Source organism: Ectothiorhodospira lacustris (assembly GCF_022227785.1).
GTDB classification, from domain to species: domain Bacteria; phylum Pseudomonadota; class Gammaproteobacteria; order Ectothiorhodospirales; family Ectothiorhodospiraceae; genus Ectothiorhodospira; species Ectothiorhodospira lacustris.
In genome coordinates this window covers 55,128-106,931 of record NZ_JAJNQM010000002.1, presented here as the reverse complement: position 1 = coordinate 106,931, position 51,804 = coordinate 55,128, and the positions used below count along the sequence as shown (strand labels likewise).

General features: G+C 62.2%; 51 protein-coding genes (1 of these 51 cut by a window edge). 30 read left to right on the top strand and 21 right to left on the bottom strand.

Going from position 1 to position 51,804, the window contains the following annotated elements; all coding sequences use genetic code 11:
• The 10 genes from LQ952_RS00950 to dnaA form a co-directional block, all read right to left on the bottom strand.
• On the bottom strand, positions 1-786 hold a 786-nt coding region (locus tag LQ952_RS00950), incomplete at its 3' end, for a methyl-accepting chemotaxis protein (protein ID WP_238620670.1).
• Positions 787-886: 100 nt separating this feature from the next.
• Positions 887-2,359: a 4-hydroxy-3-polyprenylbenzoate decarboxylase gene (ubiD, locus tag LQ952_RS00945; protein WP_238620669.1), complete on the bottom strand. Its 1,473-nt coding sequence runs from the start codon at positions 2,357-2,359 to the stop codon at positions 887-889.
• A gap of 299 nt (positions 2,360-2,658) precedes the next feature.
• Positions 2,659-3,426 carry an exodeoxyribonuclease III gene (gene xth / locus LQ952_RS00940; RefSeq protein ID WP_238620668.1) on the bottom strand — a complete coding sequence of 256 codons (768 nt, stop codon included), beginning with the start codon at positions 3,424-3,426 and terminating at the stop codon, positions 2,659-2,661.
• A complete protein-coding gene (gene prlC / locus LQ952_RS00935; protein WP_238620667.1) occupies positions 3,423-5,471 on the bottom strand; it encodes an oligopeptidase A in 2,049 nt (682 codons plus the stop codon). The genes xth and prlC overlap by 4 nt, the downstream gene beginning before the upstream one ends.
• Before the next feature lie 141 nt (positions 5,472-5,612).
• A complete protein-coding gene (locus tag LQ952_RS00930) occupies positions 5,613-6,524 on the bottom strand; it encodes a GIDE domain-containing protein (RefSeq protein ID WP_238620666.1) in 912 nt (303 codons plus the stop codon).
• Between the two features lie 25 nt (positions 6,525-6,549).
• A complete protein-coding gene (locus tag LQ952_RS00925; RefSeq protein WP_238620665.1) occupies positions 6,550-7,122 on the bottom strand; it encodes a LemA family protein in 573 nt (190 codons plus the stop codon).
• Between the two features lie 116 nt (positions 7,123-7,238).
• Complete coding sequence (gene gyrB / locus LQ952_RS00920; RefSeq protein WP_238620664.1) at positions 7,239-9,662, bottom strand: DNA topoisomerase (ATP-hydrolyzing) subunit B; 2,424 nt, start codon at positions 9,660-9,662, stop codon at positions 7,239-7,241.
• Positions 9,663-9,922: 260 nt separating this feature from the next.
• The gene (gene recF, locus LQ952_RS00915) at positions 9,923-10,999 is read right to left on the bottom strand and encodes a DNA replication/repair protein RecF (protein WP_238620663.1); all 1,077 of its coding nucleotides are present in this window, start codon (positions 10,997-10,999) and stop codon (positions 9,923-9,925) included.
• 78 nt (positions 11,000-11,077) lie between these two features.
• A complete protein-coding gene (gene dnaN / locus LQ952_RS00910) occupies positions 11,078-12,178 on the bottom strand; it encodes a DNA polymerase III subunit beta (protein WP_238620662.1) in 1,101 nt (366 codons plus the stop codon).
• 259 nt (positions 12,179-12,437) lie between these two features.
• On the bottom strand, positions 12,438-13,826 hold the full coding sequence (gene dnaA / locus LQ952_RS00905) for a chromosomal replication initiator protein DnaA (protein ID WP_238620661.1): 1,389 nt from the start codon (positions 13,824-13,826) through the stop codon (positions 12,438-12,440).
• A gap of 202 nt (positions 13,827-14,028) precedes the next feature.
• Between dnaA and rpmH the strand changes: the two genes are divergently transcribed.
• From rpmH to LQ952_RS00875, 6 genes are all read left to right on the top strand, one after another.
• Entirely contained in the window at positions 14,029-14,163 is a 135-nt protein-coding gene (rpmH, locus tag LQ952_RS00900) for a 50S ribosomal protein L34 (RefSeq protein WP_083838800.1), read from the top strand.
• Positions 14,102-14,545 (top strand): ribonuclease P protein component, encoded by a 444-nt coding sequence (rnpA, locus tag LQ952_RS00895; RefSeq protein WP_347402035.1) that lies wholly within the window; start codon positions 14,102-14,104, stop codon positions 14,543-14,545. Before rpmH ends, rnpA begins: the two co-directional genes overlap by 62 nt.
• Positions 14,521-14,772: a membrane protein insertion efficiency factor YidD gene (gene yidD / locus LQ952_RS00890; protein ID WP_238620659.1), complete on the top strand. Its 252-nt coding sequence runs from the start codon at positions 14,521-14,523 to the stop codon at positions 14,770-14,772. Before rnpA ends, yidD begins: the two co-directional genes overlap by 25 nt.
• Complete coding sequence (yidC, locus tag LQ952_RS00885) at positions 14,765-16,447, top strand: membrane protein insertase YidC (RefSeq protein ID WP_238620658.1); 1,683 nt, start codon at positions 14,765-14,767, stop codon at positions 16,445-16,447. The genes yidD and yidC overlap by 8 nt, the downstream gene beginning before the upstream one ends.
• 137 nt (positions 16,448-16,584) lie before the next feature.
• Positions 16,585-17,925 (top strand): tRNA uridine-5-carboxymethylaminomethyl(34) synthesis GTPase MnmE, encoded by a 1,341-nt coding sequence (gene mnmE, locus LQ952_RS00880; protein WP_238620657.1) that lies wholly within the window; start codon positions 16,585-16,587, stop codon positions 17,923-17,925.
• Between the two features lie 114 nt (positions 17,926-18,039).
• Entirely contained in the window at positions 18,040-19,290 is a 1,251-nt protein-coding gene (locus tag LQ952_RS00875) for a GGDEF domain-containing protein (RefSeq protein WP_238620656.1), read from the top strand.
• A 6-nt stretch (positions 19,291-19,296) separates the two neighbouring features.
• On the opposite strand, the gene LQ952_RS00870 is transcribed toward LQ952_RS00875, so the two are convergent.
• On the bottom strand, positions 19,297-19,959 hold the full coding sequence (locus LQ952_RS00870; RefSeq protein WP_238620655.1) for a class I SAM-dependent methyltransferase: 663 nt from the start codon (positions 19,957-19,959) through the stop codon (positions 19,297-19,299).
• 128 nt (positions 19,960-20,087) lie between these two features.
• Between LQ952_RS00870 and LQ952_RS00865 the strand changes: the two genes are divergently transcribed.
• From LQ952_RS00865 to phaP, 15 genes are all read left to right on the top strand, one after another.
• Positions 20,088-20,582 (top strand): acyl-CoA thioesterase, encoded by a 495-nt coding sequence (locus LQ952_RS00865; RefSeq protein ID WP_238620654.1) that lies wholly within the window; start codon positions 20,088-20,090, stop codon positions 20,580-20,582.
• 40 nt (positions 20,583-20,622) lie between these two features.
• Positions 20,623-20,904, top strand: a complete 282-nt coding sequence (locus LQ952_RS00860) for a circadian clock KaiB family protein (protein WP_238620653.1) — start codon at positions 20,623-20,625, stop codon at positions 20,902-20,904.
• On the top strand, positions 20,901-22,412 hold the full coding sequence (locus tag LQ952_RS00855; protein WP_238620652.1) for an ATP-binding protein: 1,512 nt from the start codon (positions 20,901-20,903) through the stop codon (positions 22,410-22,412). The genes LQ952_RS00860 and LQ952_RS00855 overlap by 4 nt, the downstream gene beginning before the upstream one ends.
• Positions 22,413-22,522: 110 nt before the next feature.
• Positions 22,523-23,029 carry a type VI secretion system lipoprotein TssJ gene (gene tssJ / locus LQ952_RS00850; RefSeq protein ID WP_238620651.1) on the top strand — a complete coding sequence of 169 codons (507 nt, stop codon included), beginning with the start codon at positions 22,523-22,525 and terminating at the stop codon, positions 23,027-23,029.
• Between the two features lie 34 nt (positions 23,030-23,063).
• Positions 23,064-24,401, top strand: coding sequence for a type VI secretion system baseplate subunit TssK (tssK, locus tag LQ952_RS00845; RefSeq protein ID WP_238620650.1), 1,338 nt, complete (start codon positions 23,064-23,066; stop codon positions 24,399-24,401).
• Positions 24,398-25,117, top strand: a complete 720-nt coding sequence (icmH, locus tag LQ952_RS00840) for a type IVB secretion system protein IcmH/DotU (RefSeq protein ID WP_238620649.1) — start codon at positions 24,398-24,400, stop codon at positions 25,115-25,117. Before tssK ends, icmH begins: the two co-directional genes overlap by 4 nt.
• A complete protein-coding gene (locus LQ952_RS00835) occupies positions 25,114-28,281 on the top strand; it encodes a type VI secretion protein IcmF/TssM N-terminal domain-containing protein (RefSeq protein WP_238620648.1) in 3,168 nt (1,055 codons plus the stop codon). Before icmH ends, LQ952_RS00835 begins: the two co-directional genes overlap by 4 nt.
• The gene (locus tag LQ952_RS00830; RefSeq protein ID WP_238620647.1) at positions 28,281-29,795 is read left to right on the top strand and encodes a TssA family type VI secretion system protein; all 1,515 of its coding nucleotides are present in this window, start codon (positions 28,281-28,283) and stop codon (positions 29,793-29,795) included. The genes LQ952_RS00835 and LQ952_RS00830 overlap by 1 nt, the downstream gene beginning before the upstream one ends.
• The gene (tssB, locus tag LQ952_RS00825) at positions 29,792-30,328 is read left to right on the top strand and encodes a type VI secretion system contractile sheath small subunit (RefSeq protein WP_238620646.1); all 537 of its coding nucleotides are present in this window, start codon (positions 29,792-29,794) and stop codon (positions 30,326-30,328) included. Before LQ952_RS00830 ends, tssB begins: the two co-directional genes overlap by 4 nt.
• The gene (gene tssC / locus LQ952_RS00820) at positions 30,325-31,851 is read left to right on the top strand and encodes a type VI secretion system contractile sheath large subunit (RefSeq protein ID WP_238620645.1); all 1,527 of its coding nucleotides are present in this window, start codon (positions 30,325-30,327) and stop codon (positions 31,849-31,851) included. The genes tssB and tssC overlap by 4 nt, the downstream gene beginning before the upstream one ends.
• 51 nt (positions 31,852-31,902) lie before the next feature.
• Complete coding sequence (locus LQ952_RS00815; RefSeq protein WP_238620644.1) at positions 31,903-32,388, top strand: Hcp family type VI secretion system effector; 486 nt, start codon at positions 31,903-31,905, stop codon at positions 32,386-32,388.
• A 71-nt stretch (positions 32,389-32,459) separates the two neighbouring features.
• Complete coding sequence (gene tssF / locus LQ952_RS00810) at positions 32,460-34,247, top strand: type VI secretion system baseplate subunit TssF (RefSeq protein ID WP_238620643.1); 1,788 nt, start codon at positions 32,460-32,462, stop codon at positions 34,245-34,247.
• Positions 34,248-34,306: 59 nt separating this feature from the next.
• The gene (locus tag LQ952_RS00805; protein WP_238620642.1) at positions 34,307-35,128 is read left to right on the top strand and encodes a type VI secretion system baseplate subunit TssG; all 822 of its coding nucleotides are present in this window, start codon (positions 34,307-34,309) and stop codon (positions 35,126-35,128) included.
• Positions 35,122-37,182, top strand: coding sequence for a type VI secretion system Vgr family protein (locus LQ952_RS00800; RefSeq protein WP_347402034.1), 2,061 nt, complete (start codon positions 35,122-35,124; stop codon positions 37,180-37,182). The genes LQ952_RS00805 and LQ952_RS00800 overlap by 7 nt, the downstream gene beginning before the upstream one ends.
• Positions 37,183-37,558: 376 nt before the next feature.
• A complete protein-coding gene (gene phaP, locus LQ952_RS00795; protein WP_238620641.1) occupies positions 37,559-38,035 on the top strand; it encodes a TIGR01841 family phasin in 477 nt (158 codons plus the stop codon).
• A 72-nt stretch (positions 38,036-38,107) separates the two neighbouring features.
• Here phaP and LQ952_RS00790 read toward each other — a convergent pair whose 3' ends face one another.
• Genes LQ952_RS00790 through LQ952_RS00780 form a run of 3 tightly spaced genes read right to left on the bottom strand, consistent with a single transcriptional unit; the run spans position 38,108 to position 41,327 of the window.
• Complete coding sequence (locus LQ952_RS00790) at positions 38,108-38,866, bottom strand: sulfite exporter TauE/SafE family protein (RefSeq protein ID WP_238620640.1); 759 nt, start codon at positions 38,864-38,866, stop codon at positions 38,108-38,110.
• 57 nt (positions 38,867-38,923) lie between these two features.
• A complete protein-coding gene (locus LQ952_RS00785; RefSeq protein WP_238620639.1) occupies positions 38,924-39,868 on the bottom strand; it encodes a DUF1028 domain-containing protein in 945 nt (314 codons plus the stop codon).
• Positions 39,869-39,884: 16 nt separating this feature from the next.
• The gene (locus LQ952_RS00780) at positions 39,885-41,327 is read right to left on the bottom strand and encodes a DUF294 nucleotidyltransferase-like domain-containing protein (protein WP_238620638.1); all 1,443 of its coding nucleotides are present in this window, start codon (positions 41,325-41,327) and stop codon (positions 39,885-39,887) included.
• A 191-nt stretch (positions 41,328-41,518) separates the two neighbouring features.
• On the opposite strand from LQ952_RS00780, the gene LQ952_RS00775 reads away from it, so the two are divergent.
• Both LQ952_RS00775 and LQ952_RS00770 read left to right on the top strand, forming a co-directional pair.
• Positions 41,519-42,232: a cytidylate kinase-like family protein gene (locus tag LQ952_RS00775; RefSeq protein ID WP_238620637.1), complete on the top strand. Its 714-nt coding sequence runs from the start codon at positions 41,519-41,521 to the stop codon at positions 42,230-42,232.
• Complete coding sequence (locus LQ952_RS00770) at positions 42,229-42,693, top strand: F0F1 ATP synthase subunit epsilon (RefSeq protein ID WP_238620636.1); 465 nt, start codon at positions 42,229-42,231, stop codon at positions 42,691-42,693. Before LQ952_RS00775 ends, LQ952_RS00770 begins: the two co-directional genes overlap by 4 nt.
• On the opposite strand, the gene LQ952_RS00765 is transcribed toward LQ952_RS00770, so the two are convergent.
• From LQ952_RS00765 to LQ952_RS00745, 5 genes are all read right to left on the bottom strand, one after another.
• Entirely contained in the window at positions 42,690-43,670 is a 981-nt protein-coding gene (locus LQ952_RS00765; RefSeq protein ID WP_238620635.1) for a M14 family metallopeptidase, read from the bottom strand. The two genes, LQ952_RS00770 and LQ952_RS00765, sit on opposite strands and share 4 nt — an antisense overlap.
• 32 nt (positions 43,671-43,702) lie before the next feature.
• Positions 43,703-44,209: a DinB family protein gene (locus LQ952_RS00760; RefSeq protein ID WP_238620634.1), complete on the bottom strand. Its 507-nt coding sequence runs from the start codon at positions 44,207-44,209 to the stop codon at positions 43,703-43,705.
• Positions 44,210-44,228: 19 nt separating this feature from the next.
• Positions 44,229-44,618, bottom strand: coding sequence for a DUF3775 domain-containing protein (locus LQ952_RS00755; RefSeq protein ID WP_238620633.1), 390 nt, complete (start codon positions 44,616-44,618; stop codon positions 44,229-44,231).
• A gap of 77 nt (positions 44,619-44,695) precedes the next feature.
• Entirely contained in the window at positions 44,696-44,998 is a 303-nt protein-coding gene (locus tag LQ952_RS00750) for a DUF2288 domain-containing protein (RefSeq protein WP_238620632.1), read from the bottom strand.
• 22 nt (positions 44,999-45,020) lie between these two features.
• The gene (locus tag LQ952_RS00745) at positions 45,021-45,410 is read right to left on the bottom strand and encodes a thioredoxin family protein (RefSeq protein WP_238620631.1); all 390 of its coding nucleotides are present in this window, start codon (positions 45,408-45,410) and stop codon (positions 45,021-45,023) included.
• A 156-nt stretch (positions 45,411-45,566) separates the two neighbouring features.
• Between LQ952_RS00745 and LQ952_RS00740 the strand changes: the two genes are divergently transcribed.
• From LQ952_RS00740 to LQ952_RS00725, 4 genes are all read left to right on the top strand, one after another.
• Positions 45,567-45,932 carry a hypothetical protein gene (locus tag LQ952_RS00740; protein ID WP_238620630.1) on the top strand — a complete coding sequence of 122 codons (366 nt, stop codon included), beginning with the start codon at positions 45,567-45,569 and terminating at the stop codon, positions 45,930-45,932.
• 88 nt (positions 45,933-46,020) lie between these two features.
• A complete protein-coding gene (locus tag LQ952_RS00735; protein ID WP_238620629.1) occupies positions 46,021-46,359 on the top strand; it encodes a PepSY domain-containing protein in 339 nt (112 codons plus the stop codon).
• Positions 46,360-46,363: 4 nt separating this feature from the next.
• On the top strand, positions 46,364-47,050 hold the full coding sequence (locus LQ952_RS00730; RefSeq protein WP_238620674.1) for a response regulator transcription factor: 687 nt from the start codon (positions 46,364-46,366) through the stop codon (positions 47,048-47,050).
• Positions 47,047-48,330 carry an ATP-binding protein gene (locus tag LQ952_RS00725; protein WP_238620628.1) on the top strand — a complete coding sequence of 428 codons (1,284 nt, stop codon included), beginning with the start codon at positions 47,047-47,049 and terminating at the stop codon, positions 48,328-48,330. Before LQ952_RS00730 ends, LQ952_RS00725 begins: the two co-directional genes overlap by 4 nt.
• Positions 48,331-48,367: 37 nt before the next feature.
• On the opposite strand, the gene LQ952_RS00720 is transcribed toward LQ952_RS00725, so the two are convergent.
• Both LQ952_RS00720 and LQ952_RS00715 read right to left on the bottom strand, forming a co-directional pair.
• The gene (locus tag LQ952_RS00720) at positions 48,368-48,667 is read right to left on the bottom strand and encodes a hypothetical protein (RefSeq protein ID WP_238620627.1); all 300 of its coding nucleotides are present in this window, start codon (positions 48,665-48,667) and stop codon (positions 48,368-48,370) included.
• 52 nt (positions 48,668-48,719) lie between these two features.
• Entirely contained in the window at positions 48,720-49,874 is a 1,155-nt protein-coding gene (locus LQ952_RS00715; protein WP_238620626.1) for an alkaline phosphatase family protein, read from the bottom strand.
• 120 nt (positions 49,875-49,994) lie between these two features.
• On the opposite strand from LQ952_RS00715, the gene greB reads away from it, so the two are divergent.
• The 3 genes in view from greB to lysA are tightly spaced (at most 57 nt apart) and all read left to right on the top strand, a layout consistent with a single transcriptional unit that may run on beyond the window.
• Positions 49,995-50,495 carry a transcription elongation factor GreB gene (gene greB / locus LQ952_RS00710; RefSeq protein ID WP_238620625.1) on the top strand — a complete coding sequence of 167 codons (501 nt, stop codon included), beginning with the start codon at positions 49,995-49,997 and terminating at the stop codon, positions 50,493-50,495.
• Between the two features lie 52 nt (positions 50,496-50,547).
• Positions 50,548-50,679, top strand: a complete 132-nt coding sequence (gene lptM, locus LQ952_RS00705; RefSeq protein ID WP_008932911.1) for an LPS translocon maturation chaperone LptM — start codon at positions 50,548-50,550, stop codon at positions 50,677-50,679.
• Positions 50,680-50,736: 57 nt separating this feature from the next.
• Positions 50,737-51,804, top strand: partial view of a diaminopimelate decarboxylase gene (lysA, locus tag LQ952_RS00700; protein ID WP_238617116.1) — the 5' portion only. The gene runs 180 nt beyond the window's last position; only the first 1,068 of its 1,248 coding nucleotides appear in the window; its start codon is at positions 50,737-50,739; the stop codon falls past the right edge of the window.

The window sequence follows — 51,804 nt, the reverse complement described above, 5'->3', positions numbered from 1 at the left end:
TTTTGGGGGGGGGGCGCCGGCGGCCGGGGGGCCCCCCCCGCGCCCCGCGCCCCCCACCACGGCAAACCCGCGCCCCTGCTCCCCGGCCCGGGCCGCCTCGATGGCGGCGTTCAAGGCCAGCAGGTTGGTCTGCTCGGCAATGCCTGTGATGACCTCGGTGATGCGCTGAATCTCCCCGGCCCGGCTCTCAAGACTCGTCATGAGCATGGAGGCCTGCTGCATCCGCTGCTTCATCTGCTCCATGTGGTTGAGGGCATCGGCGACACAGTCATGTCCTTCATGGCTGGCCTGATTGGTCCGACGGGAGCTTTGCACCGCCTCACCGGAGCTTTGCGCCGCAGCCTGCACCGTGGCTGAAATCCGGGCGGAAGAGTCGGCAATGCCGTTGACGCTGGTGACCTGAGCATGGACACGCTGCTTGAGGGCGGTACAGGAAAACGCCACTTCGGCCGCCGACACGGCGATGAGTGAGCCGGTTTCCGCCAGTTTGTCGGTCAAGCTCCGATAACGGATCAGCTGTCTGGATACGGCCTCGATCCGGGGGTCCACCCCATCGGGCAGGGGCCCCCCCCGTAGCTGCCCGTACAGGGCCTGCAGGTCACGCTCGCGAGGTGCAAACCAGAGGCGCTCCAGTAGCAGGAAGGTGAATGACACGGCCACCACGGCACCGAGCACGGCGGACAGCATGCCGGGACCCAGTAACCAGTGCGCCAACAGGGCGGATAGAACCGCCCCCCCGCAGACAGCCACGCCCCATGACAGGCGGATCAATATGGATCGGTCCATCCTTTTGCAGTCCCCTCAAGCATCGTGCCATGCAAAAATAGCATATTGAGTTATCACAATATCGGCATTGACTGCGTGGACTTGATGGTCGTGGCCGGGATCATTCGCCGTCCAGGCCCAGATCCTTCCATATTTCATCCACCCGCTGTTTCACCGCCTCACTCATGACCATGGGGGTACCCCATTCCCGGGTCGTCTCTCCCGGCCACTTGTTGGTGGCGTCAAAGCCCATCTTGGAACCCAACCCCGATACCGGGGAGGCAAAATCCAGATAATCGATCGGGGTATTGTCGATGGTGACCGTATCCCGGCCCGGGTCCATGCGTGTGGTCATGGCCCAGATCACATCCTTCCAGTCCCGGACATTGATGTCATCATCCACCACGATAACGAACTTGGTATACATGAACTGGCGCAGGAAGGACCACACCCCCAGCATCACCCGCTTGGCGTGCCCGGCATACTGTTTGCGGATGCTCACCACGGCCAGGCGGTAGGAACAGCCCTCCGGCGGCAGATAGAAATCCATGATCTCCGGAAACTGTTTCTGCAGGATGGGCACGAATACCTCGTTCAGGGCCACCCCCAGGATGGCCGGTTCATCCGGCGGTCGTCCGGTATAGGTGCTGTGATAGATGGGGTTCTTGCGGTGGGTGATGCGCTCCACGGTGAACACCGGGAAGTCGTCCACCTCGTTGTAATACCCGGTGTGGTCTCCGAACGGCCCCTCCGGCGCCATGTCGTCGGGATGAATCACGCCTTCCAGGATGATCTCGGCGGTGGCCGGCACCAACAATTCATTCCCGATGCAACGGGTCAGTTCGGTGCGATCCCCACGCAGCAGCCCGGCAAAGGCGTGCTCCGACAGGGTATCGGGCACCGGGGTCACCGCGCCCAGGATGGTGGCCGGATCGCAGCCCAGGACCACGGCAACGGGGAAGGGCTCACCGCGATGATCGATCTGCCAGTCACGAAAATCCAGGGCACCGCCCCGATGGGAGAGCCAGCGCATGATCACCCGATTGCGTCCGATCACCTGCTGGCGATAGATGCCCATGTTCTGGCGTTCCCGCCGTGGTCCCTTGGTCACCACCAGCCCCCAGGTGATCAGGGGTCCGGCGTCTCCGGGCCAGCAGGTCTGCACCGGCAGACTGCTCAGGTCCACATCATCGCCTTCCAGAATCACCGCCTGACATTCACCGCCCCGCACCTTCTTGGGCGCCATGTCCAGCACCTTCTTGAAGATAGGCAGGGTCTTCCAGGCCTCCTTCAGCCCCTTGGGCGGGTCCGGCTCCTTGAGGAAGGCCAGCAGCTTGCCCACCTCCCGCAAGGCCTCCACCGAGTCCTCCCCCATGCCCATGGCCACTCGCCGCGGGGTGCCGAAGAGATTGCCAAGTACCGGCATGTCATACCCGGTGGGACGCTCAAACAGCAGGGCAGGGCCACCGGCCCGCAGGGTACGGTCGCAGATCTCGGTCATCTCCAGATTCGGGTCCACCGGGATCCGGATACGCTTGAGTTCTCCCTGGGCCTCCAGGCCGGAGATGAAGTCACGCAGGTCGCGATATTTCATAGATTTCCCATACATTCACGGATGGCACGGTACCCAGTAAAGGAAGTTCTGAAAAAGCCCCTCGCCATCACTCCCACGAAAGCACCCCGGCGTCACTCCCACGAGAGCACCCCATCGTCACTCCCGCGAAAGCGGGAGCCCAGGATTTTCAGTCTGCGACTGGATTCCCGCTTCCGCGGGAATGACCTACTGAAACTCAGGAATGACCTAACGCGGGAGTGGTGATACATATGCGCGAATGACCGATTCAGAACATCCCTGACAGGCCCGTATTGGATCACTGAAGTCCGGACATTAAATCACAGATCAAAACAGGCCAGTACCGGGGCATGATCCGACGGACGCTCCAGACGGCGGGGCTCCGGATCGATCTCAGAGCTCAGACACCGCTCCGCCAGCGCCGGGCTGGCCAGGATCAGATCGATCCGCAGTCCCCGGTTACGCCGGAACCCCGCCGCCCGGTAATCCCACCAGCTAAATGCCGCCTCAGGCTGCTCGAACCGGCGGAAGACATCCTCAAGCCCCAGATCCAGCATCGTCCTCAGGGCCGCCCGCTCAGGGGTTGAACACAAAATCCGTTCATGCCAGGCCGCAGGATCATGGACGTCCCGATCCTCCGGGGCGATGTTGAAATCCCCCAACACCACTACCTGATCATGACGGGCCAGTTCCAACTTTACGAAATCCGTCACCCGGGCCAGCCAGTCCAGCTTGCGGGCGTATTTGTCCGAGCCCACCTCCGAACCATTCACCACATACAGGTTAATCACCCGGACCCCGCTCACCGTCGCGGCCAGGATGCGTCGCTCCGGATCGTCCACCCCCGGCGGATCGGTCACCGGATCCTCTCCCGGTACACGGGTCAACAGGGCCACCCCGTTATAGGTTTTCTGCCCTGCATACAGGCAGTGATATCCCGCCGCCCGCAGCGCCTCCAGTGGGAAGGCCTCATCCACCGTCTTGGTTTCCTGCAGCGCCAGCACGTCCGGCTGCTGCCCTGCCAACCAGTCCAGCACATGGGGCAGGCGCACCTTCAGTGAATTGACGTTCCAGGTGGCGATCTTCATGCCGCCGCGTCCACCAACCCTGAATGCCGCAGCAAGGCCTCGATCTGCGGATCACGGCCGCGGAAGGCCCTGAACAGCTCCAGGGCAGGGCGGGCGCCGCCCTGTTCCAGGATCTCATGCAGAAAAGCGCAGCCCACCTCCGGGTTGAACAGGCCTTCCTCCTCGAATCGGGCAAAGGCATCGGCCGACAGCACTTCGGCCCACTTGTAGCTGTAATACCCGGCGGCATACCCGCCGGCAAAGACATGGGAGAAGCTGTGCTGGAAACGATTGAATGCAGGCGGAACCAGCACCGCCACCTGGCTGCGCACCGCATCCAGGATATCCTGGATGCGCCCGCCCTGCGCCGGGTCGTATTCGCCATGAAGACGCATATCGAACAAGGAAAACTCCAACTGCCGCACCATTTGCATGGCCGCCTGGAAATGACGGGTGGCCTGCAGCTTGTCGAACAGGTCGTCGGGAAGCCGCTCGCCGGTTTCATGGTGACCGGCGATCAGGTCCAGGGCCTCCCGCTCCCAGCACCAGTTCTCCATGAACTGGCTGGGCAGTTCCACCGCATCCCATTCCACACCGTTGATGCCCGCCACATCCGGATAGTCCACCCGAGTCAGCATGTGATGCAGCCCATGACCGAACTCGTGGAACAGGGTCAGCACCTCATCATGGGTGAAGAGGGCGGGCTTGCCACCCACCGGCGGCGTGGAATTGCAGGTCATGTAGGCCACGGGGAGCTGCAGGCGCTCTCCGTCCCTGAGGCGATTCAAGCACTCATCCATCCAGGCGCCGCCCCGTTTGCGGGCACGGGCATAGAGATCCAGATAGAACCGAGCCCGGGGGGTGCCGTCCGGGTCCTGGATTTCGTAGAAGCGGACGTCCTCGTGCCAGACCGGGGCATCGGTTACCGGGTGGATGCCTACCTGATACAGACGCTCCACCAGTTGGAACAGCCCCTGCAACACCCGGTCCACCGGGAAGTAGGGCTTGAGATCCTCCTGGGAGAGATCGTAGGCATGCTTGCGCAGCTTTTCCGAGGTATAGGCCAGGTCCCAGGCCTGCAGATCCTCAAGCCCCAGGTGTTCGCGGGCGAAAGCCTGCAGGGTCTCCAGTTCCTTGCGGGCGGCGGGGCAGGCCCGTTCCGCCATTTCGGTCAGGAACCCCACCACCTGCTCCGGGGATTCGGCCATCTTGGTGGCCAGGGACAGGTGGGCATAGCTGGGATATCCCAGCAACCGGGCCTGCTCATGACGCAGGGCCAGGATCTGTTCCATCACTTGGGAATTGTCAAAGCGACGGTCATGAGGTCCCTGGTCGGAGGCCCGGGTGACATAGGCCGCATAGACCTCCCGGCGCAGGTCACGATCATCGGCGTAGGTCATGACCGCGTAGTAGGACGGGAATTCCAGGTTGATCAGATAGCCTTCTTCCTTGTGCTGCCGAGCATTCTGCCGCAGCATCTCCCGGGCGGATTCCGGCAGTCCCTTGAGGCCTTCACCATCGGGAATGATCCGTTTCCAGGCCTGGGTGACATCAAGGACGTTTTCCTCGAAGCGGGAGGTGAGCTGGGACAGTTCCTGGGCAATGGCCTTGTAACGGGCCTTCTTGTCCTCGGGCAAATCGACCCCGGAAAGATGAAAATCACGCAGGGCATTGCGGATCACGCGCTGCTGGGCGGGGGCCAGTTCGGCGAATCCAGGGCCATCGGCAATACTGCGAAAGGCCTGGAACAAGGCCAGGTTCTGCCCGATTTCCGTGGCATAGTCGGACAGCTTGGGCAGACAGGCATTGTAGGCTTGACGCAGTTCATCGGTGTTGACCACGGAGTTCATGTGCCGAACCGGCGACCAGATCCGGTTGAGGCAGTCTTCCAGCAGGGAAAGGGGATGGACCAGGGTCTCCCAGGTGAAGGGGCCGGGCTGATCCAGCAGGGCCTGGATCGCGGCCCGGTTGTCCGCCAGCACTTGATCCACGGCGGGCTCCACGTGTTCCGGGCGAATCTCCCCGAAGGGGGGCAGTCCCTGCATCTGGAGTAAGGGGTTGTTCATCAGCGATTCCAGCGTCGGGTTGAGTTTTGAACATCAAGGCCCAGGTGAAGGCAAGGTGGCCCTGCAGATGTCCGACCGTTACATGTGGGTAATGTATCACAAGCCTGTTCAAGCTCCCCAACCTGGAAGCGTCGAGAACGGCTATGGGGCAATACGGGCCAGCACCACCCATGCCAAAGCACCCGCCGCCATCAGAAACGAGAGACCGCTGAACCGGGCAAGCCGGCGATAGCGTCGCACCAGGCGGTCCTCGGAGATGGCGGAGAGGATGTAAGGCCGGCGGCGATCGGGACCCCGGCTCATGATATGGACCGCAGGGGCATCGGCCCGTTCGGCGCGACGCAGCAGGGCCTTCTGGATCGCTGCCTGCCGGGCACGCTCCCATTCGTCCATATCGATCTCGCCATCCTGGTTGGTGTCGAAGCGCTTCATGATGGACGCGTCCTTTTTCCAGCGCCCCAGAATCTCCGCCACCTCCAGGTTCAGCGGGCTGTCATCGCCGCTCCCCTGGGTGCGGAAATAACCGATGGCATAGAGATCCTCATCCAGGTGCAGGCGGCGCTCCGTATAGCGATACCGCCCCATTCCCAGAAAGGCCCCGCCGCCCCTGGGTCCGGTCAGAGGTCTGGGGGCGCTGCCATGCCAGATATCCCGATGCACGCAGACCACCTGGGCGCCCTCTGGATCGATCAGGCACTCTCCCGTGTCATCCTGCAGCAAAAACAGGTTGTCACTGCGGCCCTGCTCGACACGACTCCAGCGCTGATTACGACCAGAGCTATCGCGTCGCTCTATCTGATAGAAATACCATGCGCAGTGAGTGCCCGTGAGGGGGGCGATGATGGGCGGCCCCGGCATCCATCGGGCCTGGCCCACCAACTCCAGATAGCCCTGGGCAGCGGAACGGACACGGGAAGTCGGGGTATCCGCAATGAGGCGCTTGCGGTAGTTGCCGCGCAAAAACCCCCAGAGCGCAGCCATCAGGAGCAGCGCCAGAACGGCAACGAGGAAGGCGTACTCCCCGGCATCCATGGACCGAACCGAGGCGGCCATGCCCTCCTGCATCGTGGCTCAATACCTAGCTGAAAAGGGCGCGGACATCCACATCCTGCAGTTCCCGTCGGGAAAACTCCAGCAGGTCGAAGGGGGCAAAACGGAATAGATGCGCAACGACCACATCCGGAAATTGCTCAATGCGGACATTGTTCCGGTTGACGCATTCGTTGTAGTACTCGCGGCGATCGGCAATGGCATTTTCCAGGCCGGTGATCCGTGACTGCAGGTGGCGGAAGGTCTGGTCCGCCTTGAGTTCCGGATAGGCCTCGGCCACGGCGAAGAGATTGCCCAGGCCCACCCTGAGCACATCCTCTGCTTGTCCCAAAGATTTCATGTCCTGGTTCTGCTGTGCGGCAGCCACCTGGGTGCGGGCACGCATGACCTTTTCCAGGGTGTCCTGTTCGTAGGACATGTATTGCCGACAGACTTCCACCAGTTTGGGCAACTCATCGAAACGCTGCTTGAGCAGAATATCAATGTTGGACCAGGCCTTGGACACCCCATGCTTGAGACTGACCAGGTTGTTGTAGATGATCACCGCGTAGAGGGCGATCAGGATGAAGATGCCAAGCATGACATAGCCGCCGATATCCATGGTCCTCGCCTCGTGGTCTATGGAGACTTTAGATGGGGATATTCTGCCCCATTCAGCCCGCAAAGTATGCCCTTTGGGGCAGTGAACCGCGCCATCGGTCCACCGCCTTCATCGGGTCAGATGTCCAGATTGGATACCGTCAGCGCATTGGCCTCGATGAATTCCCGTCGCGGCTCCACATGATCGCCCATCAGCGTGGTGAAGACTTCGTCGGCCCGCACCGCATCTTCCACCTGCACCTGTAGCAGGCGCCGGGTTTCCGAGTTCAGTGTGGTATCCCAAAGCTGCTCGGGATTCATCTCACCCAGCCCCTTGTAGCGCTGAATGGACAGTCCACGCCGTGCTTCGGTCAGCAGCCAGTTCATGACCTCGCGGAAATTGCTGACCGGCTGACGCCGTTCGCCCCGCTGGATATAGGCCCCCATATCCAGCAGTCCATCCAGACGCTCGGCCAGCTCGCGTATGAGTCTGAATTCAGCGGACTCGAAAAAGTCGGCGCCGTAGGTCTCATCCGTTCGCGCCCCATGCATCAATCGAGTCACCCGGGCCTGATACCCCCCCCGCTCGTCTGTAAGGATGATCATCTCGTAGCGGGTGGCACCGGCGGCATCACTTTGCAGCCCTTCCAGCAAACGACTGAACCAGGCTTCCAGCCTGCCCTGATCATGTCGATCGCCCTCATTCAGTGGCGTGGCAAATACCATGCGTTCCAGCAGCTGCCGGTCATAGCGACGTCCCAGACGTCCCACTGCAGCCATCACGCTGTTGTAGCGGCGTGCAAGTTCCTCCAGGGCCTGACCACTGACCGGCGGCGCCTCGGGATTAACCAGCAACTTGGCGTCATCCAGAGCCAAGCTGAGTAACAGATTGCTCATTTCCAGTTCGTCCTTGACGTAACTCTCCTGCTTGCCGCGCTTGACCTTGTACAGGGGCGGCTGTGCGATGTAGATGTGCCCCCTGGATACCAGTTCATGCATTTGACGATAGAAGAAGGTCAGCAGCAGGGTACGGATATGGGAGCCGTCCACGTCCGCGTCGGTCATGATGATGATGCGGTGATAACGCAGCTTGTCGGGATTGAATTCATCCTTGCCGATCCCACACCCCAGGGCCGTGATCAGGGTGCCCACCTCGGCGGAGGAGAGCATCTTGTCGAAGCGGGCCTTCTCCACGTTCAGGATCTTGCCCTTGAGGGGCAGTACTGCCTGGGTGCGCCGGTCCCGCCCCTGCTTGGCCGAGCCACCTGCCGAGTCACCCTCCACGATGAACAGTTCGGAAAGGGCAGGGTCCTTCTCCTGACAGTCCGCCAGCTTTCCGGGTAGTCCGGCCACATCCAGCGCCCCCTTGCGACGGGTCATCTCACGCGCCTTGCGGGCCGCTTCGCGGGCACGGGCGGCGTCGATGATCTTGCCGGTGATTGTCCTGGATTCGCCCGGGTTTTCCAGCAGGAAGGCCTGCAGGGTGTCGCTCATCACCGACTCCACCACCGGCTTCACCTCGGAAGACACCAGCTTGTCCTTGGTCTGGGAGGAAAACTTGGGATCAGGGACTTTCACCGACAGGACGGCGGTCAGACCTTCACGGGCATCATCACCGCTGGTACTGACCTTTTGTCGCTTGAGTACGCCCTCGGCCTCCATGTACTGATTCAGCGTGCGGGTGAGGGCGGAGCGGAAACCGGCCAGATGCGTACCACCGTCCCGCTGTGGAATGTTGTTCGTGAAACAGAAGATGTTTTCCTGGTAGGAGTCGTTCCATTGCAGGGCAATCTCCACGACAATCCCGTCCTTTTCCGCGTTCAGGTAGATTACGGTGGGATGCAGCGGTGTCTTGTTTCGATTGAGGTGCTCCACGAAGGCGCGGATCCCCCCCTGGTACTCAAAGACATCCCGCTTGCCGCTATCCCGCTCATCCTGGAGGTGAATGCGGACACCGGAGTTCAGGAATGAGAGCTCCCGCAAGCGGCGGGAAAGGATGTCGTAATGGTATTCAGTATCGGTGAAGATCTCGGGGCTGGGCTTGAAATGGATCGTGGTCCCGGTGCGCTGAGTCTCACTGACTGCCTTCAGGGGGGCGTCAGGCACCCCCAGATGATAGGTCTGCCGATGGGTCTTGCCCTCGCGGTAGATGGTCATCTCCAGCCATTCGGAAAGGGCATTCACCACGGAGACGCCCACCCCGTGTAACCCGCCGGACACCTTGTAGGAGTTGTCGTCAAACTTCCCCCCCGCATGCAGCACGGTCATGATGACTTCAGCAGCGGACCGACCTTCCTCGGGGTGGATGTCCACCGGGATACCTCGGCCGTCGTCGCTGACACTGACCGAACCATCACTGTGGATGGTGACATTGATCTCCTTGCAGTAACCGGCCAGGGTTTCATCGATGGCGTTGTCCACCACCTCGAAGACCATGTGATGCAGCCCTGTACCGTCATCGGTGTCACCGATGTACATGCCCGGCCGTTTGCGGACAGCATCCAGGCCTTTGAGGACCTTGATATTGGAGGAGTCGTAGGTCGGGGGCGTCTGATCGGTCATGCGGTGCCTGCCTAACATCGAAAAGAGAGGCATTATATCACTTGCTGCCCGAGTCCCGCCTTGTTCCAACAGATACCAGCATAAGGAAGCCCTGTCCCCTTTCCGTCACTCCGGCATTCCCTTTCCGTCACTCCAGTATTTCCCTTGTTGTCAGAACACCCGGAATGTTTGAAAAGCAATTCCCAACACCGGCGCAGGACGGATGTTCCACGTGGAACATCTTTTCTTGTCGGACGCCTTGAATGTTCCACGTGGAACATTCAGTTCAAGTCCCGCAGTCGACCCTGTTCCACGTGGAACATCCTTAAACTCGACCAGGCACGGGCATCGATCTGCCGAGCATCGATGGCAGTGACAAAAACCTGGCAATCCAGTCCCTGGAGCAATGCAAGCACGGCAGCACGGTGGGATTCGTCCAACTCTGAAGGCAGGTCATCCACCATCACCACCGCGGAACGCCCGGTAACCCCCCTGAAAGCAGCCACCTGAGCCAGGCGCAAAAGCAGCACGGCCGACTTTTGCTGCCCTCTGGACGCACCTTCAGCCAGAAGTACATCTCCGCAACGGAACACCACGTCAGCCCGATGAGGACCGGATAGGGTATAGCCCATCTCTCGCTCCCGCGGGCGAGCTGTCTGCAGCAGGGTCCTGAGATCCACCCCTTCACGCCAGCCGCGACGATAGACAAGATCCACCCCTTCATTCCCAGGCAACAGTGCTTCCAGATCACGGACATGGCGCAGCAGCGTATCGAGATAGGACAACCGGGCGCGATCCATGGCTTCGCCTGACTGGGCAAGCAACGCTTCCCATACATCCAGGGCTTTATCATTCAGACCGCGACGCAGGGCCTCATTGCGCTGGATCAGTGCCCGACGATAGTTCTGCCAATGGCCCATGGCTTCGGGCGACTGGTAAAAGATACCCCAGTCCAGAAAACCGCGTCGTTCAGTAGGGCTTCCGGACAGCAACTCATGACTATCCGGATGAATGACCTGAAGGGGCAGGGCCTGGGCCAGTTCGGACTGACTGCGCACGGATTTACCGTTGATCCTTGCCAGCGTCTTGCCACCGCCCTTGCGAATGCCCAGCGAAACCTGCCGCCCGTCAAGTCGTAGGCGCCCCGTCACCATCAGATCACGCGCCCCCTTGCGAATGACGGGTTCAATCCGCTGCGTTCTGAAGGAACGGCCGGTGGCCAGCACATGAACCGCTTCCAACAGGCTCGTCTTGCCCGAAGCATTTTCGCCCACCACAAGATTCAGTCCGGCACAGGGCTCCAGCCGGGATTTTTCAAAAGGCCGGAGATTGAAGATATCGAGTCGTGTCAGACCCATGAGAGGCGAGGGGCACCGATGGGGAAAAAACGAGGGAGGGGCCTGGATGACCAGGCCCCCGGAAGAGGGTAACGGAAATTACAGCCGCATGGGCATGACCACATAGAGGGCATCAGGAAAGCCCAGATCCCGGATCAGCACGGAAGAACCGGAATCCTTGAAAGTGGCTTCGAGGATTTCCCCCTGCAGATTGGCAACCACGTCCATGAGGTAAGTGACATTGAATCCGATCTCCAACGGCTCACCACTGTATTCCACTTCCAGTTCTTCCTCCGCCTCTTCCTGTTCCGGATTGTGGGACTGGATCTTTATGGTATTCGGAGACAGTTCGATGCGAACACCCCGATACTTTTCATTGGACAGGATCGCAGTACGCCCCAGCGCCTGGCGCAGGAGTTCACGATCCACCTTCAGCACCTGTTCGCCGTCACGGGGAATGACTCGCTTGTAGTCGGGGAAACGCCCATCAATCAATTTAGTGGTGAAACAAAGACCGGTCACACGCACCCTCAAGTGATTGGCTGCAATCTGAACCCGGACCGGATCATCGCTGTGCTCCAACAGGCGGGAAAGCTCCAGCACACCCTTTCGAGGAATGATGACCTGCTGAGCTTCTTCCGTTTCCACAATGGATTTAAGGGCGCACAGCGACAGACGATGACCATCCGTGGCAACCGTGCGAATCGTTCCTTTTTCCACCTCCAGCATAAGGCCATTGAGGTAGTACCGGGCATCCTGGTTGGCCATGGCAAAGGATGTGCGTCCGATCAACGTCAGAAGCTCTCTTTCCGTGAGAGAAAACTCGATCCGGCTTTCGATCTCATCCAGATTGGGGAAGTCGCCTGCCGGCAGGGTGGTGAGTACGAAGCGTGATCGCCCTGATGAGAGCACACATCGTTCTGCGCTGACTTGAATCCGGATTTCGGCCTCGTCGGGCAGGGCACGACAGATATCAAGGAGCTTGCGAGCAGGGAGCGTGACTTCACCGATCTCTTCAGAGGGGAACTCCATCTCCGCAACCAATTCCACTTCCAGGTCCGTTGCGGTCATTTTCAGGTGAGTACCATCACACCGAAGCAGCACGTTACCCAGGATCTGCATGGTGTGGCGTTTTTCCACAGCCCCGATTACCTGCTGCAGTGGTTTAAGCAGCACTTCCCGTTGGATACTCAGTTTCATCTGGGACCATCCGTCTTTAACTAGTATTTAAAGAATCTTTTATTAATGATAGTAACAAGCAACCGCACAGGCTTTGGATAACTTTTTAAATACCTATAATTTTCAGATATTTAGTTACAAAAAATGCTGTGAAGTCACCACCGCATAACCGACTGTGACGGGTGTGGAGAGAGTGTGGATAAGCCTGTGAGGCCCTGTTCTCCAGCGCGGGTGCACATCTTATCCACAGGGTTGGGCCTGCCCCCGCACACCCGGGGCTTTAGGTGGTCAAGGTCCGGAGCAAGTTGATGAAATCCTCATTGATCCGCGCGTCGGATTCACGCAGTTCCACCACCTTCCGGCAGGCATGCAGCACCGTGGTGTGATCCCGCCCTCCGAAGGCCTTGCCGATCTCCGGCAGGCTGTGATTGGTCAGCTCCTTGGCCAGGGCCATCGCCACTTGACGCGGGCGGGTGATGGAGCGGCTGCGGCGGGTGGACAGCAGATCGGAGACGCGGATCTTGTAATACTCCGCCACCGTCTTTTGGATGTTGTCGATGGTGACCAGCTTGTCCTGCAGGGCCAAAAGATCATGAAGCGCTTCCTTGGCAAACTCCAGGGTGATGGGACGGCCGGTGAAATGAGCGTTGGCCATCACCCGGCGCAGTGCACCCTCCAGTTCCCGGATGTTGGAGCGGATGCGCTTGGCGACGAAAAAGGCCACTTCGCTGGGTAGATCGACGCCGGCCTCTTCCGCCTTGCGCTTGAGGATGGCCACCCGGGTTTCCAGCTCCGCGGGCTCGATGGCCACGGTCAGACCCCAACCGAAGCGCGACTTCAGCCGGTCTTCCAGGCCATCCACTTCCTTGGGGTAGCGATCACAGGTCAGGATCACCTGCTGCTGGCTTTCCAGCAAGGCATTAAAGGTGTGGAAAAACTCCTCCTGGGAACGCTCCTTGCCCGCAAAGAACTGGATGTCATCAATCAACAATGCGTCCACAGACCGGTAGTAACGCTTGAACTCGTCGATGGAGTTGTGCTGCAGCGCCTTGATCATGTCGGCCACGAAACGCTCCGAATGCAGGTACACCACCTTGGCGTCCGGGCGCTCCTTGAGGATGGTGTTGCCGATGGCATGCATCAGGTGAGTCTTGCCCAGGCCGGTGCTGCCATAGAGGAATAGGGGGTTGTAGGCCTTGCCTACATTGGCGGCCACCTGCAGGCTGGCGGCACGAGCAAGCTGGTTCGACTTCCCCTCGACGAAGTTTTCGAAGGTGAAGTTGGGATTCAGGTTATTGGTGAACTGGGGTGAACTGGCGGCCGGCGCGGGCGCCGGACCGCGTGCCTGAGCCGCATTCGCCGCCGGCGGCGGTGCTGCGGGTACTGCAACCGGCGGGGCGGGGCGCGCGGGTCCGGGCGGCCGGCTGCTGCCCACTTCCAGCAACACACGCATGGAATCATTGCCCAGGACCTCGTTGACGACCTGGTCTATACGCTGGAAAAAATGGTCCTTGACCCAGTCCAGCACGAATCGATTGGGAGCGAGCAGCCGTAATACGCCCTGATCCTCCACTGCATGCAGCGGACGAATCCAGGTATTGAGTTGCTGTTCGGAGAGTTCACTCTCCAGACGCGACACGCATTGCTGCCACAAGGAGTTGCCAACCAAGGGTATCTCCAGTGGTAGGGGTTGAGGGATGGGTAAGTCTACCCGCTGGTCCGCAGACTTATCCACACCTTTTTCCACATCCTTGTCCCCAGGCCTTGACCAACATCGATTGACACCCATGTCAATCGCAGGTACTTTTACGCGCCTTAGATTGGGCGCTCTCTATCGCCCGTAAAATAGAACTCAGCCACGGTCAGCCGTCATGAAAAGAACATTCCAGCCCAGTAACCTGCACCGCAAGCGCACCCACGGCTTCCGTGCCCGCATGGCTACCCGTGGTGGCCGCAAGGTGCTGGCCGCTCGCCGCGCCCGGGGCCGCGCCCGTCTCTGCCCCTGATCCTCAGATCGGGCTGAATGACCAGGGGTTTCCTCGCCACGTTCGATTGGTACAGGCGAGCGATTACCAACAGGTCTTCAAGGATGCACATCGGGTGTCCCAGCCGCCCTTCACCGGGCTCTGGGCACTGAACCCGACGGCAGGACCGCGCCTGGGGATGGCCGTGGCGAAGAAGAATGTCCGCCAAGCCACCCAGCGCAATCGAATCAAGCGCCTGATTCGGGAGTCGTTTCGTCGGCATCGGTCCGACATGGCACCCATGGACATGGTCATCATGTGCAAACCGGGCGCACAGCGCTTCAACAACGCCGATCTGCATCAGGCCCTGGAAAGACTCTGGAAACGGATGAGTAGCCAATGCGAAAAGTCCTTATCTTCCTGATCCAGATCTACCGCTATACCCTGAGCCCTTTCATCGGGCAGCATTGCCGATTCACCCCCTCCTGTTCCTGTTACGGAATGGAGGCCATCGAGAGACATGGCGCCCTGCGGGGCCTGTGGCTCACCGTCCGGCGACTGGCGCGTTGTCATCCCTTCTGCGAAGGCGGGTACGATCCTGTACCGGACCCCGCCCCAGGCCATCACAAGCAGCCGCGAAATCATGGATAATCTCCGACCGATCCTGTACCTGTCACTGGTTTTCCTGCTGTTCCTGATCTGGCAGGCTTGGCGTGTGGACTATGGTCCCCAGCCCCAGTTTGATCCCCAGCGCGCCGAAGCCACCCTCAATGGGCAGGAATTCCGCGACGACGTCCCCGACGCCCCCACTTCCGAGGCCATGGATGCTCCCGTGGGTATGGACCCGGTGTCGGCCGCTGATCGCCAGCGTATCCGCGTGGTCACCGATACGCTGGACGTGATCATCGATACCCGCGGTGGTGATCTGGTGCGCGCCGATCTGCTCACCTACCCGGTGAGCCTGAAACAGCCGGACAACCCGGTTCGCATTCTGGATGAGCGCCTGCGCGACTATGTGGCCCAGTCCGGCCTGATCCACGACCGCGTGCCCGGCATCGAGCACGCCGACCGTGCCCCTTCGCACCATGCTGTATTCCGGGCCGAGCGCACCGAATACCGCATGGAGGACTGGCAGGATGAACTCGTGGTCCCCCTGACCTGGGAAAGCGAGGACGGCATTCGCGTCACCAAGACCTATACCTTCCGTCGTGGTGACTTCCTGGTGGATATCGGTCATCAGGTAGAAAACAACAGTGACGCCACCTGGACCGGGCGTCAGTACCGGCAGCTGCGTCATGGCCCCACCCCCGACCGTGAGTCCTGGTTCCTGTACACCTTCACTGGTGCCGCCCTCTATGACGGCAAGTACATCAAGGAATCCCTGGAAGACCTGGGCAGAAACGTCCAGGATCGGAATATCTCCGCGGGCTGGATCTCCGTCATCCAGCATTACTTCCTCACTGCCTGGGTACCCCATGCAGACGAGGTGAACCTGCTATACAGCCGTGCCATCGGTACACCGGAGCGCCCCCAGTACATCATCGGTCTGCGCTCCGAACCCGTCAGCATCGCTCCGGGTGCCGCCGACGAGCTGCAGTCCCGCATCTGGATCGGCCCCAAGGCACAACAGCCCCTGTCCGAGATTGCCAATGGTCTGGAGCTGACGGTGGACTACGGCATCTTCACCGTGTTGGCCAAACCCCTGTTCTGGCTGCTGCGGGTAATTCATGACTTCGTGGGTAACTGGGGTTGGGCCATCATCATCCTCACCCTGATGATCAAGCTGGTGTTCTACAAGCTGTCCGAAACCAGCTACCGCTCCATGGCCAAGATGCGTGCAGTCCAGCCGAAGATGGTAGCCCTCAAGGAGCGCTTCGGCGATGACAAGCAGCGCATGAACCAGGCGCTGATGGAGCTCTACAAGAAGGAGAAGATCAATCCGCTGGGCGGCTGTCTGCCCATCCTGATCCAGATTCCCGTCTTCATCGCCCTGTACTGGGTGCTGCTGGAGAGCGTGGAGCTGCGTCAGGCCCCTTGGATCTTCTGGATTCAGGATCTGTCCATCCGTGATCCCTTCTTCGTGCTGCCGCTGCTCATGGGTGCCAGCATGATCGCCCAGTACAAGCTGAATCCGGCTCCCATGGACCCGGTGCAGCAGAAGATCATGATGGCCCTGCCCATCGTCTTCACCGTGTTCTTCGCCTTCTTCCCGGCGGGTCTGGTGCTGTACTGGCTGGTCAACAACCTGCTGTCCATTGCCCAGCAGTACTACATCACACGTCAGATCGAAAAGGCGGCCAACGGCAAGGGCGGCGGCAAGAAGTAAAACCACTTCCTGCTTGCCATCCCGGCCACCTGTAGCCCGGCTGGAGATGATCGACGGTCCCGAGGACACCCCGTGATGGTGTCGCTTCAGGGCCGCCGGTTTTCTCCACCGGGCTATTTTTCGTGGGGATTACCGTCATGTACTGCAGCCTCGATACCATCGCCGCCATTGCCACCGCCCCCGGACGGGGCGGTGTGGGCATCGTGCGCGTCTCCGGCCCGGATGCCGCCGCCGTGGCCCGCCGGTGCCTGGGTAGACTGCCAGCCTCGAGACAGGCGGTTTACGGCCCCTTCCTGGACACCCGGGGTCAGGTGATCGACGACGGCATCGCCCTGTTCTTTCCCGGCCCCCACTCCTATACCGGCGAGGATGTCCTGGAACTGCAGGGCCATGGCGGCCCGGTAGTCATGGACCTGTTGCTGGGGACCTGTCTGGAGATGGGCTGCCGTATGGCCCGGGCCGGGGAATTCACCGAGCGTGCTTTCCTGAATGACCGCATGGACCTGGCCCAGGCCGAGGCCGTGGCCGATCTCATCGATGCGGGTTCCGCTGCCGCGGTGCGCAGTGCTCGGCGGTCACTGGAAGGGGGGTTTTCCCGCCGGGTGGAGCACATCCTCGCGGCCCTGACCGAACTGCGTGTCTTCGTGGAAGCGGATCTGGATTTCTCCGAGGAGGAGTTGGATCTGCTGGCGGAGGGGGATATCCAGTACCGGATCGAATCCCTGCTGGCTCTGCTCGCCGCCCTGACGGAGCAGGCCCGCCAGGGCAACCTGCTGCGGGAAGGTGCTCACCTGGTGATCGCCGGTTGTCCCAACGCGGGTAAGTCCAGCCTGCTCAACCGCTTGGTGGATCGGGAGGCGGCCATCGTCACCCCCATCCCCGGTACCACCCGAGACGTGCTGCGGGAGCATCTGAGCCTGGACGGACTGCCCCTGCACCTGGTGGACACCGCCGGCCTGCGGAAATCCGACGACCCGGTGGAGCAGGAAGGCATCCGCCGGGCCTGGGCCGAGATCGAACAGGCCGACCTGGTCCTGCTGGTGGTGGATGCCACCCGGGGAGAGGGCGAAGAGGAAGCGGATATCCGCCGCCGCCTGCCGCCTCGGCTGCCGATCATCACCGTCTACAACAAGCTGGATCGACTCAACGAATTGCCGGCGGATGCCAGTGACGTACTGTTCATCTCGGCCCGCACCGGCGAAGGCATCAGTACCCTGCGCGAAGCCCTCAAGTCCCAGCTCCACTACAGCGGTCAGCAGGAAGGCCTGTTCACCGCCCGTCGCCGCCACCTGGACGCCCTGGCCCGCACCCGCGATCACATCCAGGCCGCCAACGACCAGCTCATCATCACCCGCGCCACGGAACTGGTGGCCGAGGAACTGCGCCTGGCCCAGGAGGCACTGGGAGAGATCACCGGACGGGTGAGCGCGGATGACCTGCTGGGGGAGATCTTTTCTTCTTTTTGTATCGGGAAGTGACGTGAGGCGTGAGCCGGGAACGGGGGTCATTCATAATGCGCAAGAAACCGACGCAAGCCGTACCTTTCGGCATAACATGCAGGATCACGTTCATCCCGCTCGCCTGAACCGACCATGCCCCTGGAACACCTCAAAACCCTGATCTTCATCCTGCTCCCGCCCGTGATGCTGGCCCTGGGGATGGGCGCAGCCATTCAAGGGGCCTGGCTGCCGGAACTCCCCCAAGGTCTGATGGAGGTGTTGCCCTGGCTGATGGGTGGGCTGGCGGGGGTCCTGGCCTTTCTCTATGGCCGCACCCGGACGCTCATCTGCGTGATTCTGGTGCTGATGGTCTACCTGGGCAGCATGTTCCAGATCCGGCCCATGGCCATGGCGCCGGACACGGACCTGTTGCCCGCGCTGGGCTATGCACTCATGACCTTGCTGGTCCCCCTGGTGTTCATGGTCAACGCCTTCTGGTCCGAGCGCTATCACCTGATGATGGATCTCCTGCTCCGATTGGCGGTGTTTGGAACCCTGCCGGGCATCGCCGTCCTCTTCGCCACGCAGTTCCCCGAAGGCATGGCCGACCTGTTGCTGACGACTCACTTGCCCGCCCTGCACTGGGACGGCTACGGCATGCCCCAACTTTCCTTCTGGAGCCTGGCCCTGTGCCTTGCCGTGATGGGGGGCTTTGTGGTGCGTCGTCCGAGTCCCCAGTGGGCCGGACAGTGGATCACGCTGGCCGGGATCGGATGGATGCTGCCGCAGCTCTTCCACGCCTATGCCGTGCCCCTGTTCACCGCCACCCTGCTGTTGATCCTGGCCATCGCCGTGGTGCATGAGTCCTTCCAGATGGCCTTCCGCGATGATCTCACCGGCCTGCCCGGTCGCCGCGCCCTCAATGAACGGATGCAGCGCCTGGGGCGCCGCTATGCCATTGCCATGACCGACGTGGACCATTTCAAGAAGTTCAACGATACCCATGGCCACGACTTGGGTGATCAGGTGCTGCGGGTGGTCGCAGCCCGGTTGCGCAAGGTCAGCGGAGGAGGGCGGGCTTACCGCTACGGTGGGGAGGAATTCACGATCGTTTTTCCCGGCAAGACGGCGGAGCAGTGTATCCCCCATCTGGAAGCCGTCAGGGAGGCCATCGAGACCTATGAGATCGCCATTCGCGACGAAGCATCCCGGCCGGGTAGCAAGCAGGAGGGCAGGGCACGGCGCGGACAAGGCAAGCAAAGAACGGTGTCCGTCACCATCAGCATGGGCGTGGCCGAACGCAGCCCGGATCGTCCTGACCCGGAGAGCGTCATCAAGGCAGCAGATCAGGCCTTGTATGCCGCCAAGCAGGCCGGACGCAACCAGGTCTGCAGGGCGGAGTAGGGCGGCTCAGCCGCCGGGCTTTCCGAACATCACCACATCATTCCCTGCCACCGCCAGGGTCGTGCCCGTTCGTGCGGCGATCCAGCGAAAGGTCTGCTCACTGAAAAAACAGACATGAGTCGGATCCAAGGTGTAGTGCCAGCGGGCAAAGCGCCGCCGGTCCAGCGCTCGCTTGGTCATGATCCCCAGCCAACCGCCGGGCTTGAGCAGGATCAGCAACTGTTCCAGCACCCCGGCGGGGTCGGCCAGGTGCTCGAAGACCTCCGTGCTGATGATGAAGTCATACCGGTGCTCCAGCGGCGCAGGGTCCGGGTAGTAATGGAGGTCATAGCCCACGCAGGACAACCCGGCCCGGCGGCACATTCCCACCAGGACCTGGCCGGCACCGCAGCCGAAGTCCAGTCCCACCGCCCCGGGGCGCACCCGCTCCAGTAGCGGCGCGAGCATGCGGCCCAGAAACTGCTGGTAACCTTCATCGGCACTCTGATTCTCGTGCAGATCGTAATAGGCCTTCTCTTCCGTAGTGGAGAGATGATAACGGGAAGGCACGAAGGTCAGATCGCACCGCAGGCAACGATGATAGTCGCGGTAGTACACCCGGGGCCGGTCTTCGCGATGAAAGACCGGCGTCTCCAGGCCATGGCACAGCGGGCAGCGATTCAGGGTCATGGCGGGTTCAAAGCGTTGAAAGGGAATGTTCGCATGACTTTGCCTGGAACAGTAGAATGTCGATTGTCAAAGTGCCCGTTTAGTCCATGATCAGGGCCTGAATGCCTTTTTGCTTTCGGGGTTTCAGTATGTCTGCCAAGCAGTCCTTTTCCACGATGGCATCCCTTTCGGCAAGGGATCACGAGGGTGTCTTTTGTCATCAGTTCAGCGTCCCTGAATCCGCCATCGACATCAACGGCCACGTCAACAATCTGGAATACCTGAAATGGATGCAGGAGATTGCCGTGGCTCACTCCGCTGCCCGCGGCTGGAACTGGGATCGCTATCGGCAGGAAGGCGGCAGTTGGGTGGTGCGTTCTCACTTCATCGAATATCTGCGCCCCAGCCACGTCGGGGATAATCTGATCCTGCTGACCTGGATCGGGGGCTTTTCCCATCGCAGTTCACCGCGCCATTATCTCTTCATGCGCGCCGATGATCACCGGCCCCTGGTCAGGGCAAGGACGGAATGGGTCTATGTGGATGCCGAGACGGGGCGGCCCAAACCCGTGCCGCAGGCTTTTCGTGAACAGTTCATGGTGATCGCTGATGAGCACCTGGCTCTAGATACATTCCGCTTATGACCAGCACCTCACCACCCCGCTCGTCGAAGGCAAACCGCCGATGAATCCTGACTATCATTTCAGGCTGTTCATCGCCGGACATACGCACACCGCTCGACGGGCCACGGAACATCTCCGCAGCTACGCCCAGCTGTTGGAAGACCAGGGTATCAAGGTGTGCATAGAGGTGGTGGACATCCTTGATGATCTCCAGGTGGCTGAAGATGAACGCATCCTGGTCACACCGGTGCTCGTTAGAAAGACGCCGCAACCGGAGCTGCGCGTGGTAGGGGATCTTTCACTGAAAGACCGCTTGTTCTCCGCACTGGAGCTACCCGTGTGAAGCGCCCGGATCTGGAAACCCTGGCACTGATCGTGGAAGAGGCGCCGGATGCCGTCCTTCTGCTGTCACCCTCGGGCCGGATCTGCTTTGCCAATGCCTCTGCCTGCGAACTGTTCCAGCGTGCACCGCAGGAACTGCATGGACTCAACTTCGGTTCGGTCGTCATCTCCATGGAACCCACTGAAGTGGTCATTGCCACCGGGCAGCGGAAGTTGGTCACGGCGGACATGCGAACCCTGTCACTCAAGGTCGGGGATCACATGTCCACGGCGGTTTATCTCAGGGATGTGACTGACCGCAAGCAGATCGAGACCATTCTGATCCAGGCCAAGGAAACAGCCGAACACGCCAACCGGGCCAAGTCCGAGTTCCTGTCCAGCATGAGTCATGAGCTGCGCACCCCCATGAACGCGGTGATCGGATTTGCCCAGCTGCTGGAATATGACCCCCATCTCAACCAGGAGCAACTGGAGAATATCCTTGAGATCCTGAGTGCGGGCCGTCACCTGCTGGAACTGATCAATGAACTTCTGGATCTGGCCCATGTGGAATCGGGTGTCATGCAACTGGATATCCAGCCTGTGAAGCTGTGCGAAGTGCTGCAAGGATGTCTGGACCTGCTTCAGCCCCTGGCGGACCAGAGGGCCATTCAACTGAGTTACCGCTGCGACGGAGCACTCAAGGTCAGCGCAGATCCCATGCGTCTTCGCCAGATTCTGGTCAACCTGATTTCCAATGCCATCAAGTACAACCGCAGGCAGGGCAGTGTACATATCTCCGTTCATGCCCTTGATAATCACCGGATCTGCATCGCCGTGGAGGACACAGGGAATGGCATTGCCGAAGACCAGATGAATCGTCTGTTCCAGCCCTTCAGCCGTCTCGGCAATACGGACGATGCTGTTGAAGGTCTGGGTATCGGATTGAGCATCACGCAACGCATCGTTCAGCTCATGGGCGGCAGCATCGGGGTTGAAAGTCGCCTGCATGCGGGTAGTCGATTTTGGGTCGAACTGCCGGACGCCACGCCACAGAATGCCGCCATCGGGATCGCTGCTCCACGGGCCGGAATGTCATCCTCCCCCTCTGCCATCCAGGGGCACGTCCTGTATATCGAGGATGATGGCGCCAATCTGCGGCTGATCTCCAGGCTGTTGGTAGAACGATTGGGTATCAGGGTTACGGGGGCAGCCACCGCCAGGGAAGGCCTGGCGTTGGCACAACACCATAGACCGGACCTGATCCTGCTCGATATCGGACTACCGGACAAAGACGGCTATAAGACACTGAGCATTCTCAAGGCCGAGCCTGATCTGCGCGATATCCCCGTGGTTGCCCTCACCGCTCAGGCCATGCGCGGTAATGCGGAGCAGGGGTTGGCTGCCGGTTTTACCGAGTACATCACCAAACCTTTCAACACGGAGCGTCTACTCCGGAGCGTTACCCGGCTGCTTGGACCCTCGCCCTCGTCAAAACCTGTAGAAGGAAACGGACATGACGGGCCTTGACAAGCGCCGCTGAAATCCGGTTATATCTCTCCCATGCTGCTGCATCGAAGGAGTCGAGCAGCCAGCAGGCTTCTCTTCCATCATACGACCCACGCGCCAAGGAACGGCAGATGTCGAAGACCCCGCAGCCCAACCGGCATACCTTCCCATCCCGTCGATGCACAGGCATCGTCACGGTCCTTTTCAGCTGCCTGTCAGTCCTGCTGCTCTGCGGCTGTGCCGGCCCCCAGGTTCGCCTGGATCTGCATGCCACGCCCCTGATCAATCCCAGCGAGGAAGGCCAGGCACTGCCCGTGGTCGTTCGCGTCTATCAGCTCAAGGATCCCCGGGGCTTTCAGGAAAGTCCCTTTGAGGACCTCTGGAAGCAGGACCTGGAGAGCCTGGGGGCGGATGCCCTGGGACGACAGGAGCTGGTGATGCAGCCGGGTAGCAGCCGGGAACTGGCCTTGAAGCGGCTTCCCGGTGCCACTCATCTTGGCATCCTGGCCATTTTCCGTGATCCCGCCTCTCCTGCCTGGAGAGATATCCGGGCACTGCCCGGTGGCCGTCTGGGCAGGCACATGGATCAGCGCCTGAGCGTCAGCCTGCATGGCAGTCGTATCCTGATCGAGGATTAGCCCCCTTCAAACCGGTCCAGGGAAGGACAACATCATGACAGGCATACGAAAACCCATCTGGAGCGAGGGACTGCTGCTCAGCCAGCAGCATCTGCAGCAGTGGGACCGGTATCACGAGTCGATGCTGATCCGCCGCTTTCACTGGCACGTCCCCCTGGGGTGGGGAATCCGCCACCTGAGCCTGGATCACGAGGCACTGGATCAGCGGCGGTGCCGGGTCATTGCCATCGATGCCGTGATGCCTGATGGACGCTGCGTCAGTTTTCGTGAAGACCGGGAAGGTCCGCTCACCTGCCGACTGCCGGAACCTGACGGCGATCCATTGCTGATCTCCCTGAGCCTGCCCATCAACCGGCGCGCCGCCGGCATCAGTGGCTACGGGGACGCTGAAGGGCTATGGGATGCCTGGCAGGTGAGCTATGAAACCGTGGCGGATGAATACGACCCGCAGCGTGTGCGCGAACTGGCCCTGGGGCACTGGAATCTCTCCCTGGTGGCCGGTCGGACTGAAAACGACGATGAAACCCTGTTGCCGCTGATTCGTCTGCTTCCCCGCTGCGACGGCCGCTATGAAACCGACGAAGACTTCATCCCGCCACTGCTCCAGGCACAGGCCTCCGCCTCCCTGCGCCGCCTGCAGGAGCGCATCCTTGATCGTCTGCAGACGGCTATTCATGGACTGACCACTCATCTCCGCGGACGGCCGGATACCAGCCCGGCCGTCCTCTTCCGTCGCCATCAACTGGGCATTCTCTTTCGGCTTCATGCTCGGCTCGCCCACCTCTCAACCTTGCCCGGTCTGGCACCGGAGCGTCTGCATCTGAGCCTGGTCCAGGGGGTCGCCGAACTGCAGGCTTTTACGGCGGAACCCGCCGAAGGGTGGCTGATCCCACCCTTCGAGGCGGCGGACCCGGGTCCGGGTTTCAAGGATCTGGAGGGGTGGCTGGACCTGCAGTTGCAATGCCTCATGCCCGATGCCCGACCATCACCCGTGCTCATCCGGCACTCCGACACCCGGCTGGAGGTGGAAAACCTGGCGGAAGCACTGGCACCGGGTCATGCCCTGTATTTGCTGGCAAGCCATGAACAGCCGTCGGTGACCTGGATTGAAGATTTCACCCGTCAGGTCAAGGTGGCGGCCCGGGAACAGCTGGATCTGCGCCTCCAGGCAGCCTTGCCGGGCGTCCCCCTGCGTCATGAATCACGTCCTCCCAGGACACTGATATTGGCGGATGGAGAGGAATGCTTCCGTCTGGAACCCCGGGGCGAGGCGTGGGAACAGGTGGTCCGCAGCGGCACGCTGAGCATTTATCTACCGCCGCTCCTGCGTGACCTGCGTTTAAACCTGTCATGCCTGGAAACCGGCCCATGATAAGCAATCCCTGCCTGCGCTGCAGCGAGCCCCTGCTGGCCTTGCTGCCCCCCTTGCTGGACCCGGATCAGGCCCGGGAGATGCCCCATGATCACGGCAGGCAGGTGCGATCCACCTTCCGCGAGGTGGCGCAATCCATTGCCGACCTTGGTCTGCCGGAACCGGAGCGGGAGGCCGTCCTGCACGCCCTCGCGGCCCTGGTGGACGAACGGGTCCTGTGCTCCACCTGGCCCGGCCGGGAGGCCTGGCTGCATGACACCCTGCAGATGGCCGACTTTGGTGATCATCTGGGTGGAGAACGATTTTTCACCCGGATGGAGGCGTTCAGGCGGCATCCGCAGGCCCATCAGCATCTGCTGGAGCTGTATCTTGCCTGTCTGCAGATGGGTTTCCAGGGGATCTACCGCCTTCGCGGTGACACGGCCCTGCACGCCCTGCAGGCAGAACTGAGCAACCAGATCGAGTCGTTGCAAGGTCCTGAGGAATCCGCCCTGGCTGTTTCCGCGACCGCCGTGGACATGACTCACGAAAAGACCGGGGCGGGGCGTCTCAACTGGATGCACATCACCCTGCTGACGCTCGCCCTGATCACGACCATGGCCCTCTTACAGGGGATAAAGACCCACCAGATGTTCCAGGGTCGGACGGAGCTGCTGCAGCAGACAATTCAACAACTGGATGCTGCCCCGCCGACGGCAGGGGAGGCGCACCGATGAGTCGGTCGCCGACGGCACAGGGCGCCGGGATCACGGCTGCACTGGACAACCTGGCCGAGAAACTGCGCCGGCATCCGACGGCACAGGGGGGCAAGGGACGAAGGTCACTGGAGACACAGCCCTGGTTCCTGGTACTCGGCGCCACCGGCGCCGGCAAGTCCAGCCTGATCCGGCGCAGCGCGCTGCACCTGGAACCACTGGGGCCGGAAGAGGATGACGACTGCTGTCGGCTCTGGCTGACTGATCAGGGTGTCATTCTGGAACTGGACGTGGACACCTGCCTCCATCCTGAACGGCCGCAGTCGTGGAGCGCCCTGCTGCAATGGCTGGGCAGACATCGCCCCCGGGCTGGGCTCAACGGGATCGTGGTGGTTCTGGATGTCCGCACACTGCAGGAGCATGACAAGGACACGCTGACACCATGGTCCCACCAGTTGCGCCGTTATCTGGACAACCTGCATCAGACCCTGGGGCTGAGTTGCCCCATCCACCTGGTGCTCAATCATGCAGATCGTCTGCCGGGTTTCGATGACTATTTTCGGGCACCGTCGAGTGAAGACCGGCAACCATTCCTTGGGATCAGGCTTGGCATGACCGGCTCCGCCCGGGCGTCGTGTCTGGAGGGTCTGGAAACGTTGCGTCAGCGACTGGAAGGCCAGCGTTTGCGCCGACTCAGGCAGTGCACCAATTCCGTGGACAGGGCCGGGGTGATGCTGTTTCCCTATCAGTTATCTCGTCTGACACCGGCTCTCGACGGTTTTCTGCAAGTCTTGCTCAAGCACCATTCCGGTCATGAACCTCCACACCTGGCGGGGCTGGGACTGACCTCGGCCACCAAGGAGCCCTACTTTGCCCAGGGTCTCTGGAATGAGTTGATCATGCCCTGCCGATACCGGGTGATGCCCACCCGACGGCGGCGCATGACACGACGCCTGTCGCTGGCGGTGGTCACGTCCCTGGCCCTGCTGAGCCTGGGGCTGGCCGGGCTGGCACTGAGCGACGCCCATCAGGACCAGACACGACTGCTGGCCCAGGGTGAGTCGGCCCTGCAGGCCCTCGGCGCCTTGGCCGAGGACACTGCACCGGATACGCAGGTTGTGGGAGAGGCCCTGCTGCGGCTCCAGGCCGCCCAGCAGTATCTCCTGGCGGCCGACACGGCGGGACAATGGCAGTATCTGCCGGCACGCCCCCGGTTGCGGCAACAGGCTGAGCTACTCGGCAACGCCCTGGTGATCACCATGGATCGGCGGTTCATCCCCGCCGTTCTGGCGACGCTGACGCAGCAACTGGAGTCACTGGAGGCCCAATGGGAGGATGCGACCCGGTCGGCGGATCCTGAGCTTCGCAAGGCACACTACGATCACCTGCGCCTTTACCTGATGCTCACGGACAGGCGGCACCTGGATCCTCCGGTGGCCGCCCCGCCATTGCGCGATTACTGGCGCGCTCTGGGATACCCCCCTGTTCCCGGCCCGGTCTGGCCCACGGACCTGTGGCTGGAGGGCCGCGGCGGGCAGGGCCTGGGCCTGCAGGCCCAGGACGAAGTTCTGGTGGCCCGAGCCCGGACACGGCTACAGAGCGGCAGCGACCTGGATAGTCTGTATGCGCGTCTGCAGGCCCTGGCCGGACCGGATCAGGGCACCGTGGACCTTGCCCGCGTGCTCGGCCGGGAGCATGCCCGGCGTCTGAAGGTGAGCCACCCCCTGCCGCTTCGGCATACCGCCGAAATGCGGTGGTCATTGATCCACTCCGATATCCCCGAACTGGTAAGCCTGGCCACGATGGGCGACTGGGTCATCCATGGCCCCGAGGATGCGCCCGATGAACATATTGCGGAGCAGCAGGAGGCCCTCATCCAGGCCCTGCGCAGCCGCTACACCGAGGATCATGAAGACCACTGGCAACGCTTCCTCAAGGGCCTGGAACTGCAACCACACACCCACCTGCAGACGCTGGCCGACACCCTTCATACCCTCGCCGCCGATACAAACGGTATCCTGCCACGCCTGTCTGCCTGGCTGCAGGCCGAGCAATTTCCGGGTGAAGCCAATGCCCGGCAAACCGTCCCCCTGGAACAGGTCGCTCATCAGGTCGCCCGTTCCGGGCGTATCGACCATGATCTGCTCAAGCCGCCGGGGGCCGGCAGTGCCACCGAAGGCGCGGATCCACTGTCGCCCTGCCTGGAGCTTCTGGCCGCGCTGCAGGCGGAGATCCAGGGCATGGCAGCCGCACCCGATCCGGCCGGACAGGCCCGGCTCCACGCTGCCGCGCTGCTGTCCGGACAGGGATCCGGCACGGCGCTGCAACGGGCCTGGGTGGCCATCCCTCGCCTCACAGACTCTAAAGACAGCGGTTGCCGGCCCCTGGCACCGTTGATGAAGAGCATTGTGCAGGAAAGTTGGCGCACCGTGATCCGTCAGGCCACCGTGGATCTGGAAAAAACCTGGCAGAGCCAGGTCCACGATGGATACCAGGATCGCCTGGCAGGTCGTTTTCCGTTTCACCCCCAGGGGGAAGACGCCGCCCTGGTGGATCTGGTGGGCCTGATCCACCCTGAACGGGGTCGCCTGTGGCGTTTTACCCAGGAGCACCTGGACCCTTTCCTGACGGAGCGCCAGGGACGCTGGCAGTCACGGCAATGGATCGGCATCGGCCCCGGGTTTTCCCGCGCATTTCTCCACGATCTGGAGCGGGCCGGTCGGCTTACCAGCGCCCTGTTTGCCGATGGGCGGGATGAGCCTCGCCTGGGATTTCACCTCTATCCCATTCCTCATCCAGGGCTGAGCGAGATGCGGTTTGAAACCAACGGTCAGCAATACCGTTATCGCAACGAGCCCCAGGAATGGCGCCAGTTCGTCTGGCCGGGAGACATCCGCAGTCCAGGTGCCAGGGTGATGGCGGTGGACCATGGCGGCCGTCCACTGGGAGAGTTCCGGGAGGAGGGCGTCTGGGCCCTGTTCCGGCTGCTGCACACGGCACACATGGACAGGGAGCACAGTGACAGCCATCTCTACACCGTCCGCTGGCCTCTCATGGGGGAGGGTGATGCCCCCCTGGAACTGCGCTTTCACCTGCGGGCGGACCGGCGCCAGAACTTCATCCACGAAACCCTGTTTCAGGATTTTCGCCTCAGCCGTTCACCCTTTCCCCGTCGGAGTCCGTGATGGATCCCTCCCCGTTGCCTGCCCACCTGAGAACACGGCTTGAGGACATCGCCGGTCCCGGTGAGATGAACTGTGACGAAGATCCCCGATTCAACGATGGCTTCATCGCCATACGGGAAAAAATCGAACAGCTGCACGGCGTTGATTTTGACCATCTGATCGAGATGGGGAACCATTTTCTTCATACCCAGGCCAAGGATCTGCGGATCGCCGGTTATCTGCTCCTGGCACTGGTCACCCGCCATGGCCCGGAGGGCCTGGCGGCGGGGCTGAGACTCTACCACGGCATGATCCGGAACCACTGGGACCACTGTCATCCGCGCTCATTGGCACGACGCCGGGCGGCCTTGGCCTGGCTGGACAACGAGCGTCTGGAACGACTGCTGCAGGATCGACGGACACTGCCTGAGCCATCTCTGGCAAAGGCTCTGCACGCAACCATGGGCGAGCTGGAACAGGAACTCATGGCAAGGGATCCGGAAGGCACAAGAGCCGCACCGCCCTGCAGGGTACTGCGCCGGTGGATCGATCACTGTCAGCCCTCCACCGCCGAAGATCAGGCCGCACAGGCACCGGAAGCGCTGGAACGGGGCAGGGGATTCGAGCCATCGGCCAATCCGGACACCTGGCTGGAAGGGGTTCGTGGTTTCCATGATCACCTCCTGGCCGAAGGCGAGCTACTGCAGGCTTGCGCCCTAGCGCAGGCAGCCCGATGGGGCAGCCTGGGTCTGCCTCCGGCGCGGCAGGGAGTGACGCGGATTCCAGCTCCCCGATCGGAAAGCTGGGAGGGATTGGAAAGCATCCTGAATGCCGGTGACTGGGCGGCCGCCTTCCGGCGCGGCATGGAGTGCTTCTTTGAGCCGGGTTTTCATCTGGCCCTGGATCTGCAATACCGGCTTGCCAGGGCCACCGAAGGGATGGACCGACCGGAACTGGGCGCCTATCTGCAGGGATCGGTACGGCTGTTGCTGAAGCGTCTGCCGGAATTGGAAGCTCTGTGCTTTGAGGACGGACGCCCCTTCATGGACGAGGCCACCCGTCGCTGGTTGTCGGAATCTCCATCGGTTAATGCCGCCATGTCGGTGCCCCCAGGGGCGGCTGACACCACCGGCCAGTCGTTCTCGGACTGCATTCCTCCCCATCTGCCCCCGGACATGGACTGGGAGACTCTGAACCGGATCCCGGCCATGAGCCTGCGTGATCGTGCCCGGCTGGGGCTGCTGCAGGCGGACCTGTCCCTGCGGCAAGGACGCAGGGACGTAGCCCACGATGTGCTGGTGAACTTGCATCGGCAGCTGGATCAGACTCACGTGCTGGACTGGGATCCTGAGATTGCCTCGGCCCTGCTGGGGCGTTTGCATGCCACCGCCAAGGCCCTGGACCCCACCTTGGCCCGTGCCTGTGCCCGGCGTCTGTGCGCCGTCGCTCCAGTCCAGGCCATGACTTTGCCGGCTATTGAGTCTGCCTGCACACATCCCCCCTTGGACATCAACCGGACAGGAGTCCTCACATGACGGGCAGTTTTCAGGAAGAAATCCCCAGGGCCAGGGTGAACATCACCCTGGATGTGGATGGCGACGGTTCCCCCCGAAGGGTGGATCTGCCCTTCAAGGCGTTGGTCATCGGCGACTTCAGTCGCGGCCGGACCCAAGGCAAGGTGGTGGACCGCCCACGGGTGGAAGTCAGCCGTGACAATCTGGAAGCCGTATTGCAGACCCTGGCGCCGGCGATCCGTTTCACGGTCCCCAACCAACTGGAATCCGGAGGTGGTGAGATCCCCGTCTCCCTGTGCTTTCAGCACATGCGTGACTTTCGACCCGAAGCGGTGGCCACTCGCATCGAGCCTTTGGCCAGGCTCCTGGCGATGCGCAACCTGCTCAGGGAACTCAAGTCCAGCATGCTGGACAATGCAGCCTTCCGTCGAGAACTGGAACGCATCATCCGCGATCGTCACGATCTGGCGGCATTGAATCGGGATCTACAGACCCTGACACCGCTGGCCGGTCCCCCACAGGATCCGGCACCTTCAGAGGAAGATCAGCCATGAGCATCATGGAAGTCGGCGAGCAGACGCACCTCACCCCACGGGAACAGATCGGCCCCTACCAGCGTTTGTGCCGCATTGTGGATGTGGAACCCCTGCGGCAAGCGGTCAACCTGGACCGTTTCAGCGATGACCTGCACCTGAGCGAGACCTCACCGGGGGACCGCTTGACCGCCGCCCTCGGGGTCTTGCTGCAATTGCTGGAAGACTCCGAGCCGGGCGAACAGCGCATCGATAAGACTCTGGTGGATGCCCTGATCGCCCGCCTGGATGAGCGGATCGGCCGGCAACTGGATGAGGTGCTGCATCATCCCGAATTTCAGGCCCTGGAATCGGCCTGGCGAAGTCTTCAGTTCCTGCTGGATCGCTGTGATCGCCGGGCCAACGTGAAAGTGGAGCTGATGGACCTGAGCAAGGAGGCGCTGCTGGAAGACTTCGAGGATGCCCCGGATACCGTCCGCAGCGGTCTTTACCGTCAGCTCTATACGCAGGAGTACGACACCCCCGGCGGTGAGCCTGTCTCCACCATCATTGCCGATTACCATTTCGACAACACCGCCCGGGACATCGGCCTGCTGCGGGAGATCTCCCGGGTCTGCGCCGCCTGCCACTGCCCCTTCATCGGCGCGGTGGGTCCGGCCTTTTTCGGCAAGACACAGACATCGGACCTGCCTCGTATCCAGGATCTCTCCAACTACATGGAGCAGGCTGCCTTCATTCGCTGGAATGCCTTCCGGGAAACCCAGGATGCCCGCTACGTGGGACTGACCTTACCGCGTTTTCTGCTGCGTCCGCCCTGGGGTAATGACCGACCCGCCCGGGGGCTGTGCTACCGGGAAGACGTCAGTGGTGAGGATGCCGGGAAATATCTATGGGGCAACGCCGCGTTCGCCTTTGGCGCCAACATGGCGGAGAGTTTCCGACTGCATGGTTGGGCAGTGAACATCCGGGGCCCGGAATCGGGCGGACGGGTCAGCGATCTGCCCCTGCATCAGGTGGACCTGGGGCATGGCCTGCAGACCCGCATGCCCACGGAATTTCTCATCTCCGAAACCCGCGAACTGGAATATGCGAAGCTGGGTTTCATCCCCCTGAGCTATTACAAGAACCGGGACTTTGCCTGCTTCTTTTCCGCCAACTCGGTGCAGAAACCGATGGAATACAGCGGTGCGCAGGCTACCGCCAACTGCCGCATCAATGCCCGTTTACCCTACGTGTTTCTGGTTTCCCGGATCTCCCACTACCTGAAGATCCTGCAGCGGGAAAACATCGGTGCCGCCAAATCCCGTCAGACCCTGGAAGATGAACTGAACCAATGGCTGCAGGGCCTGGTGACCCGCATGCGCGACCCGGACCCGGCTCTGGTGGCCACCCATCCCCTGCGGGATGGTCGGGTGACCGTGGAGGAGATTCCGGAAAACCCGGGCTTCTACGCCGTGACCCTCCAGGTCATGCCCCATTTCCAGATCGAGGGGGTGGACGTTCGCCTCTCCCTGCTGGCCCGGATGCCCCGATCCCGGGACTGAAACGCACATTGCCATGGATAGCCGACAACCCTGACAAGGAGACAGTGCCACATGCCGATTCCCGCCTATATGAGCCTGCGTGACGACCAGGGTGCCCTCGTGGAAGGTCCGGTACAGATCACGGGGCGCCGCCACACGGTGGAAGTGCTGCAACTCGATCACGAGATCCGCATCCCCACCGATTCGGATACGGGCGCCCTGACCGGTACCCGAAAGCATGAGCCCCTGCGCTTTACCAAGACCTTCGACAAGGTATCCCCCTATCTTTACAAGGCCTGCAGTAATGGCCAGACCCTCAAGGAAGTGGTCATCAGCTGGTACCGCATCGATGACAGCGGTTCGGAGCGGGAGTACTTCCGCCACCGCCTGGAAGATGTGAAGGTGACCTCGGTCAAACCGGTGATGCACAACGTCAAGGAACTGGATAAGGAACGCTACCCCCACCTGGAGCAGGTTGCCCTACGCTATGGACGCATTACCTGGACCTACGTGGACGGCAACATCGAGTTCCAGGACTCATGGGTGGAAAATCGCTGAATCAGGCATCAGCCCGCCTGGACCCATTGGAACCGGGTCCAGGCATGAATTCGGCGCGGCAAGGAAACGCAATGCAAGACTCACAGGACCTGTTTGCCCCGTTGACCACACCCGGTGCGGGCCTCAAGGGGCATTTCGACGAAGAATTGCTGCTTTTGACCGAAGCGGCGGCCGAGTTTGCAAGGGCCTATCCGCACCAGGCGCACGCCCTCAGCCTGGATGATCCGCGGACCAGAGACCCCCGTGTGGAGCGGCTGTTCCAGGGTATGGCCTTTCTTGCCGCCCTCATCCGGCAGCGGCTGGATGAAGAGCAGCCGGACGTCTGCGCAGGGCTGCTCACCCGCCTCAGACCCGAGGCCCTGCGTCCGTATCCGGCCTGTACGGTACTGCAACTGGCGCAGCAACATCGGCGCCGACAGGCATTCACCCTCTCGGCCGGTACTCTGGTGCAGAGTCCACCGGTGGGGGCCGAGCAAACGTGCTGCCGTTTCCGGACCCTCTGGCCGGTCACCTTCCAACCCGTGCATCTGGAGGCCGTCGAGTATCGCCGTGAGGGGATAAAGGGCGGGTGCTTGATCCTGGATCTGGCACTGCACGAACCCCATGATCCGGACCAACCCTTGCCCACGGCGCTGGATCTGCATGTGCCCGAAGACGGCGATGCGGACATGTCCCTGCTGGATCACCTGGTGACCGCCACCGACTCGGTGCATCTACTGGAAGATCCGTCGCAGGGCATTCGTGAAATGGCCTTCGGCGACCAGGCCGGCATCCACCCTTCCTACGCCCTTTGGCAATACGGAGTAAGGCCTGAATTCCGGGAAACGGCCTTTCCAGGATTCAATCTGCTGCAGGATTTTTTCCATTTCAAAGACCGGTTCCGTTTCATCACCCTTCACCTTGGCCAAAGCTGGCAGCTGCCCCGCAACACCCGCCGGTTCCGTCTGGGGATTGTCCTCGGACGCAGACTGCCCGGCTCTCCCTCACGCTACCGTCACGCCCTGCGCCTTCATTGTGTGGCAGCGGTCAACCTCTTCGAGCAGGATGCCGAGCCTCTGGTAAGGGACCCACGGCGAGCTGAATATCCGCTGACCGTGGACAACCGCCGGCCGGAATCCCTGCAGATCTACCGGGTGGAACAGGTGCAGGGGATGGACTCCGTCACCGGACAGCGGCGGCGGTATCCGCTGATGTTTTCCGAAACCCTGCCGGAAGTCGAGCAGGGAGGCTATGAGCCTCTGGTGCACACCGACGTGACCGGTCATACCCGCATCCGGCTGGGACTGGACCCGGCACAAGCCCCTCGCCACGAAACCCTGTCCTGCCAGGTGCTGGCCCACAACGGCCACTATCCCCATGACCATATCGCGGCCGGAACTCCGCTTGAGGCCGTGCGTGATCCTGGTACCGGCCTGAGCATCTCCGCCTTGTCCAGGCCCGGTCGGCTCTATCCGCCTCCAACTCGGGGGGACTGGCGCTGGACCCTGATCAGGCAGGTTTCCATGCAGCAGGGCGGTCTACGGTCCACTGAAGACCTGCGCCAGTGGCTGGACATGCTGGACTGGACCCGAGACCCGCTCCGGCAGAAGCTGCCGACAGGCATCCTGGACCTGGAAGCGATCCCTTTCACCCGCTGGCGCCGGGGTGCATTGCACGTCGGGCAAGCGCTCACCCTGGCCGTCGATCTCGCGGTCTTTGCCGGCAGGGCGGAAGCAGCTTTGCTGGGACAGGTACTGGCCTTTGCCCTGTCAATGCAGGCCCCCATTCATCAGGGGGTCCGCCTGCGCCTCAAGGCTCGCCCCGGCGGCCAGGACATCACTTGGCCCGCACTCCCTGATCACCCACCCATACCGCAATGAGCCTGCCGACTCACCCATATCATGCCTTCGGGCTGCCGGAACTGCTACGAATCCTGACGATGTCCGCTGAAAGGCCCCCGTCAGCCATCACCAGTGCCGATCTGGACTTCCCCGCCACCCCCGTGCGCCGTGCTCAACGGGAAGGAGCAGTTCACAGGATCGAAACCGTTTTTCCGGGCCTCCGGGGTCCCCTGTCTCCCTTGCCGCTGGAAGACTTGGAAGGTCTCTGCCGTCAGGACCCTGATGCGGAGGCCCTACGCGCCTTCCTGGATCTCTTCGATCGGCGTTTTCATCAACTGCTGCTGGCGACCTGGCGGACGCCAAGAGCCTATCTGTTCACGTGCATGGAGGCGCCGCCTCCCTTGCTGCGCTATCTGGACGCATTGAAGCCATCAGGGATGCCCACGGCACCGGGCCTGAAGGCCAGGATCATGCGGATGCTGGACCACCTGGGAATGACGGGGCTAGAAGTGACCCTCCATACCTTCCGTTACTGTCGGCGCCCCCTACCCGAGACCACCCGCCTGGGCTCCCTCGACGGTACCTGCCTGGGCCGGGATGCGGCCCTTGGAGAAGAAGTCCGAGTCCCCGAGGGATTACGCATCCTCATCGGTCCCCTGACACCCGGCCAGGTCGTCGCGCTGTACGCGGGACGTGTCGGACTTACCCGGGAGATCCGGGCCTATCTGGGGCCGTTCACCCCGTTCCAACCGGTAATGCAAATGACACCGGAGCAACCACGGGGCCTGGGTAACGGTGATCTCTATCTGGGTTTGAGCACGCCACTGGGCGAATGCCGGGGTTCCCATGAAGCACGCCTGATCCCCCTGCCGCAGCAACCGATTTCCGGCATCGAACGGGGAGATCGACACCCATGCTGAACACCGCGCCGCCGCAACCCTCGATGCCTCTACGTCACCGACTGAAGATCCCGACCTGTCCCGAACCGCAGCCGGAGGTCCTCACGCTCAGCTGGCGCGACTACGGTCTGTCCAGGTCCTATCGGATCACCGTGGACTGCCTTGCAACGGTGCCTTTGTCTTCTGCGTTCGTTCTGGGATGTCGTGCCGCCCTCATGCCGGGCGGGAGGACGCGGTCCGTCCACGGCATCATCACCGGGCTGGATGACCTCGAGAGCGGACCCGCGGGCCACCACTGCCAGCGGGTGCACCTGGAATCTCCCTTGGGCCCCTTGGCCCGCTCCCGCCATCAGCGGGTCTTCACTCGCCTGACCGTACCGCAGGTCCTGGAGCGCGTCCTGATCGGCCACGGCTGGCGCCCGGGGGACTGGCGCATGGTTTGCGGTGAGGGGTATCCCGTCCGCCCCTTCATCGCCCAGGTGGACGAAGATGATCTTGCCTTCCTGTCTCGCCTCATGGCTTTCGAAGGGTTGCATTATCGCTTCGAACAGGGCGCTGAGAAGGCCGTCCTGGTGATTTCGGACGATTCTCGCAGGGCAGCTGAGGGCGAGATGCGAACACTGCGCTACGAGCCTCTGAAGGGCGAGGTCCGTGGTTTCCACACCATTCATCGGCTCATGCCCAGGACCCGGCTGTTACCGACATCGATCACACTGCGGGATCACGATCCCGATCAACCGGGGACGCCGGCCCCCGTCCATGTCCGCAGCAATGGTGATCTGCCGGGTGCCGGCAAGGAAGAACACTGGGGAACGGGGTTTCACCAACTTCGCGAAGGAGAAAGGTTGGCGCAGCTGCGCCTGCAGGCTCTGGAGTGCGACCGCCTTCAAGTCCGCATCCTCACGGACTGTACCGACCTGGAACCCGGTCAACGGCTGTCCGTCGCGGGTTATCCCGGTCAGGACTTCAATCGCGTCTACGTGATCGTCCGTGTGGATCTGGACGCAACCCAGGCCCACGCATTGCCCATGGGGGGGACAGGCGGACACACACCGGATCTGCGGGTGAAGGTGGATCTTCTGCCCCTGGAACAGCCCTTCCGGCCCCGTTATCGGCCTCATCGTGTCCATGGCCGTCTGGCGGCACGGGTGGATGGAAATCCTGGTGAGGGTCCCCTGCTGGATGACCAGGGTCGTTATTGGCTGCGCTTTGACTTTGACGGTGGTGCCCATGCCGTGGCTGAAGCCAGTGCACCGGTGCGGCTGCTGACACCCTATGCAGCCCCTGGTGGCGGGGGGTTTCATTTTCCGCTGCACCCCGGCACCGAAGTGCTGGTGGGGTTTGAAAACAGTGATCCTCACCGTCCTGTGATCCTTGGTGCCTTGCCCAATCGTGATCAGCCTTCTCCCGTCAACGCAGATAACCCCGGGCAGAATCTGTTGCGTACCCCGGCAGGTAACGAACTCTGCCTGGACGACCGGACCGGGAACGAACAACTCCGGCTGGCCACCCGGGACGGGGATCTGCACCTCACCCTGGATGCCACACAGGATGCCCACAGGCTGATTCTGGAAAGCCGCCACGGAGAAATGCACTGGCTCTCGGGCAGGGCCATGCACCTGAAAATCGGTGCCGATCAGCAGGTGGAGATCGGGGGTGATCAGAAGGTCGAGGTACAGGGAGACGCCTTGTTGATCACGGAATCCGGAGAGATCCGTCATCAGGCGGCAGACAACCTGTTGCTGGAGGCGGGAGAAAACCTTCAATTGCTGGCGCGACAGGGGGATTTTCTGCAGCGCAGTGAGGGCGCCATGACACTCAACTCTGCCAACGATCTTGAACTGGTCTCGGAACAGGGGCATCTCCGATGCCGCGTTCTTCAGGGAGATGCGGGATTTCACGTGATGGGGGAAATGCTGTGGAAAACTGCGGCCGGCGGAATACAGATCGGTGATGGTATGGCCGGCATTCGGATCACCGCCGGTGGCGATGTCGTGATCCAGGGTCGGGAGGTCCGGATCGAAGCCGAGACCATTCGTATGGATGCGGATCGCATTTCCCAGAATGGTGCCTGAGGTGTGGATGAAGCGGTGTGCCTTTACTATCAATTTTTTAAAAATCTTTTAAATAACAATAATAAGGGCGGGGGTCTGCAGGGGAAAAAAACGTTAAATATTAAATTTTTCAACAAGTTGTACACAGAATGCGTTGTGTGGAACCGTAGGGGAAACCTTCGCGGAAAATGTGTATGGATTGTGGATAAGTTTGTGGATGAAGTTTATTCACGGGTTCGAAACAGCTTATCCACAGTGTTGCCACACGCCGATGACAATCTGTTTTTCCGTGAAAATGGGCCAGGACCCTCACGCGGACCCGATGCGTTAGGCTAAGCTCTAGCGATGGAGGGTCAGCCTTGCATCCACCCTGCAACCAGAGAAGGAGATCGCAGTCATGCCGCAAGAGAAAAACCCGTTCGATATGTCCGAGCTGATGAGACTCATGGATCCGCAGCGCTACATGGATCAGATGAACGAGTTCATGAAGCAGTTCAAGATCCCGCACATGGACATGTCCGCATTGATGGAGGTGCAGAAAAGGAATGTGGAAGCCATGATGGCGGCCAATCGGGCGATGATGGAAAGCAGTGAGTCCCTGATGAGGCGTCAGACGGAGATGCTGGCCCAGGCCATGAACGAGACCACGGAAATGACCCGTGCCATAGGCGAGTCAAAACAGGATGATCTGCCGGTGAAACAAGTAGAGATGGTGGGCAAGGTTTATGACCGCATGAGCAGTCATACCCGGGAGACCTTTGAGTCCATGCGGCTGGCCCAGGAATCGGCTATGGAGCGGCTTGATCAGCGCTTCCGGGAACTGTTGCAGGAACTCAAGGACATGTCCGTCAAAAAGGATCAGGAAAAGATGTGATTTTCGTCAGGATGGCCCCCGGAGCGTTTTGCATGGCGTCTTCCGGGGGCCATCCCTTGGTCAATCCCTTGGTCATCCCAACTCGCGGAAAAATTGGACCACCAGCAGGATGCACAATACCCACAGCAGAGCTTTGAGCCACCCCCGATAGGTCTCCGCCGCCACCCTCTCCCGTATCCACATGCCGCCGCGCAATCCGATCAGGGCGGCAATGCCCAGGGGCAGGGAGATCAGCAGCAGGTCCAGCCCCAGCATGCCGAGGAAGGCGAAGGTGATGGCCTGGGTCCCCTTGCCCAGCAGGAAGCACAGGTTGATGGCCTGGACCAACACCACCGGTGCGAGTCTCAGTTCCAGGAAATAGATCATCATCACCGGGCCACCGACGTTTACGGTGCCCCCCAGCAGGCCTCCCAGCAACCCGGCCCCGGCACCACTGGCACGGGGATGACGCCCGATCCAGCGCCAGTCGATACGCTTGATGCGGTCGGACACCAGGTAGAGCACCACCGTGGCCGCCAGCAGCAGACGGAAGGGGTTGGGGTCCATGGCCACCAATACCAGGGTGCCCAGCGCCGATCCCACCAGCATCCACATGGCCACCGGCCAGAACCGGCTCACGCTGTTGAGCCAGTTGCCGCCCCGCACCAGACTCCAGACGTTGACCGCGATATTGGGGGCCAGGGTGAGCAAAATGGCGGTCTTGACGTCGGTGATCAGTGCCAGGATGGGGGTGGCGATCATCGGGAACCCCAGCCCGAAGGCGCCATGGACCAGGCCGGCGATCAGGGTGACCAGCAGGGCGATGAGGATTTCTTCAGTACCGAATGTCATGCCTTGACGTGCTCAGGATATGGCAGGGGAGCAGGATGATCGTGGTTGGGGTACGCCTCAGGGCGTGCCGTCTTGCGGTGGGAGCAGCCGCTCGATCAGCGCCGGATCATCGGGTAAAAAGCAGCTTTTTGCCACCCTTTTCAGGAGCAGGGACCAGTGAGGGGCGCGCTGGAACAGCGCCCCGAGCAGTGCCCGGGCCTCGGCTTCATGGCCGGCGTTGATCAGGGCCACGGATCGCCAGAAGATGAGTTCATCCTCTTCCGGGGCCAGTGCCTCGGCACGGGTGAAGGCCTGGATGGCTCTATCGTATTCCCCATGCCGCAGGTGATGCCCACCCAGGGTATTGAATTCGTAGGCTTCCTTGAGGATGACAAGGCGCTTCAGCTCTCGGACGGGGGTGGGGTGGTCCTCCACCCGCAGGTCCAGGATGGTGTCCTGGGCCGGGTCTCCGGTGGCCTTGCCGCTGACCACCATCATGGCGGCGGAACGTCGTCCTCGCAGGTCGCCGCCCTTGGCCTGGGCGGCCTCCAGGGCACTGATCAGGCGATGGGGAAAATCACCTTCGGCGGCCTCGTAGGCCCTTCCCATGGCCGCCCAGGTGCCGTCATTGAGCAGCATGTTGCCAAGGCACGCGTACTCATCCCCCAGGCAGTGACCTGCCTCGTCGATGCACAGGCGGCCGGTATGGACCACCACGTCGCCCCGGGTGTCGATCATGGCGGCCTGGCGGTAATCCATGTGGTGGTCCCGGGCCAGCAGTCGGCGCAGGGCTTCGCCGGCACTGGCGCCGTCCCGCATCAGGCGCAGGCCTTCGGCGGCATAGATGAGCTTGGCAAAGGACTGTATGGTGCCGGCACCCACGCCCGCCCTGGCGAAGGGGGCGACGCTGCCCACGGCAAAGTGGTGGGACTGCACCGCCACACCGAGCTGACCGCTGGTAGGGTCACGCGCCACAATGGAATAGGTGGCGACGGGGGGCTGGGCGGGTGGGGGGGAGGGCATCCGGTCAGCCCGGCCGTCAGCGCAGCAGGTTGAGGTTGAAGTGGCCGCTGATGAAGCTCTGGAACTTGCTGACATCCTCGAAGGCGATCTTCAGTTTCACCTGCTCCATCTGGCTCAGCTGCTGCAGGGCCGCACAGTTGTCCGGCTTGTTGCCCCGTTCCACGGATCGGACCTGGGCACGCAGGCGCATCAGCACCAGAAAATCAAAGCTTTCCTGCAGATCCCCGGCCTGATCCTGCTTCAGCACCCCCTGTTTCACCAAAGCCTTGAGACGCTGGTGGGTGCCGCCGTCCAGGGCGTTCAGCTCCAGCGCGAGGGCCTTGATGCCGTCGGTGATGGCGAAGATGCCGCCCTTCTTCAGGTCCACTTCCCCCCGGGGTGCACCCTGGGTACCGGTCTTGATCTTGCCCAGCCAGCCCAGGGGTGGGGCGAAACGGATCATGTTCTCCGCCATGCGCATGATGAACAGTCGGTTTTCCGCCAGACGGTGGTAGATGTGGGCCTTGAGTTTGCGCTCTAGGGAGGCATCGCCGTAAAGGGTGCGGATGTCGGCGAACATGCTCACATTGGGGATGTTCTGGGGGCTGGGGGTGGTGAGCCATTGGTCCAACTCCTTGTACCAGCCGGACAGGCTGCGCCGCCAGGCAGGATTGCTGGCCATGATGCCGCCGGGGCAGGGGGGGACACCGATCTCGATGAGGTGATCGATGAGCACCTTGGAAAAGGCTTCGATCCGCTTGATCTCGTCATCAGAGAGATCGTCGGCATGGACGATGGCGTTATCCTGGTCGGTGGACAGGGTCTGCTCACTGCGACCTTCGCTGCCCATCACCACAAAGGCAAAACCCTTGGGCAGATCGGGGAAGTGGCTCTCCCTGACCAAGTGGATCAGGCGCAGCAGGATCTGGTCATTGAGATGGGCGATGAGCTTGACCAGGTCCTGGATACCGGTGGTGGTGCCGCTGAGTCGCACCACCAGATCCTGAATCCGGGTGTGCAGGACCTTGAGGTCCTCGGGCGTCCCGGCCTTCTCGATGTCCCGTACCAGTTGATGGGGTGAGTGATTCTGCATGCGCAGGATGTCCGTGTCGGTGATGATCCCGTTGAGGGCGCCGTCATCATCCACCACCACCAGGCGGTGGATGTGTTGCCGTGACATCCGGTACAGCGCCTCGTAGAGTACGTCTTCTTCACGGATGGTGGTCAGGGGGCTGTTCATCACGTCCGCGACCTTGAAGGAAACCGGGTCACGTCCCGACGGCACCACCTTGTTCCTCAGGTCCCGGTCCGTGATGATGCCGATGGGGGCACCGGCGTCATCGCAGACCACCACGCTGGAGATGTTCTTCTCCTTCATTACTTTTACCACATCAACGAGCCCTTCGCCGGGCCGGCAGGTCACCACCTGACGCTGGCAGATCTCGCCCACGGGGCGAAAGAATTGGTTCTCGTCGTTCATGCTCGATTGTCCTTCGCCGGAACCCTGGCCGGCATTTTGGGTAGATAGACGCTGCTGGGGGGCTTGCCGCAGGTGATTAGAGGCGATGCCGGTCCCGGTTTATGTACGGCGCCTGGCCGGGCTGATGGTTTTGTTCATGTCAAGCCGAGTAACATGGGAGGACATCCGGAGACTGACTGAAGGTGCCCCGCATGCAGCATGATGTGAATGATCTCATCCAGCGTTACATCCGGTCGCAGACCTATGACAAGGATACTTCAGGTCGTGGCGGCCCCGGTGCCATGCCGCTGGTGGCCATGGCCCGTGACTACGGAGCGGGGGGGGAGGAGATTGCCATGATACTGGCCCGCGAACTCAAAGTATCCTATTTCGATGAGGTCCTGCTGGAGCGGCTGGCCAAGCACACGGAACAGGATCAGGAATTGCTCAGGGAACTGGATGAAAAGGTATCGGCTTGGAAGAGCACCTGGGTCTATTCGGTGCTGTCCGGAGACGCCTACTTCATGAGTACCTACCGCAAGGCATTGGTGAATGTCCTGTTGGCCATCAGCGCGGAGGGGGGAGTGATCATGGGCCGCGGGGGGCACGTGTTCCTGCGCGACCGGGCGGCTTTCCGCGTACGGATCTGCGGCTCCCCGCGGCATTGTGCTCGGCGAGTCGCCGAGAAGGAGGGGTTATCCGAAGATGAAGCCCGGGAAAAGGTGGAAACCATCAACCAGCAGCGTCAGCAGTTTCTCTGGAGTCTGATCCAGCGACGTACCAATGATCCGACCCAGTTCGACCTGACCATCAATACCGACAAGCTCCATGATTGGGACAAGGTGGCTACCATGATCCTGTCGGCGATGAAGGATGTGGGTCTGTCCCGACCCGCACACGCACCCAGGGGGAGCAGCAGACCGTGACCGTGTCGAGCATGCCGCGCAACGGCGCCACCATGATTCTGGATATCGTCAGTGCCGAGGAACGACTGTATTCCGGAGAGGTCCACCAGGTCTGCATCATGGGCGTCAACGGTGAGTTGGGGGTCTTTCCCCGTCATTCGGCGCTGCTGACGCCTATCCTTCCGGGCGTCGTACGTTTCATTCCGGTCGGGTCCGGGGAAGAAGAGTACCTCTATGTCTCCGGGGGCATGCTGGAAGTCCAGCCCGGCGGGGTGATCGTGCTGGCGGACACGGCCATGCGCTGCGAGGATATCGACGAGGAGGCTGCCCACGAGGCCAAGTGCCGGGCGGAGGACATCATGCAGAACAGCGTGCTTTACACCGACCGCGACGAGGCCCACGCGGTCCTGCTGCAGGCCATGGCTCAGCTGGCGGTGGTGGAGAAGGCGCGCAAGAAGCGTGGCAAGCGCAACGGCGGTTAGACCGTTCTCATCCGTTCGCTGGCTTCGGCCAGATAGAACCACTCGTTGCCCGGCAGGGCATTGGGGTTGGGGAAGACGATGAAGCCGTCCGCCGGTGCCGACACCGAGGTGCCGTCATGGCGTCGACCGATCTCATCCCCCTTGCGGATCGGATCGAAACTGGTCCAGTCCCGGGAGAACCGGTCTTCCGGGTGATCCCGATCGATCACCTCCACCAGCTTCAGTACTTCCAGGCCCTGCCCCGGGGGCGCCGCCGGCAGGCTGTCCACCAGTTGCAGGTGGGCGAGGGTATTGATAATGGCCTGATAGGCCACCGCGGGCGCCTCCGGGGCCTCGTGCTGACCACATTCCAGGGTGAGGGCATAACCACCCCCGGCGCGCATGAACTCGGTGGTGCCGATGCCGTAGCTGGGGTCGGTGCTGAGCATCTGCGCCCGCAGGTCTGCATTGGGATTGCGCAGGCGCCGGGCCACGCCGCGGGCATAGGTGTCCAGCCAGCCCTCGACGATGCGCCGGGCTCCCAGGCGCCGGGCCAGCGCCTCCTCTTCGGCGGCGTGGGTGAAGGGCTCCAGCTCGCCGGCATTGTCCCGAGGACCCAGCATGACGAAGGGCTCTCCCGGGGTATGGAAGGAGTGCAGGTCCAGCAGTACGTCATGCCGGGCCAGCAGGGGTCCCAGGCGGTTGGCAATACGATCCTCAAAATCCAGCGGCGTGTCACTGATGCGGAAGTTGCGGTTGAGGTTGCGGTCCCCCATGCGCTGTCCGAGCTGGAAAGCCAGGGGATTGGTGACGGGTACGAAGGTCACCAGGCCACGGTCCAGGGTCAGCTTCCCGCTGTCCAGTTCCGCCATCACCCGCTCGATGCCCCGGGTGCCGCAGGTCTCGTTGCCATGCACCGCACCCAGCACGATGAGCCGCCCACCCGGCTCCAGGCCATGATAGGTGACGGAGCGGATCAGGGTCGGGAGATCGGTCATGGAACGTACCTGAAAGGATGATGTAACGGGGTTTACTCGACGATGCCGGGCATGGCACTGATATCCATGGGACCCATGGACACGCCGAGTTGGGACAGCAGGACGGTCATCCGGCCCCGCTGCAGGGATTGATGATGCAGCATGCTGAGCAGGCAGTCCCCCAGCAGCAGGGTGCAGTCCCGCTGGCTTCGCTCGTGGCGGAAGCTGATCTGTCGGTCCAGGTTGGGGTAAGCCAGGTTCTGCACGAAATTCATGATCTCGCTGTCGGTCCGCAGGCGCTCGGTCCGCAGCAGGGCATATTCGGTATAGAGCACCTGGTCCGGGGTGCGGTGGACGTAGGGTTTGTTCAGCATGCGCCCGAGCCAGATCCGGTCACGCAGCAGCATCTGGTTGAGCAGGCCATGAATCGACCAAGCCTGCGGCCCCGAGATCTCGTGCTTGCGCTCTTCGTCGCGCAGGTCGTCACAGTAATCCAGGATCCGGGTATTGGACCAGCGGTTGAAGCGCGCCTGCAGGCGCATGCTGTAGAGGATGTCCATGGTGGGTCGTGGATCCCTGCTATTCGTCCTCGCAGGAATGGCCCAACATGGCCAGCCCTTCGGCCAGATAGTCGGCTCCCATGGGGGTGGCCAGCAAATAATCGGCGGTACGAGGTGTCCAGTTGTCCTTGGCCTCTTCCAGGGCTGCGTCCCATTCGTCCTCGGTGTAGTCACCCCGGCCCAGCCACATGAGGGCCACCAGGTTGGCCTGCAGTTCCGGTTCCAATTCGTCGATGGTGTTCTTGATCTCCAGATACACCGGGTTGTCCGCGTGTTCCGCCAGGGCCTCGTCGATCCAGCCATCGTTCTGGTTGTCGGGTTCCTCCGGAAACATTACGTCTTCCTGGGCATGGAATTCCCGAGCGTGGCTGATGATCCCGCAGACGAAGCGGGGGCTGAGCTGCATCATGGTTGCCTCCTCCTGTAAAGAGGTTACAAACCCCGATGATAACGGATCACGGGACGAACCGCAGGATGGGCGAGACGTCAGGGAGTGGATTCCTTGACCAGTACCCAGGGTGCGATCACCACGGCCTGGAACCGGGGTCGGCGGTGCTCCCAGCCGCGGGCGTGATCGGTATCGGGTTGCTGTAGGGTGCCGGCCTTGAGCCAGGCCTCTACGGTGGCCTTGTCATCCTGAACCAGGGCCATGGCGGCTTCCAGCAGGTCCAGGGGATCGGTAACCGCCAACAGGGCACCGCGGGCGAAATGGGGCTGCAATTCAGGCCAGGTTATGGCGCCCATTTCACCTTGCAGATGGGCGCGCAGTGTGGCGGGGTCTTGATGCATGAGGGTTCCTGCAGGGGCGTGTTCAGCCGATGAAGGCGCGTACGATCTCTTCATTGCGGGTGCCCATGAGCACCTTCTCGATACGACCGTCACGGATCCGCATGAGGGTCGGGGTGCCCATGACCTTGAAGCGCCGGGCCATGTCCGGGCGACGGCTCACGTCGATGTCGATGATATCGGTCCGCTCGGACATGAGGGGATCAAGGATGGTCGATACCTCCTTGCACATGCCGCAACGGGGGCTGTGAAAGTAGAAGTACAGGGTCTCGTGGGCCTTTTGTTCCTCACTGATCAGATTGCTCAGGTCCGGGGCCGGCCGCCCCTGCATGCCGCGGGTGCGATAGACGAGGGCGAACTGTCCCAGCAGGAACAGGGTGATGAGACTGATGATGATCCAGCCGATGCTATCCATGCCCCTTTGTATACCTGATTCACGGCTTCATGACGAGAGGTTCAGGCACCATTCAGGGGGTGGAGCGTATCAATGGAGCCATCGTCGGACACCGGCGACGGCCGGTCCGCAAGTCCGGGACCGGTCCGGAACCCTCCAGCAGAGGAGATTACAATCATGAAGCCTTTTATCCGCAGTGTGTGGGTCCTGGGTGCAGTCGGTGGACTGTTGCTGTTGCCCATGGCCGTGCAGGCCGGGCCGGGGCATACCTGGCATCCTGGTCACCAAGTACCACCGTCTCACATGCAGCCCGTGTCCAGGGGTGGCCCGCCGCCCTGGGCATCTGCCCATGGCTATCGGCAGGGTTACGGCGTCGGTTATCAGGACGGCTATCGCCAGGGGTATCGGGATGCCCGTGTCCCGCAGCGGGGACCGGGCCATTACCGGAGCCATTACCGGCCGCCGCCGCCTCCATACCCCGTTCATCATCGTGATGCCGGTGGGCGGGTGGACGTGAACGTCAATTATCGTTACCGCTTCTGACCCTCGTTTCAGGATCGGTCCCGCCCGGGTCAGGACCCATGCTCCCAGGGGCCTGACCCTGCCAACGGCTACTGGTACACTCGCACTCATGCAGCACTGGACCCGCCATCGCCATGCCCTGATCCCGGCCAAAGGTTCTGGATTGTGGCCGTGCCTGGCGTTGTCACTGTCAATGGCCTTCCCGGCGGGTGCCGCCACTTTGGTGGAGTCGTCCCGCGCCGCTTTTCTGTTTCCGGTGCAGGAACAGTCAAGCGAACTGTCTCTTGATGAAGCCGTGGCCCTGGTCCAGGCCGGCACCGGGGGGCGGGTCCTGTCGGCGGAGACCCAGACCCAGAACGGTCGCCGGGTGCATCGTATCCGCATCCTCACCGACGATCAGCGGGTGCGGAACATCCTGGTGGATGCCGTCACCGGTGAGTGGCGGTAAGCCCATGCGGGTGGTGGTCATCGAGGATGAAACCGCGCTGCAGACCCGGCTCAGGGAACGACTGGAGCAGGAAGGCTGGATGGTGGATACCAGCGGCGACGGGCGCGACGGTCTTTATCGGTTGCTGGAGTATCCGGCCGATGCGGCGGTGGTGGATCTGGGCCTACCCGGTTTGCCCGGCCTTGAGGTGATCCGCCAGGCACGGGCCGCGGGACGGCGTTTGCCCATCCTGATCCTGACCGCCCGCGGGCAGTGGCAGGAAAAGGTGGAAGGCCTGGAGGCCGGTGCGGATGATTATCTGGTCAAGCCCTTTCACATGGAAGAACTGATCGCCCGTCTCCGGGCACTGGCGCGGCGGGCCGCGGGGAGACCGGATGGCCGGCTTGCCTTCGGGCCGCTGGTGCTCGATACCCAGGCCCAGACCGTGACCATGGCCGGGCAACCGGTCAGTCTGACCACGTTTGAATACCGTCTACTGGAACATCTGGCCCGGCATCCCGGTCAGGTGATCTCCAAGCAGAGTCTCACCGACTACCTCTACCCCCATGACGAGGACCGGGACAGCAACGTGCTGGAGGTGCTCATCGGGCGCCTGCGTCGCAAGCTGGACCCGGAGAGCCGACTCAGTCCTATCGAGACCCTGCGCGGGCGGGGGTACCGTCTGGCCCTGCCTCCCGACCAGGAGACATGAACTCCCTGACCCTGCGGGTGAGTCTGATCGCCGCCCTGGTGGTGGCGGTCTTCGCCGTCGTGACCGCCCTGGCCCTGGATCGTGCATTCCGGGACAGTGCCGTCTATGCGGTGGAAGAGCGTCTGCAGGCCCAGCTGTTCCTGTTGATGGGTGCGGCTGAAGTGGACCCGGCCGGTCGGGTCAGCCTGCCGGAGCGCCTGCCCGAATCCCGACTCATGCTGCCGGATTCCGGACTCCATGCCCGTGTCGGCGATGACCTCGGCAGAACCCTGTGGCGGTCCCCTTCGGCCCTGGGAACCTACGGACTGCAACCGGATGACCGCGCCTTCGTGGCCCGCATGACCGTGGACTGGGAGACGCCCGGCGGCGTGGTGCCCCTGACCTTCACCCTGAGCGAGGACCGTTCCGGCCTTGAAGCCCAGCTGCGTACTTACCGGCGCAGCCTGTGGGGCTGGCTGGCGGTGCTGGCGGTGCTGCTGCTGGCGGCCCAGTCCCTGGCCCTGTATCTGGGCCTGATTCCGCTGCGCCGGGTGGCGCGGGAACTGCGCGCCATGGAGCAGGGAGAGCAGAGTGCTCTGACCGGGCGCTATCCGGTGGAACTCAAGGCTCTGACGGATAACCTGAATGATCTGCTGCGACAGGAGCGTGCCCAGCTGGCGCGTTACCGTGATGGCCTGGCGGATCTGGCCCATAGCCTCAAGACCCCGCTGGCGGTCCTGCGGGGCAGCCTGGAATCCCGTCATGACGAAGACCGGCGGCATGATCTTGAACAACTGGAACGCATGGACCGGATCGTGGCCTATCAGTTGCAGCGAGCGGCCACCGCCGGCCACCGGGCCCTGGCCGCTCCCATGGCAGTGGCATCGCTGGTGCAGCGTCTGGGCCGGACCCTGGACAAGGTCTATCCCGACAAGGGGGTGGTCTTTTTCGATGACGTATCAGCCGACAGCCGTTTCCGGGGTAACGAGGGGGATCTGATGGAGCTGCTGGGCAACCTCATGGATAACGCCTGGAAATACGGCCGCAGCCGGGTCAGGGTATCGTCGGCGACAGAAGGGCGATGGCTGGTACTGCGGGTGGAGGACGACGGCCCCGGCATCCCTGCGGATCAGGTTCCGGCCATCCTGGCTCGGGGTGGGCGCCTGGACGAAGGAGTGCCGGGACAGGGGATCGGTCTGGCGGTGGTGAACGAGATCGTCAGTGCCTACGAGGGGCGTCTGACCATCGGGACGTCGGAGGCCCTGGGGGGCGCCCGGGTGGAGATCCGGCTACCGGGATGATCATGCCCCTCTCCGGGGAGAGGGGCATGTGGCATCTTCAGGCCCTGCCCACATTCACGTCCGTGGGTGAATGGAAATAATCGCTGTCCCGGGCGTACTCTTCCAGATCCTTGAGCATGACCGCAAGGCGTTCCTCGGCCGTGCTGATGGTGGCGCACTGTTCACAGCGGGGGTCGCCGCAGGGCTGGCGTGTATACAGCCAGTAGTGAACCGCGCCCGCCAGCAAACCGTCGGCAATCTCCCACAGGTCGGCCTGGGGGTCGCCGTCGCTCAGGCGATTGGCCAGTTCCACGGTCTGGCTGGCGGCGCTGTCGAACAGGTTGGGGGCTTCTGACATGGCGGTGTCCTGTTCCAGTGGGTGACCGGCGATGATAGCACGGTCACCCCGCTCAGCAGACCGTCACCACCAGTGGGACTTCCAGTTCCTCGGGCGTCAGACCTCCGTGCACCCCCTTCATGTCGAAGGGTTTTTCCGTCAGCAACCGGTCCGAGACGATCCACCCCGGCTGCATCAGCAGGGCATAGTCCCCGATCCGCGCGGACAGCTCGGGGTGGGGCGTGCCCGGGCCGAACCAGCCTTCTTCCAGCAGTTCCGCGCTGGGGCGCAGGGTGCAGGCATGACCCAGCCGTTCCCTGACCAGCCGTTCGAACCGCTCATGCCGGCCATGGCGCACATAGGCCCAGGCCACCCGCGGCTCACCGCACAGGGGCAGGGTCAGACAGTCGGCGATCTCGGGATGGTCCGCCAGTATCAGTCGGTGTTCCACCGCCGTCATGCCGTGGTCGGCGGTGATGATCAGCAGGGTGTCGGTCCCCGCCAGGCGGGCGGCCAGGTTTGCCAGGGCCCGGTCGACTTCCTCCAGGTGCTTGCGGGTCTGGGGGGCGTCGGGGCCGTGGTAATGGCCGAGACTGTCCAGTTCCGACCAGTAGGCATAGACATACCGGTTGCCGTGCCGGCCCTTCACCGTCTGTTCCACCCGGTTCACCATGTCCTGCAGGCTGCTGAAGGGCAGCAGCCGGGCCCTGCCCCTGTGGGCCTTGTTGAAGGGGGTGTTGGCGATCTTGTTGGGGGCCACCATGGTGCTGGAAACCGGGATGCGGTTGAAGGTGACGTCATGGCCCAGCCACTTCAGGACATCCAGGCCTTCCACCCGATCATACCCGCTTCCGCCGTAGCGGGGTTTGCCGGGCAGTACCGCCAGTACCGTGCCCAGCTCACGAAAATGCACATGCCAGCCGGTGAGGCCATGCTGGGCCGGGGCATCGCCGGTGATGAAGGTGGTGATCCCGGTGGCCGTGGTGGTGGGAAAGACGGCATGGATGCCGGCGCGGCGATGCCCGTTGAGGAACGGGGCGGGGCGGGTCTTCAGGAACCCGTCACCCAGTCCATCCACCACCACCAGGACCACATGGCGATGCCGGCCTACTTCCTCGGGGGGCAGGGCCTGCAGGGGGCCGTGACAGGAGGGCGTGCCGCCCAGGCCGCTGATCAGGGAGGTCATCAGATTGGCCAGGCAATGACCCTGGTAATCGGGTGTCTGCATGGGGTTGTCCCGGAGGGGTATTCAGTTGATGGTAGACAGAGGGCGGACCACCATGCAAATCCCGCTCCCCGTCAAGGCGTTGTATGCTGTGGGGATGTCTTACGACGGATCCTTGAGCCCATGAGCCGCTGGCGCCCACCCGCACCCCGATCCTCGCCCCATATCACGCCCCAGGGCTATGCTGTTCTGGATGCAGAGCTGTCGGGCCTGTGGGGCCGCCGCGCCGATGTCACCCGTCATCTGGCCGCCGCCGCTGCGGAAGGCGACCGCTCGGAAAATGCGGAATACATCTACCGCAAGAAGGAACTGCGGGAGATCGATCGGCGGATTCGTTACCTGCAGAAGCGTCTGCCCGGCCTCAAGGTGGTGCGCGAGCCGCCGGCCGACCGGGGCAAGGTCTATTTCGGTGCCTGGGTGACGTTGCTGGACGAAGCGGACCGGGAGGTGGAATACCGTATCGTGGGTGCCGACGAGTTTGATCCGGACCGGCGCTGGATCAGTCTGGATTCTCCCGTGGCCCGTGCCCTGCTCGGCAAGGCCCTGGATGACGAGGTCAAGGTGCAGACCCCGGCGGGGGAGCAGTATTACGAGATCGTGAAGATCCGCTATGAAGCCGGGTGATCCCGCCCGATGCTATCATGCGGGTTGCCTGTGAAAAGATGAGGAACCCCCCATGCGCTTTTGCTGGTCCAACCTGATGCTGATCGGCGTGGTCGTGGTACTGGGCACCGCCAGCATGCTGGCCAGTTGCGGCCAGAAAGGCGACCTCTACCTGCCCCAGGAAGAGCGTCGCGCGGCGGACTGAGACCGCGTTTCCGACCTTGTTCCATTCCATGTCGCGTCGCGACGGACATACACCTCCATGGATCATTTCAACTATCACAACGGGGTCCTGCATGCCGAGGACCTGAGCCTGGAAGACCTGGCGCAGCGTCACGGAACGCCGCTTTACGTCTATTCCCGGGCCACCCTGGAGCGTCACTGGCACGCGTTTGATCGCGCCCTGGGGGATCATCCCCATCTGGTGTGCTATGCGGTGAAGGCCAATTCCAGTCTGGCGGTACTCAACCTGCTGGCCCGGCTCGGGTCCGGGTTCGACATCGTCTCCGTCGGCGAACTGGAGCGGGTGGTGCGGGCCGGCGGTGATCCGGGCAAGGTGGTCTTCTCCGGCGTGGGCAAGCGGACCGACGAGATGCGCCGTGCCCTGGAACTGGGCATCCGCTGCTTCAACGTGGAATCGGCGGCGGAACTGGAGCGCCTCAATGCCGAGGCCGGTGCCCTGGGGGTGACGGCGCCGGTGTCCCTGCGGGTCAATCCGGACGTGGATGCCCAGACCCATCCCTACATCTCCACCGGGCTGAAGGAAAACAAGTTCGGCGTGGACGTGGCCGATGCCCTGGATCTCTATCGGCGGGCTGCGGCACTGCCGCACCTGAATATCATCGGCATCGACTGCCACATCGGTTCCCAGCTCACCCGCCTGGAACCCTTCGTGGACGCCTTGCACCGGGTCCTGCACCTGGCCCGGACCCTGGAGGACGAGGGCATCCGGCTCCATCATCTGGATCTGGGGGGCGGGCTGGGAATCCGTTACCGGGACGAGCATCCGCCCCTGCCCGAAGCGTATGCCCGGGCCATGCTGGAGGCGCTGCGGGATACCCATTACGAGATCCTGGTGGAACCCGGACGGGCCATCGCCGGCAATGCCGGGGTGCTGCTTACCCGGGTGGAATACCTCAAGCCCACCCGCCACAAGCACTTTGCCATCGTGGACGCGGCCATGAACGATCTCATCCGGCCCTCCCTCTACAGTGCGTGGATGGACATCGTGCCGGTGCGTCCCCGGGGCGGCGAGGGCATCCCCTATGACGTGGTGGGTCCGGTCTGCGAAACCGGGGATTTCCTGGGCAAGGAGCGAACCCTCGACCTG

Excerpts from the sequence above, each read along its gene's own strand:
- ubiD (WP_238620669.1), bottom strand. The coding sequence starts at position 2,359 with ATGAAATATCGCGACCTGCGTGACTTCATCTCCGGCCTGGAGGCCCAG.
- xth (WP_238620668.1), bottom strand. The coding sequence starts at position 3,426 with ATGAAGATCGCCACCTGGAACGTCAATTCACTGAAGGTGCGCCTGCCC.
- prlC (WP_238620667.1), bottom strand. The coding sequence starts at position 5,471 with ATGAACAACCCCTTACTCCAGATGCAGGGACTGCCCCCCTTCGGGGAG.
- LQ952_RS00930 (WP_238620666.1), bottom strand. The coding sequence starts at position 6,524 with ATGGCCGCCTCGGTTCGGTCCATGGATGCCGGGGAGTACGCCTTCCTC.
- LQ952_RS00925 (WP_238620665.1), bottom strand. The coding sequence starts at position 7,122 with ATGGATATCGGCGGCTATGTCATGCTTGGCATCTTCATCCTGATCGCC.
- gyrB (WP_238620664.1), bottom strand. The coding sequence starts at position 9,662 with ATGACCGATCAGACGCCCCCGACCTACGACTCCTCCAATATCAAGGTC.
- recF (WP_238620663.1), bottom strand. The coding sequence starts at position 10,999 with ATGGGTCTGACACGACTCGATATCTTCAATCTCCGGCCTTTTGAAAAA.
- dnaN (WP_238620662.1), bottom strand. The coding sequence starts at position 12,178 with ATGAAACTGAGTATCCAACGGGAAGTGCTGCTTAAACCACTGCAGCAG.
- rpmH (WP_083838800.1), top strand. The coding sequence starts at position 14,029 with ATGAAAAGAACATTCCAGCCCAGTAACCTGCACCGCAAGCGCACCCAC.
- yidD (WP_238620659.1), top strand. The coding sequence starts at position 14,521 with ATGCGAAAAGTCCTTATCTTCCTGATCCAGATCTACCGCTATACCCTG.
- yidC (WP_238620658.1), top strand. The coding sequence starts at position 14,765 with ATGGATAATCTCCGACCGATCCTGTACCTGTCACTGGTTTTCCTGCTG.
- mnmE (WP_238620657.1), top strand. The coding sequence starts at position 16,585 with ATGTACTGCAGCCTCGATACCATCGCCGCCATTGCCACCGCCCCCGGA.
- LQ952_RS00875 (WP_238620656.1), top strand. The coding sequence starts at position 18,040 with ATGCCCCTGGAACACCTCAAAACCCTGATCTTCATCCTGCTCCCGCCC.
- LQ952_RS00870 (WP_238620655.1), bottom strand. The coding sequence starts at position 19,959 with ATGACCCTGAATCGCTGCCCGCTGTGCCATGGCCTGGAGACGCCGGTC.
- LQ952_RS00865 (WP_238620654.1), top strand. The coding sequence starts at position 20,088 with ATGTCTGCCAAGCAGTCCTTTTCCACGATGGCATCCCTTTCGGCAAGG.
- LQ952_RS00860 (WP_238620653.1), top strand. The coding sequence starts at position 20,623 with ATGAATCCTGACTATCATTTCAGGCTGTTCATCGCCGGACATACGCAC.
- tssJ (WP_238620651.1), top strand. The coding sequence starts at position 22,523 with ATGTCGAAGACCCCGCAGCCCAACCGGCATACCTTCCCATCCCGTCGA.
- tssK (WP_238620650.1), top strand. The coding sequence starts at position 23,064 with ATGACAGGCATACGAAAACCCATCTGGAGCGAGGGACTGCTGCTCAGC.
- icmH (WP_238620649.1), top strand. The coding sequence starts at position 24,398 with ATGATAAGCAATCCCTGCCTGCGCTGCAGCGAGCCCCTGCTGGCCTTG.
- LQ952_RS00835 (WP_238620648.1), top strand. The coding sequence starts at position 25,114 with ATGAGTCGGTCGCCGACGGCACAGGGCGCCGGGATCACGGCTGCACTG.
- LQ952_RS00830 (WP_238620647.1), top strand. The coding sequence starts at position 28,281 with ATGGATCCCTCCCCGTTGCCTGCCCACCTGAGAACACGGCTTGAGGAC.
- tssB (WP_238620646.1), top strand. The coding sequence starts at position 29,792 with ATGACGGGCAGTTTTCAGGAAGAAATCCCCAGGGCCAGGGTGAACATC.
- tssC (WP_238620645.1), top strand. The coding sequence starts at position 30,325 with ATGAGCATCATGGAAGTCGGCGAGCAGACGCACCTCACCCCACGGGAA.
- LQ952_RS00815 (WP_238620644.1), top strand. The coding sequence starts at position 31,903 with ATGCCGATTCCCGCCTATATGAGCCTGCGTGACGACCAGGGTGCCCTC.
- tssF (WP_238620643.1), top strand. The coding sequence starts at position 32,460 with ATGCAAGACTCACAGGACCTGTTTGCCCCGTTGACCACACCCGGTGCG.
- LQ952_RS00805 (WP_238620642.1), top strand. The coding sequence starts at position 34,307 with ATGTCCGCTGAAAGGCCCCCGTCAGCCATCACCAGTGCCGATCTGGAC.
- LQ952_RS00800 (WP_347402034.1), top strand. The coding sequence starts at position 35,122 with ATGCTGAACACCGCGCCGCCGCAACCCTCGATGCCTCTACGTCACCGA.
- phaP (WP_238620641.1), top strand. The coding sequence starts at position 37,559 with ATGCCGCAAGAGAAAAACCCGTTCGATATGTCCGAGCTGATGAGACTC.
- LQ952_RS00790 (WP_238620640.1), bottom strand. The coding sequence starts at position 38,866 with ATGACATTCGGTACTGAAGAAATCCTCATCGCCCTGCTGGTCACCCTG.
- LQ952_RS00785 (WP_238620639.1), bottom strand. The coding sequence starts at position 39,868 with ATGCCCTCCCCCCCACCCGCCCAGCCCCCCGTCGCCACCTATTCCATT.
- LQ952_RS00780 (WP_238620638.1), bottom strand. The coding sequence starts at position 41,327 with ATGAACGACGAGAACCAATTCTTTCGCCCCGTGGGCGAGATCTGCCAG.
- LQ952_RS00775 (WP_238620637.1), top strand. The coding sequence starts at position 41,519 with ATGCAGCATGATGTGAATGATCTCATCCAGCGTTACATCCGGTCGCAG.
- LQ952_RS00765 (WP_238620635.1), bottom strand. The coding sequence starts at position 43,670 with ATGACCGATCTCCCGACCCTGATCCGCTCCGTCACCTATCATGGCCTG.
- LQ952_RS00760 (WP_238620634.1), bottom strand. The coding sequence starts at position 44,209 with ATGGACATCCTCTACAGCATGCGCCTGCAGGCGCGCTTCAACCGCTGG.
- LQ952_RS00755 (WP_238620633.1), bottom strand. The coding sequence starts at position 44,618 with ATGATGCAGCTCAGCCCCCGCTTCGTCTGCGGGATCATCAGCCACGCT.
- LQ952_RS00750 (WP_238620632.1), bottom strand. The coding sequence starts at position 44,998 with ATGCATCAAGACCCCGCCACACTGCGCGCCCATCTGCAAGGTGAAATG.
- LQ952_RS00745 (WP_238620631.1), bottom strand. The coding sequence starts at position 45,410 with ATGGATAGCATCGGCTGGATCATCATCAGTCTCATCACCCTGTTCCTG.
- LQ952_RS00740 (WP_238620630.1), top strand. The coding sequence starts at position 45,567 with ATGAAGCCTTTTATCCGCAGTGTGTGGGTCCTGGGTGCAGTCGGTGGA.
- LQ952_RS00735 (WP_238620629.1), top strand. The coding sequence starts at position 46,021 with ATGCAGCACTGGACCCGCCATCGCCATGCCCTGATCCCGGCCAAAGGT.
- LQ952_RS00730 (WP_238620674.1), top strand. The coding sequence starts at position 46,364 with ATGCGGGTGGTGGTCATCGAGGATGAAACCGCGCTGCAGACCCGGCTC.
- LQ952_RS00725 (WP_238620628.1), top strand. The coding sequence starts at position 47,047 with ATGAACTCCCTGACCCTGCGGGTGAGTCTGATCGCCGCCCTGGTGGTG.
- LQ952_RS00720 (WP_238620627.1), bottom strand. The coding sequence starts at position 48,667 with ATGTCAGAAGCCCCCAACCTGTTCGACAGCGCCGCCAGCCAGACCGTG.
- LQ952_RS00715 (WP_238620626.1), bottom strand. The coding sequence starts at position 49,874 with ATGCAGACACCCGATTACCAGGGTCATTGCCTGGCCAATCTGATGACC.
- greB (WP_238620625.1), top strand. The coding sequence starts at position 49,995 with ATGAGCCGCTGGCGCCCACCCGCACCCCGATCCTCGCCCCATATCACG.
- lptM (WP_008932911.1), top strand. The coding sequence starts at position 50,548 with ATGCGCTTTTGCTGGTCCAACCTGATGCTGATCGGCGTGGTCGTGGTA.